Annotated in this window: 60 protein-coding genes (2 of these 60 cut by a window edge); 24 read left to right on the plus strand and 36 right to left on the minus strand. The window is 40.5% G+C overall.

The window, feature by feature from the left end; all coding sequences use genetic code 11:
• Positions 1–212, plus strand: partial view of a BON domain-containing protein gene (locus MST17_RS04850; RefSeq protein WP_180026967.1) — the 3' end only. 487 nt of this gene lie to the left of the window's left edge; the window shows 212 of its 699 coding nt (coding positions 488–699); the start codon falls outside the window, past its left edge; the stop codon is at positions 210–212.
• A gap of 25 nt (positions 213–237) precedes the next feature.
• Positions 238–1,110 carry an alpha/beta hydrolase gene (locus MST17_RS04855; protein WP_180026966.1) on the plus strand — a complete coding sequence of 291 codons (873 nt, stop codon included), beginning with the start codon at positions 238–240 and terminating at the stop codon, positions 1,108–1,110.
• 273 nt (positions 1,111–1,383) lie between these two features.
• Here the strand turns inward: MST17_RS04855 and MST17_RS04860 are convergent, their stop codons facing one another.
• The gene (locus MST17_RS04860; protein WP_168378073.1) at positions 1,384–2,316 is read right to left on the minus strand and encodes a hypothetical protein; all 933 of its coding nucleotides are present in this window, start codon (positions 2,314–2,316) and stop codon (positions 1,384–1,386) included.
• Between the two features lie 266 nt (positions 2,317–2,582).
• On the opposite strand from MST17_RS04860, the gene MST17_RS04865 reads away from it, so the two are divergent.
• Positions 2,583–3,071, plus strand: coding sequence for a YaiI/YqxD family protein (locus tag MST17_RS04865; RefSeq protein WP_372491130.1), 489 nt, complete (start codon positions 2,583–2,585; stop codon positions 3,069–3,071).
• A 5-nt stretch (positions 3,072–3,076) separates the two neighbouring features.
• On the plus strand, positions 3,077–3,982 hold the full coding sequence (locus MST17_RS04870) for a DMT family transporter (RefSeq protein ID WP_180026965.1): 906 nt from the start codon (positions 3,077–3,079) through the stop codon (positions 3,980–3,982).
• A 7-nt stretch (positions 3,983–3,989) separates the two neighbouring features.
• Here the strand turns inward: MST17_RS04870 and MST17_RS04875 are convergent, their stop codons facing one another.
• The gene (locus tag MST17_RS04875) at positions 3,990–4,559 is read right to left on the minus strand and encodes a PilZ domain-containing protein (RefSeq protein WP_078192054.1); all 570 of its coding nucleotides are present in this window, start codon (positions 4,557–4,559) and stop codon (positions 3,990–3,992) included.
• A 28-nt stretch (positions 4,560–4,587) separates the two neighbouring features.
• Between MST17_RS04875 and MST17_RS04880 the strand changes: the two genes are divergently transcribed.
• The 3 genes from MST17_RS04880 (at position 4,588) to MST17_RS04890 (ending at position 9,064) form a co-directional block, all read left to right on the plus strand.
• Positions 4,588–5,823: a lipoprotein-releasing ABC transporter permease subunit gene (locus tag MST17_RS04880; RefSeq protein ID WP_180026964.1), complete on the plus strand. Its 1,236-nt coding sequence runs from the start codon at positions 4,588–4,590 to the stop codon at positions 5,821–5,823.
• Entirely contained in the window at positions 5,816–6,499 is a 684-nt protein-coding gene (gene lolD, locus MST17_RS04885) for a lipoprotein-releasing ABC transporter ATP-binding protein LolD (protein WP_078192053.1), read from the plus strand. The genes MST17_RS04880 and lolD overlap by 8 nt, the downstream gene beginning before the upstream one ends.
• A 105-nt stretch (positions 6,500–6,604) precedes the next feature.
• Entirely contained in the window at positions 6,605–9,064 is a 2,460-nt protein-coding gene (locus MST17_RS04890; RefSeq protein ID WP_180008948.1) for a DNA internalization-related competence protein ComEC/Rec2, read from the plus strand.
• Positions 9,065–9,095: 31 nt separating this feature from the next.
• Here MST17_RS04890 and MST17_RS04895 read toward each other — a convergent pair whose 3' ends face one another.
• Positions 9,096–10,067 (minus strand): lysophospholipid acyltransferase family protein, encoded by a 972-nt coding sequence (locus tag MST17_RS04895; protein ID WP_180008950.1) that lies wholly within the window; start codon positions 10,065–10,067, stop codon positions 9,096–9,098.
• A 127-nt stretch (positions 10,068–10,194) separates the two neighbouring features.
• Between MST17_RS04895 and sppA the strand changes: the two genes are divergently transcribed.
• A complete protein-coding gene (gene sppA / locus MST17_RS04900) occupies positions 10,195–11,220 on the plus strand; it encodes a signal peptide peptidase SppA (protein WP_078192397.1) in 1,026 nt (341 codons plus the stop codon).
• A complete protein-coding gene (locus MST17_RS04905; protein WP_180026963.1) occupies positions 11,217–12,026 on the plus strand; it encodes an alpha/beta fold hydrolase in 810 nt (269 codons plus the stop codon). Before sppA ends, MST17_RS04905 begins: the two co-directional genes overlap by 4 nt.
• Before the next feature lie 78 nt (positions 12,027–12,104).
• On the opposite strand, the gene MST17_RS04910 is transcribed toward MST17_RS04905, so the two are convergent.
• The 3 genes from MST17_RS04910 to purM all read right to left on the minus strand — a co-directional run bounded on the left by MST17_RS04910 (position 12,105) and on the right by purM (position 14,532).
• On the minus strand, positions 12,105–12,542 hold the full coding sequence (locus tag MST17_RS04910) for an META domain-containing protein (RefSeq protein WP_180026962.1): 438 nt from the start codon (positions 12,540–12,542) through the stop codon (positions 12,105–12,107).
• A gap of 280 nt (positions 12,543–12,822) precedes the next feature.
• Positions 12,823–13,452: a phosphoribosylglycinamide formyltransferase gene (gene purN, locus MST17_RS04915; RefSeq protein ID WP_180008955.1), complete on the minus strand. Its 630-nt coding sequence runs from the start codon at positions 13,450–13,452 to the stop codon at positions 12,823–12,825.
• 9 nt (positions 13,453–13,461) lie between these two features.
• Positions 13,462–14,532, minus strand: coding sequence for a phosphoribosylformylglycinamidine cyclo-ligase (gene purM / locus MST17_RS04920; RefSeq protein WP_078190382.1), 1,071 nt, complete (start codon positions 14,530–14,532; stop codon positions 13,462–13,464).
• Positions 14,533–14,666: 134 nt separating this feature from the next.
• Here purM and cxpE point away from each other — a divergent pair, with 134 nt between their 5' ends.
• The 4 genes from cxpE (at position 14,667) to MST17_RS04940 (ending at position 20,976) form a co-directional block, all read left to right on the plus strand.
• Positions 14,667–15,884, plus strand: a complete 1,218-nt coding sequence (cxpE, locus tag MST17_RS04925; protein ID WP_180008957.1) for a chloramphenicol efflux transporter CxpE — start codon at positions 14,667–14,669, stop codon at positions 15,882–15,884.
• 18 nt (positions 15,885–15,902) lie between these two features.
• Positions 15,903–16,607: a DnaA regulatory inactivator Hda gene (gene hda / locus MST17_RS04930; protein ID WP_078190380.1), complete on the plus strand. Its 705-nt coding sequence runs from the start codon at positions 15,903–15,905 to the stop codon at positions 16,605–16,607.
• 118 nt (positions 16,608–16,725) lie between these two features.
• Positions 16,726–18,537, plus strand: a complete 1,812-nt coding sequence (gene rbtA, locus MST17_RS04935) for a rhombotarget A (RefSeq protein WP_180026961.1) — start codon at positions 16,726–16,728, stop codon at positions 18,535–18,537.
• Between the two features lie 24 nt (positions 18,538–18,561).
• The gene (locus MST17_RS04940; protein ID WP_180026960.1) at positions 18,562–20,976 is read left to right on the plus strand and encodes a CSLREA domain-containing protein; all 2,415 of its coding nucleotides are present in this window, start codon (positions 18,562–18,564) and stop codon (positions 20,974–20,976) included.
• 86 nt (positions 20,977–21,062) lie between these two features.
• On the opposite strand, the gene MST17_RS04945 is transcribed toward MST17_RS04940, so the two are convergent.
• The 5 genes from MST17_RS04945 to MST17_RS04965 form a co-directional block, all read right to left on the minus strand.
• Positions 21,063–21,467 (minus strand): DUF3106 domain-containing protein, encoded by a 405-nt coding sequence (locus MST17_RS04945; protein ID WP_078190378.1) that lies wholly within the window; start codon positions 21,465–21,467, stop codon positions 21,063–21,065.
• Positions 21,457–21,777 carry a hypothetical protein gene (locus tag MST17_RS04950; RefSeq protein WP_078190377.1) on the minus strand — a complete coding sequence of 107 codons (321 nt, stop codon included), beginning with the start codon at positions 21,775–21,777 and terminating at the stop codon, positions 21,457–21,459. Before MST17_RS04950 ends, MST17_RS04945 begins: the two co-directional genes overlap by 11 nt.
• A complete protein-coding gene (locus MST17_RS04955) occupies positions 21,774–22,388 on the minus strand; it encodes an RNA polymerase sigma factor (RefSeq protein WP_111883945.1) in 615 nt (204 codons plus the stop codon). The genes MST17_RS04950 and MST17_RS04955 overlap by 4 nt, the downstream gene beginning before the upstream one ends.
• Positions 22,389–22,548: 160 nt before the next feature.
• On the minus strand, positions 22,549–23,325 hold the full coding sequence (locus MST17_RS04960) for an RNA methyltransferase (RefSeq protein WP_078192042.1): 777 nt from the start codon (positions 23,323–23,325) through the stop codon (positions 22,549–22,551).
• A gap of 52 nt (positions 23,326–23,377) precedes the next feature.
• A complete protein-coding gene (locus tag MST17_RS04965) occupies positions 23,378–24,352 on the minus strand; it encodes a class 1 fructose-bisphosphatase (RefSeq protein WP_078192041.1) in 975 nt (324 codons plus the stop codon).
• A gap of 184 nt (positions 24,353–24,536) precedes the next feature.
• Between MST17_RS04965 and MST17_RS04970 the strand changes: the two genes are divergently transcribed.
• On the plus strand, positions 24,537–24,734 hold the full coding sequence (locus MST17_RS04970) for an NF038105 family protein (RefSeq protein ID WP_180026959.1): 198 nt from the start codon (positions 24,537–24,539) through the stop codon (positions 24,732–24,734).
• 264 nt (positions 24,735–24,998) lie between these two features.
• Here the strand turns inward: MST17_RS04970 and pal are convergent, their stop codons facing one another.
• The 13 genes from pal to MST17_RS05035 form a co-directional block, all read right to left on the minus strand.
• Positions 24,999–25,568, minus strand: coding sequence for a peptidoglycan-associated lipoprotein Pal (gene pal / locus MST17_RS04975; protein WP_180023326.1), 570 nt, complete (start codon positions 25,566–25,568; stop codon positions 24,999–25,001).
• 68 nt (positions 25,569–25,636) lie between these two features.
• Positions 25,637–26,920 carry a Tol-Pal system beta propeller repeat protein TolB gene (tolB, locus tag MST17_RS04980; RefSeq protein WP_180026974.1) on the minus strand — a complete coding sequence of 428 codons (1,284 nt, stop codon included), beginning with the start codon at positions 26,918–26,920 and terminating at the stop codon, positions 25,637–25,639.
• Between the two features lie 192 nt (positions 26,921–27,112).
• Positions 27,113–27,631 (minus strand): TonB C-terminal domain-containing protein, encoded by a 519-nt coding sequence (locus MST17_RS04985; RefSeq protein ID WP_257222184.1) that lies wholly within the window; start codon positions 27,629–27,631, stop codon positions 27,113–27,115.
• 48 nt (positions 27,632–27,679) lie between these two features.
• A complete protein-coding gene (locus tag MST17_RS17185) occupies positions 27,680–28,222 on the minus strand; it encodes a cell envelope integrity protein TolA (RefSeq protein WP_180026958.1) in 543 nt (180 codons plus the stop codon).
• Between the two features lie 62 nt (positions 28,223–28,284).
• A complete protein-coding gene (gene tolA / locus MST17_RS04995; RefSeq protein ID WP_180026957.1) occupies positions 28,285–29,685 on the minus strand; it encodes a cell envelope integrity protein TolA in 1,401 nt (466 codons plus the stop codon).
• Between the two features lie 3 nt (positions 29,686–29,688).
• A complete protein-coding gene (tolR, locus tag MST17_RS05000; RefSeq protein WP_168378060.1) occupies positions 29,689–30,138 on the minus strand; it encodes a protein TolR in 450 nt (149 codons plus the stop codon).
• On the minus strand, positions 30,138–30,836 hold the full coding sequence (gene tolQ, locus MST17_RS05005) for a protein TolQ (protein WP_078192037.1): 699 nt from the start codon (positions 30,834–30,836) through the stop codon (positions 30,138–30,140). Before tolQ ends, tolR begins: the two co-directional genes overlap by 1 nt.
• 27 nt (positions 30,837–30,863) lie before the next feature.
• Positions 30,864–31,271: a tol-pal system-associated acyl-CoA thioesterase gene (gene ybgC, locus MST17_RS05010; RefSeq protein WP_180026956.1), complete on the minus strand. Its 408-nt coding sequence runs from the start codon at positions 31,269–31,271 to the stop codon at positions 30,864–30,866.
• A 66-nt stretch (positions 31,272–31,337) separates the two neighbouring features.
• Positions 31,338–31,463, minus strand: a complete 126-nt coding sequence (locus MST17_RS05015) for a hypothetical protein (protein ID WP_257220673.1) — start codon at positions 31,461–31,463, stop codon at positions 31,338–31,340.
• Between the two features lie 24 nt (positions 31,464–31,487).
• Positions 31,488–32,135, minus strand: a complete 648-nt coding sequence (locus MST17_RS05020; protein ID WP_180026955.1) for a hypothetical protein — start codon at positions 32,133–32,135, stop codon at positions 31,488–31,490.
• Positions 32,136–32,233: 98 nt separating this feature from the next.
• The gene (gene ruvB, locus MST17_RS05025; protein WP_168378058.1) at positions 32,234–33,241 is read right to left on the minus strand and encodes a Holliday junction branch migration DNA helicase RuvB; all 1,008 of its coding nucleotides are present in this window, start codon (positions 33,239–33,241) and stop codon (positions 32,234–32,236) included.
• Positions 33,242–33,488: 247 nt separating this feature from the next.
• Positions 33,489–34,091, minus strand: coding sequence for a Holliday junction branch migration protein RuvA (ruvA, locus tag MST17_RS05030; RefSeq protein WP_180026954.1), 603 nt, complete (start codon positions 34,089–34,091; stop codon positions 33,489–33,491).
• 110 nt (positions 34,092–34,201) lie between these two features.
• Complete coding sequence (locus MST17_RS05035; protein ID WP_180026953.1) at positions 34,202–35,542, minus strand: deoxyguanosinetriphosphate triphosphohydrolase; 1,341 nt, start codon at positions 35,540–35,542, stop codon at positions 34,202–34,204.
• Between the two features lie 311 nt (positions 35,543–35,853).
• Between MST17_RS05035 and MST17_RS05040 the strand changes: the two genes are divergently transcribed.
• The 4 genes from MST17_RS05040 to MST17_RS05055 all read left to right on the plus strand — a co-directional run bounded on the left by MST17_RS05040 (position 35,854) and on the right by MST17_RS05055 (position 41,673).
• Positions 35,854–36,600: an IS5 family transposase gene (locus MST17_RS05040; protein WP_026056797.1), complete on the plus strand. Its 747-nt coding sequence runs from the start codon at positions 35,854–35,856 to the stop codon at positions 36,598–36,600.
• A 261-nt stretch (positions 36,601–36,861) separates the two neighbouring features.
• Positions 36,862–40,698: a phosphoribosylformylglycinamidine synthase gene (purL, locus tag MST17_RS05045; protein WP_180026892.1), complete on the plus strand. Its 3,837-nt coding sequence runs from the start codon at positions 36,862–36,864 to the stop codon at positions 40,696–40,698.
• Positions 40,699–41,010: 312 nt separating this feature from the next.
• The gene (locus MST17_RS05050; protein ID WP_257224022.1) at positions 41,011–41,139 is read left to right on the plus strand and encodes a KGW motif small protein; all 129 of its coding nucleotides are present in this window, start codon (positions 41,011–41,013) and stop codon (positions 41,137–41,139) included.
• A gap of 78 nt (positions 41,140–41,217) precedes the next feature.
• The gene (locus MST17_RS05055; protein ID WP_180007616.1) at positions 41,218–41,673 is read left to right on the plus strand and encodes a hypothetical protein; all 456 of its coding nucleotides are present in this window, start codon (positions 41,218–41,220) and stop codon (positions 41,671–41,673) included.
• A 39-nt stretch (positions 41,674–41,712) separates the two neighbouring features.
• On the opposite strand, the gene MST17_RS05060 is transcribed toward MST17_RS05055, so the two are convergent.
• A complete protein-coding gene (locus MST17_RS05060) occupies positions 41,713–43,455 on the minus strand; it encodes an FAD-dependent monooxygenase (RefSeq protein WP_180026891.1) in 1,743 nt (580 codons plus the stop codon).
• Positions 43,456–43,610: 155 nt separating this feature from the next.
• Here MST17_RS05060 and MST17_RS05065 point away from each other — a divergent pair, with 155 nt between their 5' ends.
• Both MST17_RS05065 and MST17_RS05070 read left to right on the plus strand, forming a co-directional pair.
• Positions 43,611–44,492, plus strand: a complete 882-nt coding sequence (locus MST17_RS05065) for a LysR family transcriptional regulator (protein WP_180026890.1) — start codon at positions 43,611–43,613, stop codon at positions 44,490–44,492.
• Positions 44,493–44,507: 15 nt separating this feature from the next.
• Positions 44,508–44,825 (plus strand): YqfO family protein, encoded by a 318-nt coding sequence (locus MST17_RS05070; RefSeq protein WP_180007618.1) that lies wholly within the window; start codon positions 44,508–44,510, stop codon positions 44,823–44,825.
• A gap of 175 nt (positions 44,826–45,000) precedes the next feature.
• Here MST17_RS05070 and MST17_RS05075 read toward each other — a convergent pair whose 3' ends face one another.
• Positions 45,001–45,774: a nitroreductase family protein gene (locus MST17_RS05075; protein ID WP_180026889.1), complete on the minus strand. Its 774-nt coding sequence runs from the start codon at positions 45,772–45,774 to the stop codon at positions 45,001–45,003.
• Positions 45,775–45,869: 95 nt separating this feature from the next.
• Positions 45,870–46,670, minus strand: coding sequence for an enoyl-CoA hydratase-related protein (locus tag MST17_RS05080; protein WP_180009958.1), 801 nt, complete (start codon positions 46,668–46,670; stop codon positions 45,870–45,872).
• A gap of 106 nt (positions 46,671–46,776) precedes the next feature.
• Here MST17_RS05080 and MST17_RS05085 point away from each other — a divergent pair, with 106 nt between their 5' ends.
• Positions 46,777–47,346 (plus strand): nicotinate-nicotinamide nucleotide adenylyltransferase, encoded by a 570-nt coding sequence (locus tag MST17_RS05085; protein ID WP_180026888.1) that lies wholly within the window; start codon positions 46,777–46,779, stop codon positions 47,344–47,346.
• An 86-nt stretch (positions 47,347–47,432) separates the two neighbouring features.
• Positions 47,433–47,999: a YceI family protein gene (locus MST17_RS05090; protein ID WP_180003275.1), complete on the plus strand. Its 567-nt coding sequence runs from the start codon at positions 47,433–47,435 to the stop codon at positions 47,997–47,999.
• A 17-nt stretch (positions 48,000–48,016) separates the two neighbouring features.
• Here MST17_RS05090 and MST17_RS05095 read toward each other — a convergent pair whose 3' ends face one another.
• Positions 48,017–48,904, minus strand: coding sequence for a LysR family transcriptional regulator ArgP (locus MST17_RS05095; RefSeq protein WP_180026887.1), 888 nt, complete (start codon positions 48,902–48,904; stop codon positions 48,017–48,019).
• Between the two features lie 138 nt (positions 48,905–49,042).
• Here MST17_RS05095 and MST17_RS05100 point away from each other — a divergent pair, with 138 nt between their 5' ends.
• On the plus strand, positions 49,043–49,642 hold the full coding sequence (locus tag MST17_RS05100) for a LysE/ArgO family amino acid transporter (protein ID WP_180026886.1): 600 nt from the start codon (positions 49,043–49,045) through the stop codon (positions 49,640–49,642).
• 59 nt (positions 49,643–49,701) lie between these two features.
• Here MST17_RS05100 and MST17_RS05105 read toward each other — a convergent pair whose 3' ends face one another.
• The 5 genes from MST17_RS05105 to dapD all read right to left on the minus strand — a co-directional run bounded on the left by MST17_RS05105 (position 49,702) and on the right by dapD (position 53,062).
• Positions 49,702–50,160 carry a peroxiredoxin gene (locus tag MST17_RS05105; protein ID WP_180026885.1) on the minus strand — a complete coding sequence of 153 codons (459 nt, stop codon included), beginning with the start codon at positions 50,158–50,160 and terminating at the stop codon, positions 49,702–49,704.
• Positions 50,161–50,294: 134 nt separating this feature from the next.
• The gene (locus tag MST17_RS05110) at positions 50,295–50,702 is read right to left on the minus strand and encodes a hypothetical protein (protein WP_078192024.1); all 408 of its coding nucleotides are present in this window, start codon (positions 50,700–50,702) and stop codon (positions 50,295–50,297) included.
• A 13-nt stretch (positions 50,703–50,715) separates the two neighbouring features.
• Positions 50,716–51,387: a 7-cyano-7-deazaguanine synthase QueC gene (queC, locus tag MST17_RS05115; protein ID WP_180026884.1), complete on the minus strand. Its 672-nt coding sequence runs from the start codon at positions 51,385–51,387 to the stop codon at positions 50,716–50,718.
• A gap of 29 nt (positions 51,388–51,416) precedes the next feature.
• Positions 51,417–52,127, minus strand: a complete 711-nt coding sequence (queE, locus tag MST17_RS05120; RefSeq protein ID WP_180026883.1) for a 7-carboxy-7-deazaguanine synthase QueE — start codon at positions 52,125–52,127, stop codon at positions 51,417–51,419.
• Between the two features lie 113 nt (positions 52,128–52,240).
• The gene (gene dapD / locus MST17_RS05125; RefSeq protein ID WP_078190347.1) at positions 52,241–53,062 is read right to left on the minus strand and encodes a 2,3,4,5-tetrahydropyridine-2,6-dicarboxylate N-succinyltransferase; all 822 of its coding nucleotides are present in this window, start codon (positions 53,060–53,062) and stop codon (positions 52,241–52,243) included.
• Between the two features lie 374 nt (positions 53,063–53,436).
• Here dapD and carO point away from each other — a divergent pair, with 374 nt between their 5' ends.
• Complete coding sequence (carO, locus tag MST17_RS05130) at positions 53,437–54,141, plus strand: ornithine uptake porin CarO (RefSeq protein WP_180026882.1); 705 nt, start codon at positions 53,437–53,439, stop codon at positions 54,139–54,141.
• A 58-nt stretch (positions 54,142–54,199) separates the two neighbouring features.
• Here the strand turns inward: carO and MST17_RS05135 are convergent, their stop codons facing one another.
• The 3 genes from MST17_RS05135 to MST17_RS05145 form a co-directional block, all read right to left on the minus strand.
• The gene (locus MST17_RS05135; RefSeq protein ID WP_257224021.1) at positions 54,200–55,414 is read right to left on the minus strand and encodes an OmpP1/FadL family transporter; all 1,215 of its coding nucleotides are present in this window, start codon (positions 55,412–55,414) and stop codon (positions 54,200–54,202) included.
• 153 nt (positions 55,415–55,567) lie between these two features.
• On the minus strand, positions 55,568–56,491 hold the full coding sequence (locus MST17_RS05140) for a CysB family HTH-type transcriptional regulator (protein ID WP_180009951.1): 924 nt from the start codon (positions 56,489–56,491) through the stop codon (positions 55,568–55,570).
• 54 nt (positions 56,492–56,545) lie between these two features.
• Positions 56,546–57,069, minus strand: the final stretch of a protein-coding gene (locus MST17_RS05145; protein ID WP_111883965.1) for a sulfate/molybdate ABC transporter ATP-binding protein. It continues 538 nt past the right edge of the window; only the last 524 of its 1,062 coding nucleotides appear in the window; its start codon lies off the right edge, out of view; the stop codon is at positions 56,546–56,548.

Here is a 57,069-nt window from a genome sequence, read left to right on the forward strand (position 1 = left end):
GTGCGGAAATCACAGACTTAAATCAAATCTTGCAACAAGTGGGTAATGTAACGCGAATTGTCACTTTAATCGATAATATTGATCAGAACCCAAATCCACAGGCACGTTCAATTAACTCAAGTTACACCACACCTGCTGTAGGCAATGTGCAACCTGAAGTACAAACGCCTGTAGCGATAGATCCGGATGCTGTCGATCCAAATGCTCAATAAAATGTCGGAAATGATGCTGTAAAATATGAATCAATGGTCTCTGCGGCTTCAGCAAAAAATGGATTTGGCTAAATCTTTATACCGAAATTTTCGGTTATATGATTTTGGCAGTTATGCTTTAAATCGACTGACACCCAAACAAGGATATCATGTTCAAAACAATATCCCTTATGGTCTTAAAGCGCGCCATCGCCTAGATTTGTATCGCACGTCAGCACCTCGTCCGCAACGTCCACTCATCGTTTTTGTACATGGTGGTGCGTGGATGCATGGTGACAAAAAGGACTATGGATTCATTGGTGAGGCTTTTGCAAAAGAAGGCTTCGATGTTGCTGTCATCAATTACCATCTCGCACCTGAGTATATTTTTCCGGCTTCAATTGATGATCTTAGCCTTGCATTAAACTATTTGACGCAGTCTCAGCATAAGTTGCAGATTGAAGTGGAAAATGTGGTGTTAATGGGACATTCGGCAGGGGCATTTAATGTCATGTCTGCACTGTATCATCCGACGCCTTATCAGCTACAAGTGAAAGAGAATATTCGTGCAATTGTGGGATTGGCAGGGCCATATCATTTTGATTATAAAGGTGATCCGATTTGTGCAGATGCCTTTGATCAAAATGTACCGTATCAACAAGTGATGCCGTATTATTTTGTTGAGCACAATCAAGTGAAGCATTATCTATTTACTGCGGATAAAGACAATATCGTTGGCTATAGCAATAGTGAAGATTTAGATCGTCGATTAAAAGCCTCAGGCAACCACAGTCAGTTGATTCAAATCCCACGTGTTGGGCACATCACGATGATTGGTTCAGTTTCGAGTTTATTTAGTCGCTTCTTTAAAACCAAAGCTGAAATCATGCGTGTACTCGATGAAATTAGTCCACGCTAGTAGATAGCTTTCATAAGTCAAAAAAATGATCATTAATTCGTAGCAAGATTAATACTGAAAGCCCTTCTTCCTCTAAGATGAGGGAAATTTTTCATATAAATCCTCTCCTTCTTGCGCGTAATTATGCTCATCCTTGAAAAGGAGAGGGAATATTTTTGTGAATTAAGTATTGATTTATGAAAGAAGTTTAGTGTTTGACGTTAAATACTAATTTAAGTAATAAAAAAACCACCATATTTTGGTGGTTTTTTTCTTCTTAGATTTGAATTCCAATTAGGCAGATTTCGCGTAAATATTGGCTTGTATCCACAGATTGCCACGAATATATTGCCCAACATTGAAATCTTTATGCGCCGGATTTCGTGTTGCAACACGAACAATCACCGCTTCTTGGTTTTCTTCGTGGATTAAGGTCACATCATACAGCGTATAGTCTTGCTCTTTAAATTGCATGGCAGTTTTGCCAACAATATGCCCTTGGAACCAAGCTTCGTCTTCTTGGCCAAGATTTTCACCATATAGGTATGCAACCATTTTAGAAAAATCGACGGTGACTGGTGCTTTGTCATCTTCAGACTTCGGTTGCCACGCTTTAATCTGTTCGTGTAAGTCTGCAGGGGCAACACCATTATTTGCTGTCAAGATATCGTTTAAAGCACGATGATGTTTTATCGATGCAGGATCGTCAACGACGAGCTGTTCATGTTCAGCGACAGCTTCAAGTTCATAGGCCCAAGCATTGAGTTGCACACTGTAGCTTGCATCTTTTTCATATTGGTCGTGATTGACGCTATATAAACTATCAAAAGCATACACACTGGTATTTGCGCCTAAGTCGAGGCAAAGCACAGCTTGCGTATTGGATTTACAGGTAATAATACGTTCAATGGTGGCTTTGGTTTTATATGGGCTATCAAAACTTGGAAATGCAGTTTTAACGGCTTTAGGTTTATTATTTTCTACCGCAATCACTTGGCACAGTTGAATCGACGCTTGTGATGGACCTTGAATCAGCCAGGTACTTTGATCCATATCAGATTCTTGTGCGCATAAGCCCATCGGCATAATGGGTGCATCCAATGCCTGACCCAGCCAAACTGGTACATCCGTTGTCGGGTTGCCTGTAAGCAAATTCCAATGTTCAACATGACTACCAAAAGTTTGATCTTCAATAGTGATAATTTCAGGGCTATTTTGTTTTTTCATATGCACAATTGATATTGGGTTGGTTTCATAATTAATAAATCGAGGGTTATTTGAAATTTTCAAGTCACCGACGTCATATTTATCATGAAATCATGCATAAAAAATGTTTTCAGTAGGATTTAAATGTAAAAGCATTGGAAAATAAGCCCAAGTTGGAGTCAATTTGCAGCTTTTCGATTCTCATGATTAGAGAAATGTAGATCCATTCAGCGGATGCAGATCCCCAAATTGTCATGTAGATTTGTTACTATGAGTCATGTTTAAAAGTGAATGGAAAATCAGTGCTGCCATTTAAATTATGGGTGGATGCAGATGCGTTACCACGCATTTTACGTGATGTAATTATTCGGGCTTCTGATCGTTACCAGTTAGAAGTCACTTTTGTCGCCAATCAAAATGTTGGGATAACGCCTTCGGTGCGGATTAACTCGATTCAAGTCATGAGCGGGGCGGATGCCGCGGATAAAGAAATTATTCAGCGCATGAAAGAGCACGACATCGTGATGACACAGGATATTCCACTTGCTGCTGAAGTGATTGAACGGGGCGGTATAGCGATACATCCACGCGGTGAGATTTATACCACAGCAAATGTCAAGGCTCGTCTACATTTACGCGACTTTATGGATACTTTACGGGGCGCAGGTGTACAAACTGGTGGTCCAGCCCCGATTTCTGAACGTGATAAGCGCGAATTTTCCAGTAGCTTAGATCAAACCATTCAAAAGCAAAAACGAAAAACGGCGCAGAAGTAAAAACCATGCCATCTAAAACAAATCTAGCGACCACCTATGCGTTGTTGGTCTTTATTTGGTCGACCACGCCACTTGCCATCGTTTGGAGTGTCAGTGATATCAATGCGTTTTGGGCACTGACATTACGCTTTTTTATCGCATTACCCTTGGCTGTCGCATTATTGTTTATTTTTAAACATAAACTGCCGATGGATAAAACCTCGCTGCACAGTTATTTGGCGGGGGCGTTTAGTTTTATTGGTTCTCAGATTTTTACCTATATGGCAACTGCCTATCTCAGCTCAGGCATTATTGCCCTGATGTTTGGTTTAGCGCCAATTATGACGGGTCTGATCGGTCGTTTCTTCTTTCATACCTATCTGCATCGCTTGCAATGGATTGGGATGTTGATTGCCGTCTGTGGTTTAGCCATTATTTGCTTAGGCGGCAGTGATCAGCACGTACAGCCTGTTGGCATCGTCTTAATGTTAATGAGCGTATTCGTCTACTGTATGTCGATTTTTTGGGTGAAAAAAGTCAATGCGCCATTGCAGCCCATGTCTCAAGCCACGGGTTCGATTCTTATCTCAGCACTATTTTCTGCTGCAATGCTACCGTTTATTTGGCAGTATACACCTACACAGATGCCTTCGACCAAAGCACTCATTGGCTTATTTTATGCAGTGATTATGGCTTCATTGATTGCAATGTTTTGTTATTTCAAACTGGTACAAAACATCAAGGCGACAACTTTGTCTTTAACAACGGTACTCACACCCATGCTTGCTATGCTCTTTGGTGCTTTACTGAATGATGAAAAATTATCATTGATGGTTTTACTTGGTGCCGTGATTCTATTATCAGGCTTGTTTGTTTATTTTTATAAAGATTTTCGGGCGAACAGAGAGCTCGCCCACAAATTAAAACATTGATTAAAAATCACTCTTTGTTTTGGGTCAGTGCGATACACTCTGCAAGTTTGACGCGGTCTTGAGGGAGCAGTGTGATAAAATAGGCACCCGTACGGTATAAGTTGCTTTCTTCTTCACGGCTATAAACCACTTGCGCAGTTGCCGCAATATGGAAGAAATTTTCAGGGTGGCTTAAGGTCACATGGATATAAGTACCTTCTTTAATCGCGCGTTCGCTAAAAAAGCTCAAACCAGTCTCTGAAAAATTCACATGCTCAGGCACTGGTAACATGCTTTGTACAATTGCGTCGTATAAAGAACCCGTAATAAGGTTTAACTTTTGGTTAAATAAGGATAAGATTCGAGCAATTTGTTGATCTTTCTCAGCTAATTGTTCTAATTCGTAGTTGAGTGCATGATCAAATTGATCTAATTCAGCAAGTAGTAGAAAATAGCGCGGCAATACAAAATTAGGATCGTAAGGATCATTCAGTGCAACATCATCAGAGATAATCTGATAGTTGATGCGCAAAGCAGCATCGATACGCGACATTACACGGCGTTCAGTTTGAACGCTTTGATGCTGTAAGTTTTCCATAATATATATTACCTCGGACTAGATGGTTATGTTTAAACCAATCTCGCTGTATATAGGGTTGAGATACACTCGCGCTCGGCGCAGTAACCACTTTATTTCTTTTATTGCTCTGGTATCCATGATCGGCCTCACGCTTGGTGTGGCAGTCCTTATTACAGTTTTATCTGTGATGAATGGTTTCGATCGTGAGCTGAAAACTCGTGTCTTAGGAATGATACCTCAAGCCACTGTTTCTTCAACACAAATTTTAACAAATTGGCCTGAACTTGCAAAAAAAATTGAGCAGCATGAGCATGTTCAAGGTGTCGCACCATTCACCCAATTACAGGGAATGTTGACGGCACAAGGTCAAGTGTCTGGCATTATGGTCAGTGGGATTGAACCGCAGTATGAAAAAAAGGTATCAATTATCCAAGACCATATGGTGGAAGGTAGTATCGATAACCTGAAAAAAGGTGAGTTTGGTATTGTCCTTGGCAAGCAAATGACAGATGCCTTAGGTTTAGGCTTGAATGACAGTGTGACCTTAGTTCTTCCTGAAGCAACACCTTCTCCGGCTGGGGTCGTTCCGCGTTTTAAACGATTTAAAATTGTGGGTATTTTCAGTATTGGTGCGGAAGTTGATTCGATGATGGGCTATGTAGCTCTGAACGATGCGTCGACTTTATTAAAACTGCCAGATGGTGCACAAGGCATCCGTATGAAGTTGGATGATATTTTTGCAGCACCACAAGTCTCTCAAGAAATTGTGCGTGATCTACCAGCAAACTTCTATGCTTCAGATTGGACTTATACACACGGCAACCTGTTCAGTGCGATTCAAATGGAAAAGGCAATGGTAAGTTTATTGCTGTTCCTGATTGTATTGGTTGCAGCATTTAATATCGTGTCTTCATTGGTGATGGTGGTCACTGATAAAAAATCCGATATTGCCATTTTGCGTACACTAGGCGCTTCACCGGCTACAATCACGCGGATCTTTATGGTGCAAGGTACAGTGATTGGGGTGATTGGTACGGTGTCTGGGGCAATTTTAGGGATTATCGCTGCATCTAGTATTAGTAATTTAGTTGGTTGGTTGAATACAACACTGGGCTTAAATATGTTTGATGCTTACTTCATTAACTATTTACCGTCTTATTTAAGATGGCAAGATGTTGTGGTGATTGTGTCCTTATCATTGGGTCTTAGCTTTATCGCGACTATTTATCCGGCTTTACGTGCAGCTAAAGTTCAACCTGCAGAGGCTCTACGCTATGAGTAATTTAGTTTTAGATGCCCAAAACATTACCAAATCTTTTACCGATGGGAAGTCTACAGTCGATGTGATTCGTGGACTTTCATTACAAGTCAAAGCGGGTGAGTTTGTTTCGATTGTGGGGTCAAGTGGTTCTGGTAAAAGTACGTTGTTGCATGTATTGGGTGGCTTAGATCGTCCAACATCGGGTCAAGTGTTGATTAATGGTCAACGCTTTGACACTTTAGGTGAAGCAGAGCGTGGATATATTCGTAATGAGCATTTAGGTTTTGTATATCAATTCCATCACTTACTACCTGAATTTACCGCCTTTGAAAATGTGGCGATGCCATTAATGTTACGGAAGTCGAGTAACTTCAAAGAAGTCAAGCAGCAAGCTGAATACCTGTTGGAACGTGTTGGACTTTCCCACCGCATGACGCACAAACCCGGCGAACTTTCAGGCGGTGAACGTCAACGTGTGGCTTTGGCCCGTGCATTGGTAGCAAGACCTAAGTTGATGATGGCTGATGAGCCAACAGGGAACTTAGACCGAAAAACCGCAGTGAAGATTTTTGAGTTGCTATCTGAGTTGCGTAAAGAATTTAACATGGCCATGTTAATCGTGACCCATGATGAATATTTAGCTCAATCTGCTGATGCGATTTTGCATATGCAAGATGGTTTATGGGTTGATGACTAAGCGCTAAATTGATTTCGCAAAAATTAGTGGATTAAGATTGTTTGATTGAAGCTCACCTCGGTGGGCTTTATTATTGCCAGCACATAATAAAAATAATGATGACTCATGTTGCAAAGCTTTTGTATTGGCTGGATTTTAGGCATTTCTTTTATGGGTTTCAGGTTTTGGAATCCACAACTCTCGACAGCTCAGTTGCTTTTTATTGTCCTGATTTGGCTAGGTTTACAGCTTGGTATTTCATCAAAACTAAAAAGTATTTTTTCGAAAATCTTACAGCTCAGTACAAATCTATGCATGGGTGCAATTCTCGGCTTCAGTTTCGCCAATACTCAACTTGATCAGCGTTTGGCATTGGTTGAGCATCAGAGCAGACAAGGCGAGTTTATTGTGTATATCCCACAAATTAGCCAACTCAAAGACCAAGCGATACATCAAAAAGTCGAAGTGCTAAATGTGAATCAGCAGATTCAATATTTTATGGCGTATTTACCCAATTCGATTTTGCAAAATAATGACCAGACGATCCAGCTAGTTCCCGGGCAATACTATCGCATGTATGGTGAGTTACGGCCTACACAGAGTTATGTGACCGAAGGTGCATTTGATCAAGAACGGTGGAGCATACAGCAAAATATACATGCCAGTTTAAAGGTGAAGTCAGTCGAATTGATACCACCCCAACATATGACTGCAATGGGCTATGGTCATCAGTATCAACGACATCAAGGTGTGTTGCATCAGTTCAAAATAAAAGTCGAACAGCAGCGTTTATATTTAAGAGCGTTTATATATCAACAACCACTACGAAATCATGGCTTGCTGCTAGCACTGCTTACTGGTGATAAAAGTTTACTCACTGAAGGCACCAGTGAATTATTTCAACGCTTTGGCATGAGTCATTTACTAGCGATCTCTGGTCCGCATGTACTGGTTTTTGCCAGCATGCTCTGTTGGGCGATGCAGTTGGGTATCCGTAAATATTGTCCCAAAATTTATCTCAAATGGCCTAAACAATATGTATTGGTCGTGCCCTTTATCTTCTGTGTCCTTTTATATTGTGCATTTACCGGTTTTGAAATACCAGCACTAAGAACGCTGACGATCTGCCTTGTCGCAAGTAGCATGCTTTTGTTACGGCAAACCATTCAGCCTTTTCAACTGCTGGTTTTTAGTGCCGCAATTTTATTGCTCGTGGATCCCTTTAGTATTTTATCCGCGGCATTTTGGTTGTCTTATGGCGCATGCTTTATTTTACTGCGGATATATCAAACCTTAAGGATGCATTTACTGGCTCAAGCGGAAGTCAGTTTTTGGCAAAAGTTAAAGCATTCAATGTGGTTGATGGTGGAATCACAATGGAAAATCTTTGTCGCCTTATTTCCATTGATGGTGATTTTTTTCAAGCAAGTGACTTGGATTAGCCCATTAAGTAATTTATTCGCCATCCCGTGGTTAGGGGCTGTGGTGGTTCCTTTAGATATCATCGGAGGGGCACTTTCTTATATTTCTACACCTTTGGCGCATTTGGTCTTTTTATTCAATGATCTGTGTTTAGAAGTGTTGCATGTATTTCTCTATGGCTTAGATCGACTCTTTGCACCACAAATGCAAGATGTCGCATTGACGTCAACTCAGATCGTACTGTTGATACTCGTTATAGTAATCTTATTTTTACCTGAAGGAATCTTGCCAAAATATTGGGCGGTCATTGCCTTTTTTGCTCTGTTTATCCCATGGAGAAATTCAGCAAATTTTCAGCTTTCAATTTTAGATGTGGGGCAAGGGCAGGCGATCTACATCCGATCTGTAGATCATCATATGATGGTGGACTTCGGTGGAAACTATGATGAAAATAAATTTAGTGTTGGGCAAAATATCATCCGGCCATTTTTGAGTGTGCAAGGTGTCCATCGACTAGATCGGGTGTTATTGACTCATTTAGATCAAGACCATAGTGGTGGCTTTTTCTCATTGGAGCAACAGCTTGATATTGGACAGCTTTCAAGTAATGAGCGGGTACAAACCATAAACCAAGCTCCACAGCGCTTATGTCAGCGTGGTCAGCAGTGGAATTGGGATCAGCAAGTATATTTTGAAATACTCTCGCCAAAGCCTGAAGATCTGACAAATGCTCAATGGAATGCCAATGAACGTTCTTGTGTTCTATATGTCACGGTCAAAGGCGTCAATGGCCCACGACATTTTCTATTGATGGGGGATGCGGGTTGGGAGACGGAATATCAAATGTTAAGTGATTATCCAGACCTAAAAGTCGATGTCTTGGTGCTTGGACACCATGGTAGTCGGCACAGTTCATCCTATGCGTTTTTAAACCATTTTAAGCCCAAGTTGGCGATTGCTTCCGCAGGTCGCTTTAATCGTTATGGACATCCTGCAAAGATGACCCAAACACGTCTCAAACAATTAGACATTCCACTCTTGCAAACTGCACAAAGTGGAAGTATTCATTTCAAGCAAAATAAACAACAAATTGAACTAATTGAAGAGCGTACAAAGTATAAATGGCTCGATCTATATCGCAGGCTATCTAAAGAATCTGAATAGAAAACTGCTTCAAGTGTATTGCTTGAAAATGTCATTCTGTCACATTTTTAATTTTTTGCTGTCTTTGATATTCCTCACGAATATCACGAATGCGTTGAGCGGCTTCCTCATCACTAATATTGTATAGATTTCTCAATTTTGGATTGGCTTTAAAGCGTTTATAGCTCCAGTGATAATGTTCTGGATAACGATGAATTAAATCTTCCACTGCTTTAAAAATAACCATTGAGCCATCATCTGCATTGCCTTGATAAATATTGTCATCGATAGGTTCGATATGCATATCAAAACCATGATTATCATTACGAATGGCGTACAGTAAGAGCGCACGTGCTTTGGTTTTTTGAATTAGTTTTGCACTTAAGTTGCTGGTTTTTAGTGGAATACCAAAGTATGGAATCATTTCACCGCCGGCATTGGGGGTATGGTCTGGCAAAATCACCGTCGTCCCACCTTGTTTTAAGGCTTTGAAAATTTGACGTACACCTGATTCATCCGTAGGAACCAATATTGCTTGCTCACGGCTTCGAGCAGCACGGACAAAATTGTTGGCAGATTCACTTTTTACCGGCTTGTACATGATGGTCATTTGAGTGTACTGCGCAACCCATGCATTCATGATTTCCCAAGTACCAAAATGTGGTACCACGAGTACAACGCCTTTTTGTAGGGCGAGCGCTTCATGTAAATATTCAGCGCCATGTACGTGATGAATTCGTTGAATATTTTTTTCTGTACTTGCACCCCAAATGTTAAAAAATTCAAAATAAGAACAAAGTTCGTTTCGAATCGCTTGTTTAGTGAGTTGAATGCGAGCTGACTCTGATAATTCAGGCAATGCAATTTTAAGATTGCGTTGAATCGTAGAGTAGGTTTTAGAGATTTTTAAAACATTGACTAACCCAGCCAAACCTTTTGCAATTAATCTAGAAATTTGAATAGGTTGACGGCTGATAAATTTTAACAGGTGATATGTGGTGTCCTGTGAATTTTGGTCGGTCATCTTATTTAAGTCTGAAAGAAATGAAAGAAAATTTAAAATAATTATAGGGGAAAATGAATTGATTAGACAGTTATAGCGATTAGCGTGTATATAATGACTACAAATTAACGATCAAATGGGTTTTTTTATGTCCGAATGGCCACCAAAACCTGAAGAAAAACAGCAAAGTTCTTCAAACAATATCCAGCAGCCAACTGGAAATGAATGGAAAATATTAGAAAAAGCCGTGCTTTCTTCCGTTGAGGAACAACGTAGAGCACGTAGATGGGGTATATTTTTTAAATTTTTAACCTTTGCTTATTTGTTATTTATTATCATTGCGATGGCAAAAAGTTGCAGCATGTCGTCATCTGATCCAGCAGCGACAGCGGGTTCACATATTGCTGTGGTTGATATCATTGGGACCATTGCAGCGGACAAGCAAAGTGTAAACAGCGCAAATACCATCAAAGCTTTGAAAAAAGCTTATGAAAATAAACAAAGCAAAGCGATTGTTTTAAATATTAATTCACCAGGTGGTTCACCTGTTCAGTCTGATGAAATTTGGCAAGAAATTCAGTACTTGAAAAAAGCCCATACCGATAAAAAATTGTATGCCATTATTGGTGATACAGGCGCTTCAGGTGCGTACTATATTGCGTCTGCGGCAGATGAAATTATTGTCAATCCTTCAAGTTTAGTGGGTTCGATTGGCGTGATCATGCCGAATTATGGTGTTAGTGGTTTGATGCAAAAATTCGGTGTAGAAGATCGCACCATGACTTCGGGTGAGAACAAAGCGATTTTATCCATGACTCAACCTGTCGATGCTGCACAAAAAGCACATGTTCAAGGTGTACTCGATAACGTTCATGCGCATTTTATTAATGCCGTGAAAGAAGGTCGCGGTAAGAAATTAAAATCGAATGATCCGGCTATTTTCTCAGGTTTATTTTGGACAGGTGATCAGGCTGTGAAGCTGGGTATTGCTGACCGTACAGGTAGTTTAAATAGCCTGAAACGGGAATTGAAAACTGAAAAAGCTGTGAACTATACCATTGAAAACAGCCCATTTGATTCTGTGCTAGGTCGTATGGGAAGTTCATTTGGTCAAGGTTTGGCAAGTGCATTGTCACAACAGGTTCAATCTGAAAACAGCACGAAGTTACAATGAAACCGTTAATTCATTTTGCGCACGCCAATGGCGTGCCATCACTGGTTTATCAAAAATTGTTTGATTTACTGAGTGATGAATATGATGTGATCTATGTGCCGTTACTTGGGCCAGATAAGCGTTACCCAATCGATAACCATTGGAAAAGCTTAACACAGCAGGTAATAGACAGTATTGTACGTCAGGCCAATGGTCGTAAGGTCATTGGATTAGGTCACTCATTGGGTTCAGTTTTAACATTTCAGGCTGCGTTACAACGCCCAGAATTGTTTGAACAAGTGTTAATGATTGATCCGCCTATGATCATGGGGAAAGAGTCTTTTGCTTTGCACATCGCCAAACTCCTCAAACTCAAAGTCGTCGATAAAATGTCGCCTGCTGGGTTGTCGAAGCGTCGTCGTGATCATTGGGACAGCCGTGAACAAGCAGCAGAGCTTTTAAGGCCGAAAGGTTTTTATAAAGATTTCGATCCAGACTGTTATCAAGCTTATATTGATCATGCCTTGATGGACGATAAACTGCGTGGTGGGGTGGAATTGACGATTTCACGTGATGATGAGGTTCATATTTTTCGAACTAATCCTTCACTGTGGTGGTTACCTCATGCTCAACCACAAGTACCTGTACAGCAGTTAATTGCAGAGCAGGGACCATTTTTAGCTCGGCACTTTCCACAAAAGGTTGAGAAAAAATTTGCGATTCCATTTAAAGTTGCTGCGGGGAGTCATATGTTCCCATTGGAACATCCTGTGGAAACTGTTGAATTGATCAAAGATTTACTTAAATTGCCTAAGCGTCATCATTGAACCTTAAAAACGACAACACATAAAAAAAGCACTCTATAGAGTGCTTTTTTTATGAATGAAACATTCTACTTTTGAGATTTATTTCGCATTTTCAAATTGTAAAACAACTTTGTTGTTGGCATCTAAAAATTTCAAATGATTTTTAGAGGCATCATAATGAGTAACTTGGCTCAATGCCTGCGAAAAATGTTGAGGAATATTTGTCGCAGTCAAACACTCTCTTTGTGTTGTAGCAAGGTTTGAAAATTGGATTTTTGTGTTTTGCACAGCGTAACCGCCTATGAATCGATTACAACCATCAGAACCACTTACACGAGTATCGTCGAAAGTGATGGTGGGTACGTTCGAATTGTTAGGGTCAGCTTCAAGCTTAACGCCTTGAATTTCACTCGCAACCCAATTTTTGTTTTGTAATTTATCTAAATTACGAACAGTAGCCGGATTTGATGTCGTAGCACAACCAATCATACCCAGTGTTATACATGCACAAGTCGCCAGTGTGATGGATTTTAACATGTGATTTTCTCCACTTTTTTTGAAGGATGTAATATTTTTAGATTTATAAGGTTTACTAATTGCAATATAAGCTTATTATTTTAATGATGCTAAAAGCTTTAATTTAACTAAAAACTACATATTGATCATAAAGTTGAACATTCTGCAAAAATGGATTTTAGATTTTAGATTTTAGATTTTAGATTTTAGATTTTAGATTTTAGTAATAAATAGAGTTTTATTTGGCACTGAAAAACAAAACGCACCCTAAGATGCGTTGATTGTTAAATTATACAGTTGCTTAGAACTTACAGAATTGAACAGGTTGTTGCAAAGGCTCGCCACGATATAAAACACCGTTTTCAGTGTGTTGAATGGTGCCATTACAAATCCATTCTGCCACTTGAGGGTAAATCACATGCTCAAGCACGTGAACCCGATCTGCCAGACTTTCAGCATGATCATGCACATTGACTTTAAGTACGCCTTGAGCAAGCGCTTGACCAGCATCCAGCTCTGCAGTCACATAGTGAACTGTACAGCCATGGAAGACATCACCGGTGTTTAAAACACGTTGATGAGTATGCATGCCTTTATAATTTGGCAGCAGAGAAGGGTGGATGTTAATCATTTTTCCTTCCCATGCTTTGACAAATTTTGCGCTTAAAATGCGCATAAAGCCTGCTAAAATGACCAAATCAACATCCCAGTCGAGCAGTTGTTGATGCATCACATCATCAAAAGCTTCACGACTTGGATATTGTTTATGTTCAATGACTGCAGTTGCAATCTTTGCTTTTTCTGCACGTTGCAGTGCAAAAGCGTCAGGTCTATTGGAAATCACCCCAACGATTTGACCTGATAGATTGGCATCGATCAGGGCTTGCAGGTTAGATCCGCTGCCTGAAACAAGTACAGCAATTTTAATCATGAACGTTGCTTATGCGAAAACTACACGGATTTTTTCGTCAGCGCCTTCAACAGATTCAGCATTATCTGCAATGTGACCCATTGTGAATGCTTTTTCGCCAAGGCTATTGAGTAATTCAACAGTTTTGTCAGCATCGGCTGCATCAACCACGAGAACCATACCTACGCCACAGTTAAATGTGCGGTACATTTCAAATTGTTCAACACCACCTTCTTTTTGAAGTAGTTTGAATAATTCTGGCCATTCCCAAGATGCTTCATTGACTACCGCTTGAGCACCATTTGGCAGTACGCGAGGTAAGTTACCCGGTAAACCGCCGCCTGTGATGTGCGCCATAGCGTGTACATCCACTTCTTTCAATAACTGAAGAATTGGTTTTACATAAATACGTGTTGGTTCCATTGCTGTATCTGCAAGTGGACGACCATCAACGATTTGAGTAAGGTCAACGTTTTTCACATCTAAAATTTTACGAAGAAGTGAGTAACCGTTTGAGTGTGCGCCAGAAGATGCAACACCAACTAAAACGTCACCCGCTTTAACTTTAGAGCCATCAATAATTTTGCTTTGCTCAACTACACCTACGCAGAAACCTGCAAGGTCATAGTCTTCGCCTTCATACATACCTGGCATTTCAGCAGTTTCACCGCCAACCAATGCACAGCCTGCAAGTTCACAACCCGCACCGATACCAGTTACAACATTTGCTGCAACGTCAACGTTGAGGTGGCCAGTTGCATAGTAGTCAAGGAAGAACAGTGGTTCAGCACCACATACAAGAAGATCGTTTACGCACATTGCAACCAAGTCTTGACCAATTGTGTCATGACGGTTCAAATTCAATGCTAAACGTAATTTTGTACCAACACCATCTGTGCCAGATACGAGAACAGGTTCTTCATAACCTTTAGGAATTTTACAAAGAGCGCCGAAGCCGCCTAGGCCGCCCATTACTTCAGGACGTGCAGTACGTTTCGCGACAGATTTGATACGATCGACTAACGCGTCGCCCGCTTCAATGTCGACACCTGCATCTTTGTAGCTTAAACCAGTGTTTGGGGTAGAAGTTGAGTTGCTCATAATGAAGTCTCCGCATTCGCGCGGGGATTATAACCTGAATATGCAAAACTCTTATGCTATTTCGCACTAAAATGTTATCTTTATTAAAATATTTTCCTTTCTATAACGATTACATTGAAAAAAGGTGACTTTATATGGGTGATCGCACCTTGCGCCGAATATTTATTCTTGCTGGGATAGCATTGATCATATGGGTTTTATACTTATTAAAGCCTGTAGTTGTTCCTTTTATCGGCGCATTTCTAATTGCATATTTATTTAGCCCTTTAGTCGATAAATTACATAATATTGGCTTGCCGCGCTGGTTATCTATCAGTTTGGTCTTTATTGGAATTGGTGTCGCTATATTCCTTTCAATGTGGTTCCTCGTACCACTGGTATGGGAACAGTTGATGTATGCGAAAAACAATATTCCAAGCAATATTCATTGGGTCAACTATACATTCCTGCCGTGGTTATCAGAGACATTTAATCTTGTACCGATGGAAATTGATACAGAGCAAATGTCAGCAGCGATCATGGAGTATATTCAAACCAACTATAGTGCAGACAGTATCCAAGCCATGTTGTTAAAAGTGGCTCAATCAGGTCTGAACTTCATACAAATTGGTGGCACGATTGTCTTAATTCCAATCATTGCCTTCTATTTCTTATTAGATTGGGAGCGTATGTTAGAAAACATGCGTCGCCTTATTCCACGCAAATACGAAAAAAGCACATTAACCATCGTAGGCGAATGTCATGAAGTTCTAGGCGCATTTGTAAAAGGCCAGTTCTTGGTGATGTTCTTGTTGGGCGTTGTATATGCGGTTGGACTTCAATTGGTGGGTATTGAGGTCGGCATCATCATCGGGATGATTGCAGGTTTAGCCAGCATTATTCCGTACTTGGGTTTTGCAGTCGGTATTATTTCGGCAGTTGTGGCATGTCTATTCCAATTCGGTTTGGATTGGGTACATTTGGCCTTAGTGCTGGTTGTCTTCATGGTGGGACAGGCGATAGAAGGCTATATCCTACAGCCGTTCTTACTGGGCGACAAAATTGGTTTGTCTCCAGTAGCCGTAGTTTTTGCGGTGCTTGCAGGCGCACAATTGGCAGGACTGCTCGGAATGCTCATTGCATTACCTGTCGCAGCGATTATTGTGGTGTTATTACGTCATGCGCGTGAAAATTATGAGAAAAGTAATTTATACCGAAATGATGTACTCGTGGTGAATGATGCTGAAATTGGCACATTAAGCGTAGAAACCAATCAAATTGCTGTCGATATTGAGCTCAAAAATCAGTCTGCAAATTCGCTGCAAGATCCTGAAATTTCGAGTAACATTGAACGATCAGAACATAAAGATTGATAAGGCCAAAATATAGATATGCGTCAATTGCAGTTAGATATAGAACCCCAGCTCGATGCCCGAATTAGTGATTTTTCTGGGCCGAGTTGGGGACATGTAATCGATGGTGTACGTCAATTACATGCAGGATTAATGAATCGTTTCTATATCTATGGTGGAGCTGGCACAGGAAAAAGCCATTTACTGTCTGCAATATGTGACTCCTATTTAGAAATTGGCAAATCAGCAATTCAAGTTTCATTGCTTGAATTGCTAGATGCTCCCACTGAAGCGATTACTTCGCTCGATCGCTATGACTTGGTGGCTTTAGACGATATTGAAGCGATTAGCGGAGTTCCACATTGGCAAAAAGCTGTTTTTCACCTGATTAATTATAATAACGAAGAAGGTGGTCAATTGGTCTTTTCATCTCGGCTGGCGCCCATTGAACTCAAACTTGAACTGCCAGATTTACAGTCTCGATTAACTCAGGCTGTCAGTGTAAAAGTACCAAATGGTAGTTTATACGCAGACCGACAAGCACTCGTAAACTCTGTTTTGGCGCGACGTGGCATCCATATGGATCAACAAATTGTAGATTATTTGTTGGCACATGGGCCGCATCAGGCATCCATTTTACTTAGATCTTTAGAACAACTGATTCAGATGTTAAAAGGTGAAAAAGTCAAATTGAGTCATGCCAATTTAAGACAGATTTTTGCCCTAATTGATGAATATCGGTAAGCAATAAAAATTCTTGAGTAATTACTCAAGCTGTGACAAAGTACATAAAAATATTTTAATGTTGCAAGGATTGTGCAACTTAAGAATAAAAAGATAAAAAATATTTAAGGAGATGGATATGCTCAAACAGAGCATAGGCATTGGCATGCTTCTCATGGCAGGTCATGCATTTAGCGCAGAAATTATCGTTACAACCACTGAAGATGTTGTAAAGGATGACAAGGAATGTTCACTTCGTGAAGCCATAGAATATATCAATAATGGTATGCCAGAAGCCGGATATAATGGTTGCGGGGGTAAAGACGCCTATGCCTCAATTTCTCTGAAAAAAAATGAAGTTTATAAACTCACTAAAAAAATTGATATTAAAGCAGAACTGAATCTGAAAACGGCGTATGACAGTAACGTCAATGAAGATGTCGTACTCGGTCTTAATAATGCCGTCATTGAAATGACGGGTAAGGATCAAATTTTTAATATTAATGATGGCGAAAAAGAACTACTTGCTATCAATTTTAAAGAAATTTCATTTAAAGGATGTAAGCAAGATCAATGTGCTGATAAAGGCGGCATCATTTTTAATAATGAAAAACTTACACTTGAAAATGTAAAGTTTGAAGATGGCTATGCACGACTTGGTGGTGCAATCTACAATGTAAGATTTTCAGAAGATGGCGCAGCTGTAGCAAGCCGTCTATATATACGAACCACAATTTTTCAAAACAACAAAGCGGTAGATGGGGGTGCAATTTACTCAGAAGCACCGGCTTATGAAATCTATACATCTTTGTTCAAAAATAATGAAAGCACTTCTGGTCGAGCGATTGTTTACAATCAAAATGGGCTCGCAGACATCAGCAAGTTGGTGTTCAGTAACCCTCAAAATATCATTGCCAATAGTACTTTTTTCAAAAACAAAGGTTTTGCTGTCAACTTACGTGATGGTTTAGCACTCAATAATATTACAGTACTGAAGAACAGTGGCGGTATCGAACTAAATAGTACCTCTGAGCATGCTTATTTAGCCAATAGTGTGGTGATTGGTAATGCGCTCAGTGGTACCGCTCAAGATTGTAAAGTCGTGAACTCAGGAACAGACCAATCTGTTTTTTATAACAACTTAGTGGCTGCGAGTTGTCCTGTTGGGCCTGCTGCAAATTTAAATGATGTATGGTCTGGGACGAGTTTAATTGCGGGTGAAGATGAAGGTAGCTGTAAAACCTTAACAGAAGATCGTAATGCACTTTTCTGTCCATTTACCACAGCAAATAACGCATTTATTGGTTATTTACGTCCTCGTATTTTATTAGATTACGAAACGATTTTCTCAAGCCCGATATTAAATAAGGGGAAGACCACAGCAGATGGCAATGAGCATCATGTGTATTGCGAGTCTTCTGATCAGCGTGGAAAAAATCGTAATTTGGATGATGTTTGGTGTGATCGTGGGGCTATAGAAATTGTGGTTCCTGTGAGCATGCCTCGATTAGGTAAAGACATTCGTACAGGTGAAGTAGCCAAGTTTAATATTTTAGATGCATTAGGTGACAGTGATTTAATTCCAAAAGAAGAATGTTCAAAAGTGATGGGTATGGCAAATTCAACGGGTGAGCCATGGCAAGATGGTTGCCCAATAATTGTACAAAGCACCGAATCTAAAGGTAAATTTACACTGAATTTGAATGGTGATTTTGAATACACGCCAAATGGAAATTGGCATGGCGCAGATATTTTTGAATTGCGTGTGGTGACGTCTTCAACCCGTTTTAATACTTCGGCAAAAAATTATTTAGCTGCAGAAGTGCGTATTTTCCAAGAACCAAACAATGAAATGGAAAGTAAAACCGTTAAAACTTCGGGTGGTGCTCTAGGCTGGGCGAGTATTTTTGCGCTGCTTGGCTTAGTTGGATTTCGTCGCTTTAAAAAATAGTCTGGATAGAATTAAGGACAGCACATGAAAAATTATAAAAAAGGATTGCTGGCGGTCATGGTCCTTGCGGCTATGTCATCTATGGCAGCGACAAGTAACATCATCAGAGTTACGACCTTTGATGATGAAAATGGTGAAAATCTCAATCAATGTTCTTTACGTGAAGCGATTGAAACTGCACGTAAAAACAAATCTTTTGGTGGATGTAATGTCGGTAATCCAAATAATGGGCAGACCGATTATATTCAACTTGAAGCAGGTGAATATCTTCTGACCAAAGGTGAGTTAGTTCCTCTAAATCAGATCGTGATAGAGGGGAAAAGTCGCTTTAACTATGATTCAAAAAATTTACTGACGCAGAAATTTCCTGCCTATGAAGATATTAGAACGACGATTAATGCCCAAGGCAAATCGCGTATTTTTAATACTTCACGCTCAGAAGCCAACTTTATCGTCAATAATGTACGCCTTACTGGCGGGATGGCAGAAGACCGTGGTGGTGCCTTGTATTTAGGGGGAGCATTTACCTTAAATAATGGTGCAATTGAAAACTCTCAGGCCAAAGTTGCTGGCGGTGCGATCTACTCCGTTGCGCATAATATGTCGAAAAAAACATTATTGGTGAGCAGTTTAGTTCAGGGTAACGTCGCACCTAAAGGTAGTGTGGTAGCTATGGACTGTATCGGCAACTTGGGGGATACCCAGCCTGAAATTGTGTTCCAGCAAAGCAGTATTATTCAAAATGGTTCATCGACGAGCAATAGTGTGATGGACTTCTGTGGAAATGCCAAAGTTGAACTGACAGCAAATACGATTGCAAAAAACCAAGCAAATCCAAATACGGGTAGTATTATCCGTGCCATTTCTCAGGGAACGGAACGTTTAAGTGCTTTTTCTAGCTTCGTTTTAACCAGTAATACAATAGTCGAGAACAATGCGGCTAGTACCTATTATTATGATAACAATGGTACAAAGGCTTGGTATTTCAATGTATTGGCCTACAATACTGGTGGTAAATCTTGTCGTTATCTCAATAACGCTGTACCTGATAATAGTCAAAAATTTGTTGCAAGTAATAACGCTTTTGAACTGGCAGCCGCACAGTGTGATTTACCCGAAAGTGTGCTGAATAGTACGGAAAGCTTTCTGCAAAACCATGACGTAAGTAGCTATGCTATGGGCACTTTATTAAGCGCCCTACAAACAAAATCTGCTTATAATTTGTATTTACCTTTGTATTACCCGAAAGCAATCGGCAGCGGTTTTGACTTGATCAATCTTGGCTTAGAAGGTTGTAGTGATGCGGATCAACGGGGTATTTTGCGGATCACAGATGGTACTTTACAGTTATCACCTACGCAAAGAAACACATGTGATATTGGTTCGGTTGAGTTAATGAATTTAACCGCAGCAGATATGGCAGATATTACCAATGAGTCTTTAACAGCTCTGCAAGATAAGTATCAAAATACAATTGATGCTTTGAAAAAGGATATCGACGATCCAGATTATGCAGAATATAAAGTTGCCAATCAGGATGATTTAACAAAGTACGAAGCGGTATTCAGTGCATTAAAAAATAACCTTAAATATCGTGCGGTTTATTTTGATCCGTTCCCGGCATCATTACCTCAAGAAGAGTCTGTGAATGGAAGTGCTGAAACACGACAAATTGCCTTAAATGCTGAAAACTACAGCGTGACGACTTCACCAATCGGCATTGGTAGTGAAATTACGGTGTCTAGTACAGGCGAAGCAAGTATTGTGGGTAATCCACCACATGACCTACACTGTGATTGGGATGCGGGAATAAAACAAATCGTTATATATCGCACTAGTGGAGCAACAACAGCACCTACCGAATACGGTTTTTGTAAATATACGCTAAAACAAAAGACAGGGAGTCAGGCGGAATCCTCTGGTGTAGTACGTGTGGCATTTAAAAATATGACCCCAGTGGCCAAAGCTGCCCAATATACGATTAGTCCGTCAAATAATTTGTCTGTTACCGTCAATAATTTATTAGAAAATACTAATGATGATGGTGATGGTCCAGTTGCATCTATGCCAGCGGGTAAATCGGTATGGCATAAAAATGAAGAAGGCCAAATTATTCCAATTCGTTTTACGAAAATCCCAGCAGGTTTAAACTTTGAAGCTGAGTATAGTGGCAGTTGCCCAGCGAGTTATTTAAAGGAAACCTGCTACGGTGGCAAGATTACCTTCTCTGTAAAAAATGGCTTTAGTCAGTTTGACTATCCTGTTGAATATAGTGTTGTCGATAGTGATGGCATTGCATCAAGCAATGCAATTCTGACTCTTAAGAATACCGCGAAAAACACCAACTCTTCTTCTAGCGGCGGTGGCTCAATGGGAGTATTTGGACTGTTGGCATTGATTGGTTTAGGTGTGTATCGTCAGCGTCGGTTGAGCAAGTAAGACAATAAAAAAGCCTCGATAAGAGGCTTTTTTATGGCTTAGCTAATGTAATGGATTTGATTTTCACAACATACTGTTGTTTTTAATTAGTGAACGACAGCGATAGGCTGTAAATATTTATTGATATACTCATCGCGAATAGCAGGTCGTTCATCAGGACTAGCTTTTTGCATACGTGTCGCGAGTTCTTTACGTTCTAAAGTACTCATTTTTTGCCATGTTTCGCGCATACGCTGCTTTTCACTGTCCGGAAGTTGGGTGAACCAATCCATGCGCTGTTGCAAGCTGACACGTTGATCTGCAGGAATCTCTTTGAGTGCCTGATACTTTTTAATTAAAGCCTGTTGTTCTGCTTCAGATAGCGAATCCCAAGTTTCATTAACTTGAGTATCTGCATCTTTTGAAAAAATCCAAAAGCGATCAAAGCCAGCAAAACTGGTTTGCAAAAAACTAAAAGCACAGAATGCAATTGCTAATTTTTTAGCTGCCATGTGGAACTTTGTCCTCACCCAGAACCATCAACATTTCAAGATCTTCCACCATTTGAGGGGAGAGCTTAGGGGTTGAAATCACCTGATTTTGTGGTTTGTCATCCAGTACAGTCGCATTCGGTAAAATGACAAAACCTGCAATTGCTGCTGCAAGTGCAAAGCCAGACATTTTCCAGAAACCATAACGAGAAGTTTCGCGCTGATGAATATCTTCAAGCACGTTATTCATGACAGTTGCTTTGTCTTTATGGTGCTGTGCGAGTCCATCAAGTTTGGAAGTTACTTGCTTTAAGAAATCATCTTGTTTCATTCGGATGATCCTCCCATATGTGGATTCAAATGTGCCAAAGCGGTACGTAAACCTTGAATGGCACGGTGGTAATGTGTTTTCACACTGCCTTCGGAACAATTCATAATTTCTGCAGTTGTATGCGTATCAAAGCCTTCCCAAGCTCGCAACATAAATGCTTGTTGCTGGCGGACTGGAAGTTCTGCGATAGCATCTTGTATTTCCTCTGCAGTGACAGCCTGATCCAGAAAGTCGAAGGGGTTTGGTGTAGATTCATCTACCACATCCTGTATTTCGACATCGTCGTCATCTAGGCTGACTTTTCTAAATAAGGAAAACGGCTGCGAACGACGTGCTTCTTTTCGACGCCAGTCTTGCAGCTTGTTATTTAAAATGGTGTAAAACAGGGGATACCATTCCTCTGTGGACTTTTCAGCATAAGCTTTATGTAAGGAAATAAAGGCTTCTTGCACCAAGTCCATGGCAATGCCATGTTGACCGTGCGTTGCACTTTCCATCATTACTAAAGCACGCCCCGTCACTTCATTCATGAAGTTTTTCAGGCGAGACTCAGCCGTGCTTTTTAAAACACTGCTGTCTTGCGTCTCGGACTTTTTGGGTGCTAAATCCATAGAGATGGAAAATCCTGTCATCGGATACCCACCATTATTTCCATATTCATATACAAATAACGATGGAAATAATGGTTAGGTTGACAAAAAGAATTATTATTTTTTCTAGTGTAGTCTATTTTTTTCAGGCTTAAGCGCTAAATACAATAAAATAACGATTTTACTGACGTTGGCGAACCATCTCAAAAAAGCAGATTGAACCGGCAATTGCGACGTTAAGTGATTCTTGTCCACCCGGTTGGGGAATCGCTACGGCTTCTGCATGTTGTAATGCATACTCAGAAACACCTTGACCCTCATTGCCTAAAATCCACACACATTGTTTGCGCAAATTTTTGCTATATAGGTTTTCAGACTGATGTGAGCTTGTTGCATACACTGGAATTTTGAATTTCGTCAAAATATCTTCAAGGGCAATATTTTCAAAGGTATTTAATGAAAAATGTGCGCCCATACCTGCGCGTAATACACGCGGTGACCAGAGTGATGCAGAGCCTTTGGTACAAACGACTTGCTCAATACCCGCTGCGGCAGCAGAACGGAGTAGGGTACCTACATTACCAGGGTCTTGAATGTTGTCTAAAATTAAGGTGTCTTCACTGAAGTTAAGCGCTTCACTTGAACTTGGTAAATCCACAATCGCTAAGCAAGCAATAGATGTTCCAAGTGTACTGATATCTTTGTATAAAGATTCACTTAGAATGAACACCGCACCTTGATATTGTTCCGCAATGCGATCGAAATCAGCATGGTTAATTGCTTGTTCAGTGGTGAAAATCGATTTGATTGGACGTTTTGAGTCTAACCATGACAACACCAAGTGTGTGCCTTCCAAAACAGTTTGACCTTGTTTTTTACGATAGGCATTTTGTTCGATTAAGCCACGCAGATGCTTAATTTTCGGGTTGTCTTTTGATTCGAGATAAATCAGAGCCATGAGGGAGATATCCACGAAAGTCAGCAAAAATACTGACTTTCGTTATTAGAAATTAATTATGGTATGAAGTAACTAGGTCAACTTCGTTTTTAGAACCAATAATCACAGGAACACGTTGATGAAGTTCTGTTGGTTGGATGTCTAGAATGCGGACACGGCCTGTTGTAGAAGCACCGCCAGCTTGTTCCATCAACATACTCATTGGGTTTGCTTCGTACATTAAACGTAGACGGCCTGCTTTTTTCGGATCTTTGAAGTCGTATGGATACATGAAGATACCGCTACGGCAAAGAATACGATGAATATCACCCACCATGCATGCAACCCAACGCATATTGAAGTCTTTTTCACGCGGGCCAGTTTTACCTGCAAGAAGTTCGTCGATATAACGTTTTACAGGCTCTTCCCAGTGACGCTGGTTTGATGCATTAATTGCATATTCTTTAGTATCTGCTGCAACCGCAATCGCATCTTTAGTTAATAAGAATTCTTTGCTTTCTGGATCAAAAGTAAAGAAGACTACGCCAGCACCGACAGTTAGAGCCATCATTGTTGATGGGCCATACAGTACATAACCTGCAGCCGCTTGGTTAACACCCGCTTGCATGAAATCTTCAGCTTGCGTTACCGCATTTTTTGCAGGAAGAATTGAGAAAATTGTGCCGACACACATGTTGATATCGATGTTGCTTGAACCATCTAATGGGTCGAACAAGACAAGATAATCGCCATTTTCTTGAGCTGGCGTGAATTCATCTAATTCTTCAGATGCCAGACCGCCGACATGTGGATGAACTTTTAATGCATCGATGAGGTAATCATTTGAAATGACATCAAGTTTCTTTTGTTCTTCACCTTGAACGTTTTCGTGTTGCGCGCTACCCAATACACCAGCCAAAGCACCTTTTTGTAAAAGAAGGTCGATGTCTTTGCATGTATTACCAATTGTTTCAATAACTTGTGCTAATGCAGGAGTAAGATTACCACTTTGTTGTTGTAGAAATTGGGAAAGGGTGAGATTTGACATAACCGGAAAACTCCAAATATTAATTTATCAAAAATGATAAAAATGTGATTGTGCAACATTTTAGATGAGAACGAAGGAAAAGAAAAATTAAACTAGACTATTTGTCGTGATTTTACCCTTGCAAGTCCTGAATAACATGCTATGTTGAATCTAATGTATAAATCGAAAGACAGGGAGCACAACAATGACCACACAAAAATTTGATGCGACTCCGACTGCAACTGAGGGATTGAATTTAGACGATATTTCTGCGGATACTGTTAAAGCTGCATGGAGCAGTTACGAAGTAAAAGCAGAGTATAAAAAGTTCAATAAACATGACCTCATTGAGTCGATGCAAACAGAAAAAGAAAATGCTGAACATCCAGAAGCAGAAGCGTAATGATTTGGATTGTTAAGCTAATTTTCTAGTTGGTAAAGCTAAGGATCTCGCTTTAAAAGTCGTTCATTTGCATTTTTAATTGGATATTTTCTTAAAGTTCTAAAGCCGCTAATCGAATTTATCCTGAGTTAAAGGGCTAAATTGAGTTAAAGCAAAGAACGGTGCAACAGAAACGATATAAATTAAATGATACGGGTTAAATCAAAAAAGCACTCATTAATGAGTGCTTTTTTAGCTCAGACTTATTCAAGTCTTATTCAAGTCTTATTTAAGTAGTGGAGGAACCGCTTCGTAGTTAATTTCTACACGGCGGTTTTCTTTCCATGCATTTTCATCATGACCCGGATTGATTGGCATTTCTTTACCATAGCTAACTGCTTCAAGCTGATTTGGACTTACGCCTGTTGTAATCAGGAAGCTTTCAACAGCTTTGGCACGACGTTCACCAAGTGCCATGTTGTATTCACGAGTACCACGTTCATCGGTGTGACCTGTTAAAGCAACGCGTGAGTTTGCATTAGCAACAAGGAACTGTGCATGAGCTTGAAGGGTTTGTAAGTCTTCATTGCTAAGCTCTGTACTGTCGTAGTCAAAGTGTACTACGCGCTTCGCTAAAAATGCTTTATTCGCTTCAGTTACACCTTTAGATGATGCACCGGCTAGGTTTTGTGCATTGAGTGCTGCATCTTCACTTAAACCAGAAGTGTTTACAGTGGTTGAGCTATTTGGGTTTTGTCCTGCTTGTACGTCTGCTGCAGGTTTACGGCTGGCACAACCAGTCATTACTAATGCTGTAGCTAAAACAGGTAATGCAATCAGTTTCATCGCTTTCATATTGATCTCCATGACGGTTATTTATGATGTTTCATTAAAAAGTTATTGTTGAATAAATCATGCAGTGTTTATTTCGGTGCCCAAGCTGGTTCACGAACTTCACCTTGTTCACTTGGTAAGTTCATGCGGAAACGACCATCTAAAGACATGATCGAGAGCAAACCACGGTTTGCTTCACGTGTTGCATACACCACCATTTGACCATTTGGAGAGAAGCTTGGGGATTCATCTAAACTTGTTGGTGTTAAAATATTGGTTACACCAGAACCAATGTCTTGAACCGCAACTTTATAGTTACTACCGCTAGGACGATGCACCAAAGCTAATTTTTTACCGTCCGCACTTAGCGTACCACGCGCATTGAAAGCGCCACGGAAAGTTAAACGTTTTAAACTTTCAGCACTTAAGTTGTAGGTATAAATTTGTGGAGAGCCACCACGGTCAGAGGTAAAAATAAATGATTTACCGTCAGGGGCATAACGTGCTTCTGTATCAATCGCTGTGTCATTGGTCATGCGTTTTAATTGGCGAGTCTGTAAATCCATTTGATAGATTTCAGGATTGCCATGCATTGAAGCGGTAAACAACATGCTTTTACCATCTGGCGAGAAGCTTGGTGCACCATTTAGACCACGGAAACTTGCTACTTTTTCACGGTTACCACTTGCTAAGTCTTGGATGTAAATCGCAGGGCGCTTGGTTTCAAAAGAAACATAAGCTAGCTTTTTCGCATCAGGTGTCCACGCAGGGGACAGGATTGGATCACGTGAAGTCAAAATGGTGCGTGGCTGCTCCCCATCTGTGTCGGCAATTTGTAGGGTATAGCGCTGATCTGGTGTTGCTGCATTACGCAATACATAGGCAATACGGCCGCTGAAGTCACCTGGAATACCCGTTAAAGCTTGATAGATTGCATCACTGATCATATGCGCTGCTTGACGATAACGTGAAGCAGGTACAGTGAGTAGTTCATTTAACAGGTATTGTTTTTTTTCAACATCATACAGTTGGTAGTGAATTTCATAAGAGCCATCAGCCGTTGTTTTTGATGTGCCTGTCACGACATAGGGTACGCCCGCAGCTTTCCATGCTTCTGCATTAGGTGAATTTATTGTTGCAGTTGCAGGTAAGTTTTTAGAGGCACTGGTAAATTTACCTGAGCGGTTCAAGTCATTTTCAACCACTGGATAAATATTTGAGTCATTACTAAAAGGCACGATCGCAATTTTAGGTGCTTCTTCAGGAGCTTTAGTGATTTCGAGGTGAAGCTGCGCATGCGTTTGAGTCACTAAAACTGGGCTCAAAGCAGTGAATACGGCTAAGCAAAGAAGATGTTTACGCGTCATTTCCATCATTCGCTAACTACTCTAAAAATGTGAGTTATTGTCTGTATTAGGTTGTGTCACATAATGGCATGATTTTGAATTATTAAAAGCACAACATTATGATTAATCTGTTATTCGTCTGTGAATTCGTGTCTAAATGTTTGCCTATTTTGATGATGCTTAATTATAAAAATATAAGGTTCTGCTGAACTGATGTCCTTATTTAGAGTGGAAAGACATATAAATCAACCGAGATTCACGGCGAGCATCTGGATTTTCTGGTAAATCAAAAGGGGCTGAGCTAAGGATGGCTTTTTCAATACTCTTTTTAAATGCACGATTTGGCGCATCAAGAATCACTATCGATTGAATTGAACCAAATGATGTCAGTGTAATTCGAGCATTGGCTTTTTGCCCAGTTGAATCTGCTGGAGCTTGCCAACGGCTCAAGATTAAATGTTTAATTTCGGTTTTGGTCCCAGATGCAAGCTTTTTGGCTTGTGATTTACGAGAAGCCTCAGCGCTTGCTGTTCGTTTAGCTGTCGCAGCAGTTTGTTCACGTTCGCGCTTGTATTGCTCAGACTTTGCCTTTGCGGTAGTCATAGGTACATTCGCGGAACTCACCGCGACCTTTTCAGGTTGAATCTGAGTCGATGCTGGATTGTCAGTAGGGCTGGCTAAGGTTGATGATGAGCCTGCCATTACAGAAAATAGAAACAAAAATTTCAAATGTGCCATAAGTTGTAATTAGTCCAATGATCAATTTAAAAATTTAAATGGGTATCGTTATTTCGCTATAAATTTTGTTATAAAAATGCGCGCTTGTTTACGTGCCTCTGGATCAGATGGCATGGGATAAGGTGCAGCATCGCGAACGGCAGTTTCAATACTGGCTTTCAAATCTGGATCGCTAGAATTGATAATAATAGAATGTACACGTCCATTGTCTGCGAGATTAACACGTCCATTGTCTGCGAGATTAACACGTACAGATGCCGATTTTCCTGTAGAACCTTTGGGAACTTGCCAAGCACGGCGAATTTTATCTGCAAAATCTTTTTTTGCTGTGAGAGCAATTTTTTTGGCTTCAGCTTTTTTCTTTGCAGCCTCATCATTTGAATTTTTTGCCATGGCTGTAGGCGGAAATTGTACTTCTTGTAAAGCTTGCTCAGGTTGATTTGTTTTAGCATTATCCTTCAGCAAAGCTTTAAATTGTTCGGATGATATATTTTCAGGCGTTGCCGAAGAGGGGATATAAATTGACCGACTTTGAGCAATTGTTTGGCTGCAAATAAGTAAGAGTGTAGAAAATAAAAAAAGTGGTTTCATCTTTTATGATTCTTTATAGAAGTAAATGAAAAATCCCCACAAGGTTTGCAGGGATTTAAAAATTAACGTGATGACTTGAAGGTGGACGTAAACCTTTGAGCTTCACGTTTTGCATCTGGGTCACTCGGCATTGGGTATGGTGCAGCAGCTCGAACAGCAGCCTCAATACTGGCTTTCATATCAGGGTCACTAGAGTTCACAATCACTGACTGAACTGAACCACTTTCCGTAAGGGTAACGCGAGCAGTTGCCGATTTACCAGCAGAGTCAAAAGGTGTATCCCATGCACGGCGGATTTTGTTTTCAAAATCACGTTTAGCAGTTGAGGCAATTTTCTTCGCTTCAGCCTTTTTCTGTGCGGCTTCTTCAGCTGCTTTTTTAGCTGATGAAGCTTTGGCTTCTTCGGCTGCACGTTCGCGTGCTTCGGCATCGGCTTTAGCCTTTGCATCTGCCTTGGCTTTTGCATCGGCATCTGCTTTACGTTTTGCAACTTCTGCATTGGCCTTGGCTTTCGCATCAGCATCTGCTTTACGTTTTGCAGCTTCCGCATTGGCCTTAGCTTTGGCATCAGCATCTGCTTTACGTTTTGCAGCTTCCGCATTGGCTTTAGCTTTTGCATCGGCATCTGCTTTACGTTTTGCAGCTTCTGCATTGGCCTTGGCTTTCGCATCAGCATCTGCTTTACGTTTTGCAGCTTCCGCATTGGCCTTAGCTTTGGCATCAGCATCTGCTTTACGTTTTGCAGCTTCCGCATTGGCTTTAGCTTTTGCATCGGCGTCTGCTTTACGTTTTGCAGCTTCTGCATTGGCCTTAGCTTTTGCATCAGAATCTGCTTTACGTTTTGCAGCTTCTGCATTGGCCTTGGCTTTGGCATCAGCATCTGCTTTACGTTTTGCAGCTTCCGCATTGGCTTTAGCTTTCGCGTCTGCATCTGCTTTACGTTTTGCTGCTTCAGCATTGGCTTTCGCCGTAGCATCTGCTTTTGCCTTAGCCGCATCCGCTTTAGCTTCTTGTTGTGCTTTTAGTTTTGCAGCTTCAGCCGCTTTAGCTTGTTCTTGAGCACGCTTTGCATTGTCCGCAGCTTTTTGTTCAGCAAGCTGCTGTGCTTTTGCCGCAGCGAGTGCCTGTTGAGCAGCAACCTGTGGATCTGCCTTAGGTGGTTCTGCTGGATTAGGTGGTGCAGCCGTTGGAATCTCGGGTGCTGGTTCAACGCTAGGTTCTGCTGTTTGCGTGATTTGTTCAGCTACATTTTCATGTGCGGTTTCATCAAACTCAGTGACTTCACGTGTTACAGGTTTTAAATCTTCCGGTTTTACCAAAACTGTGGTTATTTTTTTAGGAGGCTCAGGTGGTTTACTCATGCCAAGATAAAGTAAGCCAACCACAGCGACGATATGCACACCCAGTGTGAAACCAATCGCAACGGCTTTTTGTTTAAAAGGCGGCTTTTTGAAATCTTTCATAAATTATTTTAATGGCTCAGTCAGTAAACCTACTTGTGTTAAACCTGCATCTTGAAGGGCAGACATGAGTTTCATGACTTCACCATAAGGACGAGATTCACTGCCGTTAATCAGGACACTCATTTGCTTTTTCTGTTCGTTCGCTTCATTTTGCGAAGCCGTTAAAACAGATTTTAGTTCATCGAGTGTGAGTACATCATTTTGATGATTTTTATCTTCGAGAGTGATCGTGCCATCTGCTTTCAGTGTAACAATCGCTCTACTATCTTCCGCTTGCATAGGCGTGCCATTTGCCTGTGGTAAGTCGACTTTGACACCTGTGGTGATCATAGGTGCAGTGACCATGAAAATCACCAATAGAACTAACATGACATCAATATATGGTACGACGTTCATGTCACTTTTTAATGGTTTTTTGATGCGCTCAAAGCGTCCAGAACGTTGAATAGCCATTAGTCATTGTCCTGAGTTGAACCTACAGACTGGCGTTGTAATAACGCAACCATTTCTTCGGCAAAAAGAGCACGATCGTTATAAACGGCTTCACCTTTGGCTGTAAAATGGTTAAATGCTAGTACAGCAGGAATTGCCGCAAAAAGACCAATGGCCGTTGCAATCAATGCCTCTGCAATACCAGGAGCAACCGTAGCAAGGGTGACTTGGTCAACATCTGCCAAACCAATAAAAGCGTTCATAATGCCCCAAACGGTACCGAATAAACCGACATAGGGTGCAACCGAGCCAATACTCGCAAGCGCGCCTAAACCATTTTCTAAATGTCCTTGGTCACGGCTTAAACCCACACGAAGAATACGTTCTGTACCTTCAATTGATTGTTCTGCGCTGGCATTACGTTTTTTAAGTTTGAAAAACTCGCCTAAACCTTGATAGAAAACATCTTCAAGGCCAACACGTTTCGAGTTGAGCTGAGCATTGTTGTATAAAGTATTGAGTTCGGCGCCAGACCAAAATATTTTTTGGAAATGTTCATCGTCAGCCTGCGCTTTTTTATAACTCATGTGTAACTTGGCAATCAGATACCAACTGAATAACGAAGCTAAGAGCAGCAGGAGCATTACCAGTTGTACGACAGGACTTGCTTGTAAGATGAGGTCTGAAACTTTGAGTGTTGATTCTAGTTGAGTTGCCATAGTTACTACATGTGCCAAATAATTTTTTTAATCTTGTTCCAATTCTTTCAGAATCAGTTCACGTATTTCATCAGGAAGGCGACGGGGTTTCATCTCTACACTGATACATGCCAATTCTACCTCACCTGATGCCAGCATAATATCACCACGATAAATATTTTGTTGCAACACAAATGACGTAGCCTTACACGAAACTACACTTGCTGTAACAGTAATCAGGTCATCCATTAATATAGGGCGTGAATATTTCACATTAATTTTATGAACGACAAAGTTGTAATCTTTTTGATGCCAATAATGGTCTACACCTGAAGCGCGTAGCCATTCTGTGCGGGTACGTTCCATAAAGCGAATATGATTTGCGTGGTAAACAATGCCACCTGCATCTGTATCTTCAATATATACACGAATGTTGAATTCGAATTTATTCGCCATGAGAGTGTTCCGTCTTTATAAAATCTGAAAAATATTGTTCTGCACTTCAGCATAGAATTAGAGCATTTAAAAATGGCGATAATTCAATGATTCGTCAAGTGCTTCAATGACGGGCAGTTTAGCACCGTGAGTCATCAGTCCAATGGCACAAGGTTTCAACTCACGTAAATCTTTAACTTTCGTAGATGTCATTACTGATTAAAAAAGAGACTGCTTTTAATTTGTTTGTTCATCTAATTTAAATTTTGCATCGACAAAATCTTGTAGATGAGCTGCTAAATATCCCGCAATATGAAAGTGAGTTTCTTCCATTTTCTTTTTCTGTTGCTTTGGGAGTAATGCTTTTAAAGATTCATACATATACGTTAAGCAGCAAAAGCCAAGGCCAATAACTAACATGAGTAAAAGTTTATTAGGTAGATCTATCCAGAAAAACACATAAACGAGTATGACTAAAGTAAAGAATGAGAAGCTGAAATACAACGTATTAATTTTTGCTGGCTTAAAGTTTTCCTTGACCAAAGCTTGTACGTCGTCGTGATAGTACGTCCCAATAAAAATGAGGGCAGAAGTATAGTTGAAGCTCAGGTTTTTTATACGATATGCAGAAGGCGATTGTTTAATAGTTAAGATATTATCTTCACTTACTTCTATGGTTTCTTTGCTAAGAATGTTTTCACATTCGACAGTGATAAAATAATTGTATTCGGTGTGGAATAAGCTTTCAAAATCACTCATTTGTTTTGGGCTAAATGAACTGATAGGTTGTTCTCTGGGAATGTGTTCAATGGCACTGTCTAATGGTAGGTTTTGAATGTAGTCGCTATTAATTTTGTTAATTATTCTATTCTCAAGATTTATCATTTTAGTCTATTGTTTGTAGTGGCTTGAATTTATTTTAAAAATTTAAATAAACATGCAGGGAGCATTTAACTCCCTGAAGTCGTTCAGTGAATTATCGTTTACTTATCTTTCGGCTCTGGTGGTGTCATCCCAAACTGTAAATACGCCATATTGGTGGCAATACGTCCACGTGCAGTACGCATGACATAGCCTTGCTGAATGAGGTAAGGCTCGATCACATCTTCTAGCGTCCCTGAGTCTTCTGCCATAGCAGCAGCTAAAGCTTCTACGCCTGCAGGGCCACCATCAAAACGCTCTAGTAGCATTGATAAATAACGGCGGTCTAGCGTATCTAAACCATCTTTATCGACATTTAGCATGTCCAAAGCACGTTGAGCCATCTCTTGGGTTACTTCACCTGTGCCTTTGACTTGCGCATAATCACGGACCCGGCGTAATAAACGGTTTGCAATACGAGGTGTCCCACGAGCACGGCGTGCAACTTCTTGAGCACCTTCGGCGGTCATGGGCACATCCATCAAGTTGGCAGAACGAGTCACAATATGCGTTAAGTCTTTGACAGAATAGAACTCTAAACGTTGTACGATACCGAAACGGTCACGTAAAGGAGAGGTCAGTAGGCCTGCACGAGTCGTCGCTGCAACAAGAGTGAAGGGTGGTAAATCCAGTTTGATCGAACGGGCAGCAGGGCCTTCACCAATCATGATGTCGAGTTGGTAATCCTCCATCGCTGGATAGAGAATTTCCTCGATGACCGGTGAAAGACGATGGATCTCATCAATAAATAAAACATCACCTTCTTCGAGGTTGGTTAGCATTGCAGCCAAATCGCCTGCACGCTCAAGGACGGGGCCTGATGTTGATTTTAAGTTGCCGCCCATTTCACGGGCAATAATATTGGCCAGTGTGGTTTTACCTAAACCCGGTGGGCCAAAAATTAAGGTGTGATCAAGTGCTTCTTCACGGCCACGTGCAGCACCGATAAAGATTTCCATTTGTTCACGGACGACAGGCTGCCCGATGTAGTCATCAAGGGAAGTTGGGCGGATGGCGCGGTCGAAGTGGTCTTCGGGCTTTTCGGAACCACTGATAAGACGGTCTTGCATATAATTAAATCAATCTCTGGCTGAACTTTCGAGGCACAGCCTCAAGTTGTGATTTGTGTTTAAGTGCCATTGTGTAGGCATTGCTTTACTTTTGAAAGATCAAAATGAGGGCTTTTAAATATATTTAAAAGTCCGCAAGTAAATCTTGTGTTGGATTGAGGATATATCCTTATATCCCAATCCAACATGGCGACATTCATGTCGCCTTCGTGTATACAATTTAGGTGTATTGGTATGTCTATTTGAATTATTTATTCATCGACTTAAGTGCTGCACGGATAATGTCGCTGGCTTCAGTATAATCAGCTTTGACGGCATTAATTAGCTTTTGTGCTTCAATTGGCTTGTAACCTAATGATTGCAATGCCGCCTCAGCTTCGGCAACTGCAGAGTTGCCTGTAAATTGAATTTGTTCAACAGTTGAATTGGTTGGTGCAGTGCCTGAAGCCATGGCTTTAAAGCGATCACGAAGCTCAATCATGAGGCGTTCAGCGGTCTTTTTACCCACACCCGGAACTTTGACTAAAGTGTTTACATCTTCATGTTCAACCGTGTGAATCAGCATTTCAACACTTAATGTTGATAAAATGCCCAGTGCCATTTTAGGGCCTACGCCGTTAACTTTTAACAGTGTGCGGAAGATCAGTTTTTCTTGAGCATTGCTAAATCCATACAGCAGTTGTGCATCTTCACGAACAGCCAAATGTGTCCACAGGGTAATTTTTTGACCTTTTTGTAGTTGGCAAAATGTTGAAAGTGGGGTGTCAATTTCATAGCCCACACCATTTACATTGAGTAATACCGTTGGTGCTTCCAATGCCAGCACTTCGCCAATTAAACATCCGATCATGTCATTTATTCACTTTATTTCAGTTTAGTCTGAGCCATTTGCTCAATTTCAATTTGTTGTGAGATTAGCGTGAAGGCCAGCGAATTACTAGCCTTCACATTTTTTCAGCTTTAAAAGAAACCAACTTTATTGCCTTGAAGTTCCTGTGCAAGGTTATAAGCCTGATGGTCTGAAAATTTAGAGATAATATCCAATACTTGCATGATGTTTTCATAATGCAACGGCCCAAAATGTGCCCCCGAACGGTGGAGAATGGACATCAGTCGCTGTTCTTTAAAACTCAAGGTTTTATTTGGCGTAGTTAGAGGAATAAATGCGTCTAAAATATTTTGCAGACTTTGGTGTGCAATAATCTCTAAGCCTGCTTTTTGTGGATGTTCAAAAATTTTATCGCGAGCTAATTCTTTCGCTCGGTTAATTCCACACTCGATATCTTCACTGCAATACTGCAATAAACTGCCTTTAAGTTGACCTGACAAAATTTCATGATGATGGCGGGCGAAGGCTGTCGTGACTTCTTCGACTAGACGTTTCATCACTCGACCACGTAATGCGGCAATTTTTTGTTGCCAAGTGGTATCAGTCATCGCCAATTCGGCAGGTATGCCATAGTCACCGACCAAATCAAGGAAAATTGGCTCAACTTCGTTATAGTTCAACATGTTGAGGATAATGCCATCTTCAAGGTCAATTAAGGCATAACAAATGTCATCTGCGGCTTCAAGCAAATAGGTCAACGGATGACGACAGTAGTGATATTCGCCCAGTTGAATTAAACCGAGTTGTTCTGCAATTTGCTGCAAGATTTCTTTTTCTGCTTGATAACAACCAAACTTTGCTCGTTGGCTTGCAGGTTTATTGCCTTGCGATGCAATGGTTTTTGAAAGCCACGGGTATTTTAAATATGCACCTAAAGTTGCATAGGTTAAACGCATACCACCATCATTCGGATGATAGTCAATTTTAGTCAGTAAACGTAAGCCTTGTGCATTACCTTCAAACTGACGCACATCGGCTTCTTCTTCAGGGCTTAAGTCCTGTAAAAAGTTGGTATGCGATGCGTCATCAAACCATTCTCGAATGGCATATTCGCCTGCATGGCCAAAAGGTGGATTACCAATATCGTGTGCCAAGCACGCAGCTTGAATAATTGCACCGACATCGGCAGGTGAAATCCACATCGGGAGTTCATCTTTAATTTTTTCCGCTGCCAACATCCCCAATGAACGTCCAATACAAGACACTTCTAAAGAGTGAGTCAGGCGAGTATGAATACCATCGTGTTGGGTGAGGGGATGGACTTGGGTCTTGCGATTAAGCTGTCGAAAACTCTGCGAAAATATAATGCGGTCATAGTCTTTGTGGAAGGGGCTACGTGCCTGTTCAGAACTGTGTTTATTGCTACCAATACGAACTGTAGAAAGAAGTTCAAGCCAACGCATTTGAGTCATTTATCATTATTCAGTTATTTACTAAAAACTATGATGCCAAACTTGTGACTAAAGTAATAGTGGGTAGCGTCATAGCTTGACACTTTATTTAAGGGTATCGGTGTAGGTGTAGAATTATTCGTATTAAGGTAGGGTGTTTTTAAGATAAATATTATTCATTGGCTAGACTATTCGCTGATTCAAACCCATTGGTAATGCCGCCTTGAAAGCCTCAAAATTCTAAAATTGATATTAGGGTCTGTTGACATTTGTTGATTAAAAAAATAGCGAGATAGTAAAATTAAATCGCCAAACCCAATTTTACACTCGCTATGCCTCGAACAATGCTAAATGATCAACACTGGTCCAAGTTACTTGCTATTTTCCGTCACTTTAATATTTATCTCAAATTAAATTTACGGAATTTTATTGAAGCGATTTTATTTCGAATTAGAACAGGCTGTCCTTGGCGTGATTTACCTCAAGAGTTTGGTAAATCAAATTCTATTTTTAAGAAATATAATCGATGGTCTAAAAATAGTAAGTTTATGAATATTTTTAAATTATTCAGCCAGCATGCTGATAAAGAGTGGATTTTTATCGATGGGAGCCATGTACGAGCGCATCAACATTCAGCTGGTATTAAGAATCAAAGTATTTCCAAAAGTATTGGTGGTAATAGTTCAAAAATACATTTAGCAATCGATTCAAATGGTAATCCTATTGAATTTATTATTTCAGATGGAACTTCACATGATATTAAGGTTGCACCTGATCTTGTATCAAAATTAGATTTAACAGAGTCAGAAATGCTATGTGCAGATAAAGGCTATGATTCAGAAAGTTTCAGAAAGAAAATTAGAGAAAGTAATACGAAAGCAAACATTCCTCGAAGATCAAATGCCAAATCTAGCAATGATGATATGGACTGGTATATGTATAAAATCAGACATTTAGTTGAAAATGCATTTTGTAGATTAAAACAATTTAGAGGAATTGCCACAAGATACGATAAGCTAAAACGTAACTATCAAAGCGCTGTTGCTTTAGCTTGTATATTTATATGGTTGCCTCTTTAGCTCAATTTATCGGCTGTAAATGTCAACACACCCTAATTTTCGATTAATGTTTTTTACAATTTATTTTGTGCTAAGCTGCGCTGCTGTATTCAATCTTTTTGACTGAAAATAAAAACAAAATTTAAAAAATCTTGTGCCATTCTCGAACAGAAAATGCTTTTCCCATCTAGCTGATTTCACCAATACACAGTAGAATATGCGCTCTCTTCAAGTCACATTGCGGCTTGGTTCAAAAGACCAGCCCGTGGAGCCAAAATCAGCATGTTTATCGTGGCCGGTGCACCAGCACACTCTTCTTTTAAGAAAACGCAACTATTAACACGTCTATCTTCGATTAGTTCTGTTCAAGCAATTGAAAGCCAATTGGTTTATTTATTTGACCAAGCGCTGAATGAGCAACAACAGCAATCTGCTTTACAGCTTTTAAACGATGGTCAATCTTTTGAACTGCGCCAAGCTGCAAGTGATGAAGTCCAAATATTAGTGACGCCACGCGTTGGTACAATCTCTCCGTGGTCGTCGAAAGCAACGGACATTTTCGCCAACTGTAATACACCGGTTCATCGCCTTGAACGCGGTGTTTTGTTTACTTTGAAGGGCGTAAATGCTGTTTCTGATGAAGTAAAACTGGCATTACATGACCGCATGACAGAAAGCGTGTTCAATCAAATTGAAGACGCGACTGCGCTGTTCTCTGAAACTGAACCAAAGCCGTTAAATGCTATTGATATTTTAGGTCAAGGCAAAGACGCTTTAGTGAAAGCAAACTCTGAGTTTGGTTTTGCACTATCTGACGAAGAAATTGATTATTTAGTTGCAGCGTTTAACAAGCTTGGCCGTAACCCGCATGACATCGAATTGATGATGTTTGCTCAAGCAAACTCTGAGCACTGCCGTCATAAAATCTTTGGTTCTGAATGGACAATTGATGGCGAAGTTCAGCCATTGTCATTGTTCCAAATGATTAAAAACACTTATAAAGAATCTCCAGATGACGTTTTGTCTGCATATAAAGACAACGCATCAGTGATCGTGGGCTTTGACACTCAACGTTTCTATCCGAAAAAAGACGAAGAAACAGGTCAGCACGTTTACAAATATAAGAGCCAAGCTGCTCACATCTTAATGAAGGTGGAAACGCATAACCATCCGACAGCAATTGCGCCATTTGCGGGTGCTGCGACAGGTTCAGGCGGTGAAATCCGTGATGAAGGCGCAACTGGCCGTGGCGGTAAGCCAAAAGCAGGTTTAACAGGTTTCACTGTTTCTAACTTGAACATTCCTGGCTTTGAACAGCCTTGGGAAGAAAACTACGGCAAGCCGTCTCGTATGGCATCTCCGCTTCAAATTATGATTGAAGGCCCATTGGGTGGCGCTGCGTTTAACAACGAATTCGGTCGTCCTGCTTTAAATGGTTACTTCCGTACGTTTGAACAAAATGTAAATGGCGACGTAAAAGGCTTCCATAAGCCAATTATGATTGCCGGCGGTTACGGTAACATCCGTCCTGACCATGTAGAAAAAGATGCAATCCAACCGGGCGATCTTTTAATCGTACTTGGCGGTCCTGCAATGTTGATTGGTCTAGGCGGTGGTGCAGCGTCTTCTGTAGACAGCGGTAAGTTAGGTGAAAACCTAGACTTCGCATCTGTACAGCGTGAAAACCCAGAGATGGAACGCCGTTGCCAAGAAGTGATTGATGCCTGCTGGCGCATGGAAGACCATAACCCAATCGTGTCTGTACATGACGTGGGTGCGGGCGGTATCTCAAATGCCATGCCTGAACTTGTGAATGATCATGAGTTAGGTGCAATTCTTGATCTTCGTAAAATTCCATCATTGGAAAAAGGCATGTCTCCAATGGAGATCTGGTCGAACGAAGCACAAGAGCGTTATGTATTGGCGATTCGTCCAAGCTCATTAGAATTATTTGAATCACTGTGTGCACGTGAACGCTGTCCATTCGCCGTACTTGGTGAAGCAACTGAAGCGCGTCAATTGACAGTGAACGATCCACTGTTTGAAAACAAAGCTGTGGATATGCCAATGCAAGTAATGCTTGGTGGTACACCGCGTATGAGCCGTGCATATGAAACGATTGAACGTAAAGGTGATGACTTCACTGCTGAAACAGTAACAGATTTAAAAGATGCGATTTACCGCGTTCTTAAAAACCCAACTGTTGCATCTAAATCGTTCTTGATCACGATAGGTGACCGTTCGATTACAGGTATGGTTGCACGTGATCAGTTCGTCGGTAAGTGGCAAGTGCCTGTAGCAGATGCTGCGGTAACAACAACTAGCCTTGTCGGTTATACAGGTGAAGCAATGGCAATGGGGGAACGTCCGCCAGTTGCATTGTTAAATCCTGCTGCTTCTGCACGTTTATCTGTAGCAGAATCAATTTCAAACATCATGTCTGCAAAAATCGACCAGATCAGCGACATTAAATTGTCTGCAAACTGGATGGCTGCAGCAGGTCAACCGGGTGAAGACCAAGCGCTATTCGAAGGCGTTAAAGCCATCGGTATGGAAATGTGTCCTGCTTTAGGTATCGCAATTCCTGTAGGTAAAGACTCATTGTCTATGCGTACAACTTGGAATGATGACGGTGTTGATAAATCTGTAACATCTCCTATGACAGGCGTGATCACTGCATTTGCACCTGTGACTGATGTTCGCAAAACACTTACACCTGAACTTAAAAATATCGAGTCTGTACTGGTACGTATTGATTTGTCTAAAGGTCAATTCCGTCTTGGCGGTTCGATCCTTGCTCAGGTTTATAAAGCAATTGGTTCTGTAACACCTGACGTAGACAGCTTCGATGACTTCAAAGCATTCTTTGCATTGGTTCAAGACTGGAACAACCGTGGTCTAATCAAGGCTTACCATGACATCGGTGATGGCGGTCTATTGGCAACTGTTGCAGAAATGATGTTCGCTTCACGCCTAGGTGTAGCACTTGAAGATCAATCTACTGCAAGCTTGTTTGCAGAAGAAATTGGTGCAGTTCTTCAAATCAGCAAAGCGGATTGGGCTGCATTAGAAGCTGAAGTCGCTGCATCATCAATTGAAGATGCAATTGCAGTAGTAGGTACTGTAAACGATACAGATACTTTAACTGTAAATGGTTTGAGCTTAGACCGTGCTGAATTACAGCAAGCATGGACTGAAGTGTCACATCAAATCCAACGTCTGCGTGATAACGTAGAAACTGCGGATCAAGAATATGCGTTGATTGCTGACAAATCACATGCAGGTTTAATTGCAAAACCAACATTTGATTTGAACGAGCCGATCGAAGCACCGTACATCAATGAACGCCGTCCAAACATGGTGATTCTGCGTGAACAAGGTGTAAATGGTCATGTAGAAATGGCTGCTGCATTCGATAAAGTCGGCTTCAACACTGTAGACGTACACATGAGCGACTTGCTTGCTGGCCGTATCAGTCTTGATGACTTTGAAGGTTTAGTGGCATGTGGCGGTTTCTCTTACGGTGACGTATTGGGCGCAGGCGGCGGTTGGGCTAAATCAGTATTATTCAATCCTAAACTTCGTGACCAATTTGAGAAATTCTTCAACCGTGATGAAACTTTCTCTCTAGGTATTTGTAACGGCTGTCAAATGCTGTCTCAGCTTGCACCACTCATTCCGGGTGCAGAAGCTTGGCCTCGTTTCCACCGCAATACTTCAGAGATGTTTGAAGCGCGTGCTGTAAACGTACGCGTTGAAAAATCAAATTCTGTATTGTTAGAAGGTATGGAAGGTTCGATTCTTCCTATCGCTGTTGCACATGGTGAAGGCCGTGTGGTTGCTAGCGCGGAAAACATTGCAGCATTGAATGCAGGTGATCAAGTGATCTTGCGTTATGTAGATAGCCAAGGCAACCCAACACAGCATTACCCAATGAACCCGAACGGTTCACCAGAAGCGATTTCAGGTGTAACGTCTAAAGACGGCCGTGCAACGATTATGATGCCGCACCCTGAACGTAACTTCCGTGCGATTCAGCACTCTTGGAAACCTGAAGATTGGGATCAAGACGGTGCTTGGTTACGTATGTTCCGTAATGCACGTAAATTTATTGGTTAATCTTAGATAGATGAATCATAGAAAAGAGCCGCCTTCGGGTGGCTTTTTTTATGGTTGAAATTTACCAAAAGATATATTAATTATTGTGAATGCTTGTTTTTACACATATAATCGCTTTCGATTTTTAACCACCTACGGGTGGTTTTTTGTTGGTTTTTAAATTTTATTTCTCCCGCTGAACTTGGTTTAGATTTTGCTTTTATATTTGTGGAATCATGCTAGTGTGTATTTTATACACAATAACTATGCAAGATAAAAGAAAGATGGATAACTAAACGAGTTCAGTATCAACACTCATGATGAGGTGATGACATGATTAAAACAGTGGAATATTCGGCAGTGGATAAGTCTGCGTTGCGTAGAAAGGGCTGGAAGCTTTTTGGTGGAGTGGTGTGTTTGCAGTTGGTGTTTTTAGTTTTGGGTTATGTTTTACAGATGTAATATTTGAACAATTGAAACCGCCGTGAGGCGGTTTTTTATGTAAACTAATGCATAATTAAAAAACTGCAAAAATTAATAATGAGCTTTAAACAATTTGTATTATTAAAAGATATAAAAATATTTTTACTTTTAGGCTTTATGTTTCCGTCAACATTGTTAAGTGGGTGCTTTCCTATTTTAAAAACGAAGCATCCGAAAATTAATATAACTGTTATCAATGAGCAAAATGAAAAGTTGGACGATGCAGAAGTATTTTTAAATCTTACAACATGGCAAGGCAAGTCTTTTACTGAATCTACATTAAAAAAAACACAGGACGGAATTGCTACATTTTCTGCAGAGAAAAGTTTGCAATTTATTCATATATTTCCAGCAAAATATAGTTGGTCGATTTGCGTTTATAAAAATGGATATAGTCAAAATAGTTTTGTGCCAAAAAGTTCAAATAATCGAACACAAAATTTAGTATTGTTGTTAGATAAAGCTGAATTAGGTGTAGAAAAAAAACAACATTGTTGGAAAGAAAAATCCTAAAATATTGAATTAATAAAACCACCCGAAGGTGGTTTTTGATTAAATAGCCAATTGGATCTGCTTTAACACCGCCTTCAACGTATTTTCATAATCAAAAGCAGCATTAGTACTGTCTTGGTATCGCCAAGCGACATAACCATCTGGACGAACTAAGACAGCGCCTGATTCATGGATTTTAGATTTCGCATTCCATGTCCCATAAACGTCACGATATTCACGTGATCCAATTTGAATCACATCTAAATAAGGTAGATTCAACGATTCAGCAGCAGATTTCCAACCTTTGCCTGAAAGACCTGTCAGTAGGGTAAAGCGACCATGCCCAGTAATATCTAAGGTTGATTGCTTATCACCTTTGGCATCAATAATCCAAGTATGTGGAACTTTTGCCCCCGGACGTGTGGTCGCTTGTAAGTACAGTTGTTGATCTTTGGCAAAGATCTCAGGCTCAGATTCAGCAATCATGGCATTGGATGTATAGCGCTGATTCAACTCTACACCTTGGGCATTAAATTCAAAGTTTTTAATTTCTAAGGCTTGATATAGCTTTTGGCGAATTTCTGCAGCTTGTTCATCTTCCGCAAAAATACGTTGCATCATTTGAGCTTGAGTTGTGATGCCTTGGTCAAAACCAAATACCTCTTTGAGATGCTTATAGTCAAAGCGAGATTGATTGGCACGCGCCACGATTTGCTTGCCGACAGGCGCACGCTCTAATGTATAAGAATCAAGTAGAGCAGGAGTAGCCCAACCTTTGATGGCATACGCTAATTTCCAACCGAGGTTAAAGGCATCTTGCATACAGGTATTTGAACCTAAGCCACTTGATGGTGGATGACGATGCACCGCATCACCGCCGCAGAATACACGACCTTTTGAATATTCGGTTGCCCATGTTTGGTTCACATACCAATAAGACAATTTTTGAATTTCGACATTTTCTACTTCAGCACCGACAAAGGCATTTAAACGCGCACGAACTTGCTCTTCGGTGACTTGTGGTTCGCCTTTGGAAATATCAAAGCCCCAACCCATAATCCATTCATTCCAAGGTGTAATGGCACGGAGTAAGCCCATGCCCAGATCACCAAAGCTCGCTTCAGGGTTAACAATCCATTGCAAAATAGCAGGGCGGTTTTTCACATATTGAGAGAGATCTGCTTTAAAAGTCACATACACCGTTCCTGCACGAGCCATGATCCCTTCGAGGGGTAAATCAAGCTCTTCAAGCACTTTAGAGCGAGCACCATCCATACCAATTAAATATTTGGCACGTAAGCTAAATTCAGTTTGGGTAATGCGATTAAGGAATGTTGCTGTTACGCCATGTTCATCTTGTATATGCGATAAATATTCAGTATTAAAATTATAAATCGCACCACGCTCGGCTGCATTTTTTACCAACAAAGCTTCCATTTTCGGTTGAATAAGATCGACTAATGGACAGGGGCTACCTTTAATATAATCGCCATGACGTTCATCGCCCGTGCCCCAAGCACTCATACTGGCAATTTCTTCACCGACAAGACTTGTGGTAATGAGGCTTTCACCCATCTGCTCCCAAGGAGTTGCAATTTCTTTGACCTGTTCTTCGATACCTAAGTCACGCAACACTTCCATCGCACGTTGGTTGGTAATATGGGCACGCGGACTATTAGCTAACCAATTAAATTGGGTAAAAAGCTGAACCTGTATGCCGTAATTTGCCAAGGCCAAACCTAAAGTAGAACCTGCAGGCCCTGTGCCAATAATCAGAACATCGGTATCGAATTGCTGTGTCATAAAAACTCCATGTGTATGTGAAGCGAAAACTTGGAATAGTCCGCAGTCTAGGCAAATGATTTTCCGAGTAGAATGGATATTCATATAAACTATAGATCTATTGGTATTTTGACTGCATGACACGGGTGATGTAGTGAGTGTGTGGAGTGAAGCGAATGGAATTACGACATTTACGTTATTTTGTGACGGTGGCGAAAGAACAGAGTTTCACTAAGGCAGCGGAAAAACTATTTACAGCACAACCATCGCTCAGTCAGCAAATTAAAGACTTAGAGCAGGAAGTTGGGGTGCAATTATTTGAACGTTCTGCTCGCAAAGTCTTACTGACCGATGAAGGGCAGGCTTTTCTGAAATATGCAGAGCAAGCACTAGAAAATGCCAAACAAGCTGTAGCCGCAGCTCGCCACGTGGCGCAAGCCAAAAATAATCAAATACATATTGGCTTTTTAAATGTCGCAGAATTGAAAATTATGCCGAGTATTTTGGCGCAATTAAAACAACATATCCCTGATTTGAAAATTCATTTACATAGCTTGACGTGTACAGACCAAATCCAAAAACTCAAAAATACCGAATTGGATATTAGCTTTACTCGTTATCACTTAAGTCATGACGACTTTACCAATATTCAGGTTTTAAGTGAGCAGATCTATCTAGTCGGTGCAGCGCATCTGCATCCATCAGATCGCATCTTAAAACTTCAAGAGTTAAAAAATCACACCATTATTATGTGTGAACAAAATGCTTCTCCTGTTTTTTACGATACCTTAAATGCCTTGATTCCTTTTGATCAGCATCAACATGATCATATGCTGTGGGTAACAAATGTCATGCAGCATTTAAATTTGATTAATATGGGCATGGGCCTGAGTTTTGTGCCCGAATATTTACTCAAATTTTTAAATGATTCGGTCAAAGTCATTCAAACAGATGTGGAATTACCGAAACTAGGTTTATATGCAACCTATCCGAATGCATCGAATAATGTGGCATTAAAAATGATTTGCAGTGCTTTAAATAATGTGACTGCACAATAGCGTCTGGAATAACCAATGTTAAAACTGATTTATTATGTACCTGAGTCTCACCTAGAGTCGACTAAACTGGCTGTTTTTGAAGCTGGAGCAGGAGGTATCGGAAACTATGAACACTGTGCTTGGCAAGTGTTAGGGACGGGGCAATTTAAACCTGTAAAAGGCGCAAATCCTTTTATTGGTGAGTTGAATCAGCTTGAATCTATCCCTGAATGGCGAGTGGAAACCATCGTGCCTGAAGATAAAGCGAGTGAAGTCGCAAGGGCTTTAAAAGCAAGTCATCCTTATGAAGAGCCAGCATTTGAGTTTATTCAAATGGTGGATGTGAGTTTTTAATTCACAATAAAAGTCCCCTCTCCTTTTAAAGGAGAGGGTTAGGGAGAGGATTTATCAGATTATGCCCCCTCATCCTCTTGCGGAACATGCTCCTCATCCCGAAGAGAGAAGGGACTTACCGATTATTTAAAGTTATGCAGCTAATTGTGGTTGTGACCATTCATTTGAAAGCAATTTATATCTTCTGAATAAACAGCTCACGGTCAAAACGATACTGCGGGAAGAACACACCATCTTTAGCACGTTCACCTGCACCAATCACCATCACTGGGTATTGCTGGGCATTTAATCCTAAAATCTTCTTCACCAAAGGTTCATCAAAACCTTCCATCATACAACTGTCAAAACCATAGGCACGTAAAGCCAAAACTAAGTTTTCACAAGCCAATGCTGTGGTTTTACTTGCCCATAATTTTGCATCGGCTTCATTAAAAGCTGTTACAGGCAATTGTTTATCCAGTGTACGTGCAACTTTGAAAGCAACTTTCTTAAAGTTACCTAGGGCGTTGAAGTAACCAGTTTTATAGTTATAAGGAATAAACTTGTAATACTTCTGTACCGCTGCAGGGGCTTCAGGAAATGGAAATTCCGAAATATTCCGTTTTGCCATTTCATCTACACGGTCAGTACGCGCGACACAGACAATCAATTCAGCAGCAGTTTTTGCAGCTAGTTGCCCTAAGCAAGCTTTCACTAATTGTTTTTTCTTTGTAGGGTTTTGAACGACGTAGAATGTCCACGGTTGTAAATTCGATGAATTCGGTGCAAGCAAGGCGAGGTCTAAGCATTCATCTAAAATGTCGTTTGGAATGGCCTTGTCGGTAAACTTACGTACAGAACGACGGCTTTGTACAATTTTTTTAAAATTCTCGATATCGATGCCTTCAGGCGCAGGCTCGTAGTAGCGTTTCTTTTCAGGTTTATTGTCAGTTTGTGATGCTGCAGTCATGTGGAAACATCCAGTTTTTTAATTTAGAAAATAGATTGGGGCTGAGATGAAAAAAACCACCCAAATATGAGTGGTTTTTTAGTTCCATTAAAACATTAATTGAACTGAGAGAAGTCAGGTTTGCGTTTTTGCATAAAGGCGGCAACAGCTTCCATCATTTCTGGAGAGCCTACTCGATCCATGAAAATTTCAGCTTCATGGTCAATCCATGCCACGATTTCATCTACATTATGTTTCATTAATGCTTTTGATTGAACCAAAGACGCTAGTGGAAGTGCAGATAACTGTGCTGCTTTTTTCGCAGCTGTCGCATAAGCATCTTCTTCAATGCTATTGACCAAATTTGCTGAAAGCGCTGTCGCACTGTCAAACTTCTGAGCAGTTAACAGTAATTCCGCCGCTTTATGGTAGCCGGCTTGTTGAACCAATAGCTTGCTCGATGCACCTTCAGGCGATAGACCAAGGCTCACAAACGGAATTTGGAATAGGGCAGTATTGTCGCTGTAGACTAGATCGCAATGAAGCAGAATCGTAACACCAATCCCAATGGCAACACCGCGAACCGCAGCAATCAGCGGCTTAGAAAATTGAGCAGCAGATTTTAATAAAATGAACGGTGCGCCTTCAGAAGCTGGAGCTTGCCCTTTTTGAGCAGCAGATTTCATAAAATCTTGCATGTCATTGCCCGCACTGAAGTCCGCATCTTGACCACGGAGTACAACTACACGCACTGAAGTATCTTCATCAGCTTCATCTAATGCTTTTGCAATCCACAGATATAGTTCTGTATACAGCGCGTTCTTCGCCTGAGGTCGGTTGATGGCTAAGGTCAGTACGCCATTGTCCAAATTCGCATTCAAATGTTCATGGGGTTGTTGAATACAGCTCAGTGTCATCGTACTATCCTTGCGTAAAAGTTTCGTTTTGATTTTATGCTCAACATTATGTCGCATATTTCAGCCTGTGGCACAACTGCTCAGTTCATAAAAAGTTTGATTTGATATGAAATATACATTTGATTATTTGGTTTTCATTGGGCGTTTTCAGCCGTTCCATTTAGCACATCTGCAAACCATTAAAATTGCCTTGCAACAAAGTCAATATGTGCTTCTGGCGCTTGGTTCGGCGCAAAATGAACGTAATATCAAAAATCCATTTTTGGCTGTAGAACGTGAGCAGATGATCCTTTCAAGTTTTTCAGAGCAAGATCAGAAGCGAATCAAGTTTGTGCATGTGATTGATGTATATAACGATGAAAAATGGCAAAAGTTAGTCAAATCTTTGGTAGATGATGTAGTTGAAACGAATGCAAAAGTCGGTTTGATCGGGCATTTTAAAGATGATTCTTCTTATTATTTAAAATTCTTCCCCGAGTGGAAAATGGTTGAGCTGGATAGTCTAGAAGGGGCGATTTCTGCGACACCAGTACGTGAAGCGTATTTTCGTGGTGAAATTCAGCATAATGCTTTTCCTCAAGGTACCGTCGAATTTTTGCAAAAATTTCAACAGACAGACATTTATAAACAACTTCAACACAAATTTATGACTCAGGATAAAACAAATCTGCTATAAAAAAACGCTAAAATTTCTAGCACTACAATGGAGCAAAAAATAAACATTGTAGTGATTTTAGGTTGTGTTTTATTCAGGAGAAAAACATGAATTTGCGTCACGGAACCTTAGCAAAATATATGGGAGCCTTCGCTTTATGCTGCGTATTGCCCCTACATGCTGCTGAGTGGACGCTAACGCCTAATAGTCAGGTCACTTTTGGCATTAAATCTGTGGGGCTGTCTATTGTAGAAGGGCGCTTTAATAAGGTTCAGTCGAACCTTAAGTTTGATCCTGAAATTCCACATAAAGGTTCAGCGCATTTACTGTTAGATGTAGATAGCATCAGTTTTAGTAACCCAAGCTTAAAGGGATTAATCTTGGGAAGTGAATATTTTGATGCCGCTGAATTTAAGCAAGTGAAGTTTGTCAGTAAACAAATCGAACCAGTGGCATATGCGAAGTATATGATTCGAGGGGATCTCACCATTCGTGGTATCACTAAACCTGTGATCTTCGATACCACACTCACCCCAAATCCGCAAAATCCAAAAGTGTTGGATGTTCAATCTTTAGCAACCATTAAGCGTAGTGATTTTGGTATGCGTAAAGCACTGGGTGGTGTTGGTGAGCAAGTATTGATACAGCTCAAAGGCCAATGGCGGCTTGAATAACCGCAGTCTTACAGGGTTTAACACATATGATCTTTGGCATGTTGCAGCACAACAGCAGTCAATTTTTGTAATTGAACAGATTGTTGGTTCCAGTGATGCCAATACAAGGCTAAATCAATACTGAGTTCTGTTGAAAGCTCTATCAATTTTCCCTCTGCCAATAAGTCTTTGCTTTGATAGTCGGGTAACCATCCATAGCCCAAGCCCATCGTAATGGCATCAAAAAATGCCGTTGAAGAGGGAATGAAATGATGTGGATATTGTGAAGGATTGAGTCCGAAATTTTTCTGAATCGATTGCGTATGTAGGTCATCTTTCTCATTAAAAATCAGTGCAGGCGCAGCCCTTAACGCATTTCGCGTCACGCCTTGACCGAACCATCTTTGTATAAAATCAGGGGTTGCTACAAAGCGATAATGCATTTCACCCAGATATTCTGCGACGCAGCCTTTCATGGCTTCTGATTCTGTTGTGACACAGGCATTGACCAAACCGGCTTCTAATAAATGATGTGTTTGTGACTGATCATCGACCTGAAAATGAATCACGATTTTTTCTTCAATTAAGAGATCTTTGAGTAGCGGAAGCAACCATGTCGCAAGTGAGTCAGCATTGGTCGCAATATTGACTTGATAGAAAGCATTCGCCGTTTGTCCTGTTAGATTTTGCAGAAAATTATGTTCTAGTAATTTGCTGTGTTGTAAATAATGTAATAATGATTGGCCCGCGAGTGTTGGGCGGCAGGGTCGTTCACGTACAATGAGTACATGACCTAATTTCTTTTCTAAGGTTTGCAGCCTGAGCGTGACCGCAGATGCCGTAATGTTTAAACGCAGTGCCGCTTGTTCAAAGCTTCCTGTTTCAGCAACTGCAAGAAAAGCTTCGCTATGTTTGCTTTGTAACATGAGTCACCTATGAGCATTAGAAATTTCACAAACTAAGAAAAACTTAGTTATATTGATATTTATTTATAAATACTTATTTTTAGCAATTAGCTTGGATAATAGCAACATTCATTTAAAGCTTTGAAAGTGTAGTTAAAAATGTTGCACAGTTATATGCAAGGGCTCGCAATTGGATTTAGCCTAATTATCGCGATTGGTGCGCAAAATGCGTTTATTCTCAAGCAGGGGTTAAAAAAGCAGTATGTCTTTTGGCTCTGCGCTATTTGTGCTGCTTCTGATTCGATACTCATCTTACTAGGTGTGCTCGGATTCTCCCAATTGGTTGAAAGTCATCCGGAAATTGTCAATGGAGCTAAATATTTGGGCGCAACTTTTTTAGCAGTTTATGGAGCACAGCATTTTCTGCAAGCCTTTAAAACTTCGAGCAGTTTAGCGCCCAGTGAGAAGAATGAAACCAAACTATTGAAGTTGATACTGATTTGCTTGGCTTTAACGTGGTTAAATCCACATGTGTATCTCGATACGGTTGTGCTGATTGGGTCTATTTCAACGAAGTTTGAATCGACAGCCGTATATTTTGCGATTGGGGCAATTACAGCTTCATGGGTGTTTTTCTTTGTCCTCGGATTTGGTGCGCGCTATTTATTACCGCTCTTCCAAAGTGCAAAGGCATGGAAAGTTTTAGACTTTATTATTGGCGTTGTGATGTGGGGAATTGCAATTTCATTATTGCTCTAGTTATATGTCCTCATTAAATTTGAGCCCATTCCTAAAGGAGCGGGCTCAAATCATTAATTTTATGCAGCTTGTAATGCTTTTAAATCTTCTAAGACTTGTTCTGCATGGCCTGCAGCTTTGACTTTACGATATTCTTTTACCAGCTTTCCATTATGGAAAATAAAGGTTGAGCGTTCGATGCCCATAACCTTTTTGCCATACATATTTTTTTCTTTAATCACATCGAAATGCTGACATAGCACTTCTTCTTTATCACTGATTAAATCAATGCTTAGATTTTGCTTTTCAGTGAAGTTTTGATGGGCTTTAACCGAGTCGCGAGAAATGCCGTAGATTGGTGTATTAAGCGCATCAAACTGATCTTTTAAGCATGAAAACCCAATGGCTTGCGTCGTACATCCTGGTGTTGAATCTTTAGGGTAGAAGTAGATGATCAGCCAGTCATTGTTTAGTTCTGCAAGGTTGACTTCACCTGAGGTGGTTGGGAAGGTTTGATTTGGTAAGCTAATTTCAGTCATGAAGATTTCCTTTTTCATGTCTTATCCCTAAATGGGCTTAAACAAAGTATGTGAAATATGACCATCATACAGAATTTACTTTGAACTTAAAGCAATAAAAAAGCCTGCATTTGCAGGCTTTTTTAAGACGAAAATTATTTTTTCGCTTGAGCAGATTTCATTGCTTCTTCAGTTAAATTTTTTAATTTACCTGTTAACTGAGGACCGAAACATGCTTGAAGGTCTTTATTTTGTTTTTGAACAAAAGCGAGTGTTGCAGGGCTTTTCTTCTGGTTGATTGTGCTTTGGATTTCCCATTTTTGAGCATTGGTTAAACGACCATCTGCTTCAACAGCACAAGTACAGTATTTGCTAACTTCAGCGGCAGTTAGTTTTTTACCTTTGCCAGTTTCTTCTTTACAAACATTAATTAACGAAGATTTTACGTTAGTGCTCTTATATGCTTGTTGAAGCTTGTCGTTGTCAGCGTGTGCAACTGAAGCAAACAATGCAGCTGCAGAGAAAGCAGCAGAAAGAATAATGTTTGATTTTAAATTTTTCATAAACCCTACCTTGTTATTTCGGTATGTAACGTGTCGGATCTTCAACACCTGCGTCAACGAAACCTTGTTTACGAAGACGGCAGCTATCGCATTTACCGCAAGCACGACCTTGGTCATCTGCTTGATAGCAAGACACCGTTTGACTGTAGTCTACGCCATGTTCTATACCTAAGCGAATGATATTTGCTTTGGATAAATGTAACAGAGGTGTTTCAAATTTAAGTGGTTTTCCTTCAACGCCAACTTTAGTTGCAAGGCGAGCCATGTTGGCAAAGGCTTCGATAAACTCTGGACGGCAGTCTGGATAGCCTGAGTAATCAACCGCATTAATACCAATGACAATTGCTTCTGCACCAAAAACTTCCGCCGCAGCTAAAGCATAGGACAAGAAAATCGTGTTACGCGCTGGTACATAAGTTACAGGAATACCGGCTTGTTCATGATCAGGAACTTCAATGCTATGGTCAGTTAACGCAGAGCCACCTAAGTTACCTAAATCTATATTAATGACACGATGTTCTACACCAGCCAGCTTAGTTAACTCACGAGCAGCATCTAGTTCTGTCGTAGAACGTTGACCATACATAAAACTTAAGGCAATACATTCATAACGTGCTTGAGCCCAAGCTAAACAAGTGGTTGAGTCTAAGCCGCCAGACAATAAAACTATGGCACGAGGGCGCATATGCATTACTCCAAATAATTCTTTAAAACTTAACGACCAGTTTCATCGTTCCAAAGCAATTTATGTAATTGCAATTGGAAGCGAACAGGGAGATGGTCTTCTAAAATCCATTGTGCTAAATCACGTGCAAGCTGAGGCAAACGAACAGCACTTTTTTCAACGGCAAAGGCCGGAGAGAACCAAATGGTGCTAACTTTTTCGTTTAGCTTATAGCGCTCAACTTGCTGTTTTGACCATTCATAGTCTTCACGATTACAAATCACAAATTTGATCTGATCATGCGCTGTTAAATGGTCGAAGTTGCTAAGCAAGTTTCGTGCAACTTCACCCGATGTCGGGGTTTTTAAATCCATAACTTTTGAAACACGCGGGTCAACTTTAGACACATCTAAAGCACCACTGGTTTCTACAGATACTTCGCAGCCTAAATCGGCCAGACGAGTCATGAGGGGAAGGGCGTTCGGTTGAGCAAGCGGCTCACCACCCGTCACGCAAATATAAGGGGTTTTAAAATCTAAAGTGGTTTGAATAATTTCTTCTAATGATTGGCGTTCACCACCTTCAAACGAATAGGTCGTATCACAATAAGTGCAACGTAACGGACAGCCCGTCAAGCGGATAAAGACCGTAGGCAAACCTGCGGTATTGGCTTCACCTTGCAATGAATAAAAAATCTCCGTAATACGTAAACCCGCAGACGGATCAGAAACAGGAATAGCGGAAGATCGAAGGGTACTCATAACAAAATTAACCAGATATAAAAAAACAAAAAATCTCTACGATCATTGCTAACCGTAGAGACGAGGAGCGATAGAAGCTCCACGGAACACGAATGCTCCGCTGAAATAAAGACTTAGTCTTCGCGTAATAATTCGTTCAAGCTTGTTTTCGCACGAGTTTTCGCGTCAACTTTTTTCACGATTACTGCAGCATATAGGCTGTATTTACCGCATTTAGAAGGCAGGCTGCCAGAAACCACAACAGAGCCAGCAGGAACACGACCGTAATGGATTTCGCCAGTTTCACGGTCATAAATCTTAGTCGATTGACCAATGAATACGCCCATTGAAATCACAGAACCTTCTTCTACGATCACACCTTCAACGATTTCAGAACGCGCACCGATAAAGCAGTTGTCTTCAATGATTGTTGGGTTTGCTTGAAGTGGTTCAAGAACGCCACCAATACCAACGCCACCAGATAAGTGAACATTTTTACCAATTTGAGCACATGAACCAACAGTTGCCCATGTATCAACCATAGTACCTTCGTCAACATATGCACCAATATTGACATATGAAGGCATCAATACAACATTTTTCGCTTGGAAAGAACCTTTACGTGCTACAGCAGGTGGTACTACACGTACACCAGCAGCTTTAAATTGTTCTTCAGTCCAGTCAGAGAACTTAGTATCAACTTTGTCATAGAAGCGTAAGTCACAAGCTTCCATTGGTTTGTTGTCGTTCAATTTGAATGAAAGCAAAACGGCTTTTTTCACCCATTGATGAACAATCCATTCACCATCAATTTTTTCAGCAACACGTAATGTACCGTTATCTAGGCCAGCGATCACTTCTTCTACTGCTGCACGTACTTCAGCAGGACAGTCAGCTGCAGTGAAATTAGCACGGTCTTCAAACGCTTGTTCAATGATTGTTGAAAGCTGAGACATGTTCTTCCATCCAGAAAAAAATTTTCCAAGATTTTACACTAAATCGAGTTAAAAATAGATGGTAAATCGGCCTAGGATCGGAATTAATTATTAAGCAAGTACTAAAACCAAGAAATTAAGAGTGATGAATTTAGCATTTTCACAAGGTTTGTATAAAAAATACGCAAAATATACAGAATTGTTCCTTAACATCATTATTATATTTAAAAAAATCAAATAAAAACTCTTTATTAATCAATATTAAAATCTAAATGTATCAAAAGTTAACAAAAAATCAGTAAATTTGCATAAATGTTGAGCTGTGTTTCCTTTTAACATGTGCCATATAACAAGTCTGTAAAATCTGAATAACAGTTTATTTTGAGGAGAAACACATGAAATCATTACGTTTATTAACAGTAGCTGCTCTACTTACTGCTGCAGGTACTGCAATGGCAGATACCTCTGTAGTTCATGATGGTTATGCATTTGATCAAAACCAACTTATCCCAACTGGCGCTCGTCTAGAAGTGGGTACGACTGGTTATGGTGGTGCGTTACTTTGGACTGCGAACCCATACGTTGGCCTTGCATTAGGTTATAACGGTGGTGATATTTCATGGTCTGATGACTTATCTGTCGATGGCGTAAAATACGACATGGATATGGATAACAAAGTTGGTTACTTAAATGCAGAAGTTCGTCCTTGGGGTGCAAGTGCTAATCCATGGGCTCAAGGTCTTTATGTTGCTGCGGGTGTAGGTTATATCGACACTGAATATACGTTAGATAAGCGTCGTAAAGGTGATACACCAATTAAAATTGATGGTGAAGAGACAAACTTTACACGAGTAAACGGTACAGTGTCTTATGATAATGATATCGCTCCATACCTAGGTTTAGGTTTTGCGCCAAAATTGAATAAAAACTGGGGCGTATTCGGTGAAGTAGGTGCTTATTACACTGGTAATCCATCGGCTAAATTGACAGGTGTAGGTGATGACCCTGCAATTCTTGCTGACCATGAACGTAACGTTGAGCAAGATGACAAATACGAATGGCTTCCAGTAGGTAAAGTAGGTGTGAGCTACCATTGGTAAGTTATTACTGAAATAAAAAAACGAGCTTCGGCTCGTTTTTTTTGTTTTTAGAATGCGTTTAAAATCTGTGACCAAATTTCAAACCATAGATCATGGCATCATTGTCTGAGACACTTGCAAGACCTGAAATATGAGATTTTTCAGTATTCGATGGTTTTGAGAGTTTCATATAATACAGGCCAGTCGCTAGAAAATTGTTCGGGTTAAATTTATACATCATACCTAAACCTAAACCTCGATAGCCATCACTTGGGTTTAAGGTAGACACCGCATTTCCTGTCCCGTTGTCCCAAATAAATTCTGCAGCAGCGAGCCAACTCGGATTAAATTGATGTGCAATCCCCAATTTTCCTGACCATTGATCTTTCTGATATTCCACCAATTGGATATCAGCTAAATCACGGTATTGTGGATCGAGTGCTGCGTATTGAAGCACGGCATTAAACTGCGGTGGCTGAATGTTGAAATCTTTCCAATTAATCCACCGAACTGTGCCATATACAACATTGTGTGGGCTAATGGCTGTTTGAAAATCAAAATTGACGCTTTGTGGCGTTTGAATTGAGGTATGGGTGTCAAGTACTAATTGAAAAGGACCATTTGAATATAAAGTTGATTCAGAGGTCTTATTTTCATGTTTTATTTTTGAACGATAGGTTAGGCTAGTTTTAATAGCATATTCAGGGATTTGATAACTGAATCCGAGCAGCCAACCAATCGCTTCATCTTGTTTAAAATCGGCATGGTAGCCATTGAGAGCAGCATATTGTTGCCCAGAAATTTTTAAATCACCTTTAAATGTTTGTAGGCTTAAACCGCTATAAATATTCCAATTATTATTGGGTTGATAGCCTACCAGTCCAGTTAGGTTATGCGTTCTAAAGTTAATATCGGCGCTTTCAATATCGATATTTGAGCTATCTGGTAAGCGAGGACTATATTGATAACTGATATCAGTATGAAAAGGTTGCTCATAAATTACTCCCGCAGAAATATTTTCATGTGGTTGAATTTTAAGTGCAAATTTCCCAGAAAATTGTTGATGAGCGAGATTCCCTGTAGAAAAATCAGTGATGCCCAATTCACTAATTAAGCCTTGATTCTGAACTTTGCCGTCAACTTGAGCATCGACATAAGCGAAACTGGCTTCAGTATAATTTCCGGGTTCAAGAAAGGCCGAGATCGATTGATCTGAGTTTTCTATTCCTGCTGCATACATGATCTGTATGGGGCAGACGATACCGACTGCCACTGCGACGAATTGATTTTTCATAAATATGGGTCGGAAGTAATAAGGTTTTAATTTTTATTGTGTTGGATGTATTTTAATCAAAATTAAAAATAAAGCCAAGAAAACTTAGATAAAATATGTGTTTACCAAAAAAAGAGGACAGTAGGTGTCCTCTTTAATTCGTCAATTGGCCTATCATTCTTCTGGGTAAGCGACTTTTTTCAACGCTTTGATGTCAGCATCTGGTGAACATAAAGAAATAAACTCATAGCCATAACCGCGTAGTAAATGTCCTTTGCGAACAGCAATCCAAGTGGTATTGACCCCAAAAATATCGGTTGGAATTTGTTTTAAACGGTAATCTCGTTCTGGGTCGTAGGCCACATCGTTGACAATACCCACGCCCATATTCAGTTCAACATAGGTTTTAATAACGTCTGCATCAAGTGCGGACATCACGATATCAACATCAAAGCCTGAATCTTCAAAGGCTTTATCAATTTTTGAACGACCCGTAAAACCACCGTGGTAAGTAATAATTGGATAGTTCGACAAATCTTCAATGGTGATATTTGATTTTTGGGTCAGTGGATGCTCTTGTGGTGTGATGATACTGTGTTGCCAGTTATAGTAAGGCACACTTGCAAGGTTATCTTCGGTGGTTAACGATTCGGTTGCGATCCCAATATCCGCTTCACCTTGAAGGAGCATTTCTGTAATTTCAACAGGGCTTGCTTGTTGCAAAATTAGATGAACTTTTGGAAATTCTTTTTTAAATTGGTTCACAATCGGCGGCAAGACATAACGCGCTTGCGTATGTGTGGTCGCAATCGTCAATGTCCCTTCATCCACTTTGTTAAAGTCATCTGCTAGACGTTTAATATTGTCTGCATCCACGAGCATACGTTCAACGATACCCAATAATGACTGGCCTGGTTCGGTTAAACCGAGTAGACGTTTACCTTTACGGATAAACAGCTGTACACCAAGTTCATCTTCTAGATCTTTGATGTGTTTACTAACGCCAGACTGCGAGGTGTAAAGTGCAGCAGACGCTTCTGTTAAATTAAAATTCTGACGTACGGTTTCTCGAATAATTCTTAATTGTTGGAAATTCATAATTTTATTTTACCTTAAAAGCAAGTGGGGCTTGTGAAGGCCCCAACTTTTTTTTTATGCAACTTGGTTTTCAAATAAATGCAAGTTAGTTGCACTTAACCATACCGTTTGATTTGGGCGGAATTGATGCGCTTTCGCTTCATCTGCCGTTAATGAAATTTCAATAAGATTGCCTTGACGGTCATGCAGTTCAGCAATGACTTTACCTGCAATCCAAAGCTCACGTACAAAAGTCGCTTGGATGGCATTTTCTTGCGGCTGTGCATGAATACGCAGTTCATCCGGACGAGCGAAGGCAATGACATTTCCTTGCGGCGCATTGGCGTTTTGTGGCAACAAAATTCGGTCTTCACCAATTTGAATGAGGCCATTGCTATTTTGACCTTCAAAACGGTTGGCTTGACCTAAAAAGTCAAATACAAACGGTGTTGCAGGTTTTTCATAAACTTCACGCGGCGAGCCAATCTGTTCTACGTTGCCTTTATTCATCACAATGATTTGATCGGCCACTTCAAGCGCTTCTTCTTGGTCATGGGTCACGAAAATAGAGGTGATGTGGAGTTCGTCATGCAAGGTAC

This window comes from Acinetobacter sp. YH16056_T, from assembly GCF_024605895.1.
GTDB lineage: Bacteria > Pseudomonadota > Gammaproteobacteria > Pseudomonadales > Moraxellaceae > Acinetobacter > Acinetobacter amyesii.

Excerpts from the sequence above, each read along its gene's own strand:
- MST17_RS04855 (WP_180026966.1), top strand. The coding sequence starts at position 238 with ATGAATCAATGGTCTCTGCGGCTTCAGCAAAAAATGGATTTGGCTAAA.
- MST17_RS04860 (WP_168378073.1), bottom strand. The coding sequence starts at position 2,316 with ATGAAAAAACAAAATAGCCCTGAAATTATCACTATTGAAGATCAAACT.
- MST17_RS04870 (WP_180026965.1), top strand. The coding sequence starts at position 3,077 with ATGCCATCTAAAACAAATCTAGCGACCACCTATGCGTTGTTGGTCTTT.
- MST17_RS04875 (WP_078192054.1), bottom strand. The coding sequence starts at position 4,559 with ATGGAAAACTTACAGCATCAAAGCGTTCAAACTGAACGCCGTGTAATG.
- MST17_RS04880 (WP_180026964.1), top strand. The coding sequence starts at position 4,588 with ATGTTTAAACCAATCTCGCTGTATATAGGGTTGAGATACACTCGCGCT.
- lolD (WP_078192053.1), top strand. The coding sequence starts at position 5,816 with ATGAGTAATTTAGTTTTAGATGCCCAAAACATTACCAAATCTTTTACC.
- MST17_RS04890 (WP_180008948.1), top strand. The coding sequence starts at position 6,605 with ATGTTGCAAAGCTTTTGTATTGGCTGGATTTTAGGCATTTCTTTTATG.
- MST17_RS04895 (WP_180008950.1), bottom strand. The coding sequence starts at position 10,067 with ATGACCGACCAAAATTCACAGGACACCACATATCACCTGTTAAAATTT.
- sppA (WP_078192397.1), top strand. The coding sequence starts at position 10,195 with ATGTCCGAATGGCCACCAAAACCTGAAGAAAAACAGCAAAGTTCTTCA.
- MST17_RS04905 (WP_180026963.1), top strand. The coding sequence starts at position 11,217 with ATGAAACCGTTAATTCATTTTGCGCACGCCAATGGCGTGCCATCACTG.
- MST17_RS04910 (WP_180026962.1), bottom strand. The coding sequence starts at position 12,542 with ATGTTAAAATCCATCACACTGGCGACTTGTGCATGTATAACACTGGGT.
- purN (WP_180008955.1), bottom strand. The coding sequence starts at position 13,452 with ATGATTAAAATTGCTGTACTTGTTTCAGGCAGCGGATCTAACCTGCAA.
- purM (WP_078190382.1), bottom strand. The coding sequence starts at position 14,532 with ATGAGCAACTCAACTTCTACCCCAAACACTGGTTTAAGCTACAAAGAT.
- cxpE (WP_180008957.1), top strand. The coding sequence starts at position 14,667 with ATGGGTGATCGCACCTTGCGCCGAATATTTATTCTTGCTGGGATAGCA.
- hda (WP_078190380.1), top strand. The coding sequence starts at position 15,903 with ATGCGTCAATTGCAGTTAGATATAGAACCCCAGCTCGATGCCCGAATT.
- rbtA (WP_180026961.1), top strand. The coding sequence starts at position 16,726 with ATGCTCAAACAGAGCATAGGCATTGGCATGCTTCTCATGGCAGGTCAT.
- MST17_RS04940 (WP_180026960.1), top strand. The coding sequence starts at position 18,562 with ATGAAAAATTATAAAAAAGGATTGCTGGCGGTCATGGTCCTTGCGGCT.
- MST17_RS04945 (WP_078190378.1), bottom strand. The coding sequence starts at position 21,467 with ATGGCAGCTAAAAAATTAGCAATTGCATTCTGTGCTTTTAGTTTTTTG.
- MST17_RS04950 (WP_078190377.1), bottom strand. The coding sequence starts at position 21,777 with ATGAAACAAGATGATTTCTTAAAGCAAGTAACTTCCAAACTTGATGGA.
- MST17_RS04955 (WP_111883945.1), bottom strand. The coding sequence starts at position 22,388 with ATGGATTTAGCACCCAAAAAGTCCGAGACGCAAGACAGCAGTGTTTTA.
- MST17_RS04960 (WP_078192042.1), bottom strand. The coding sequence starts at position 23,325 with ATGGCTCTGATTTATCTCGAATCAAAAGACAACCCGAAAATTAAGCAT.
- MST17_RS04965 (WP_078192041.1), bottom strand. The coding sequence starts at position 24,352 with ATGTCAAATCTCACCCTTTCCCAATTTCTACAACAACAAAGTGGTAAT.
- MST17_RS04970 (WP_180026959.1), top strand. The coding sequence starts at position 24,537 with ATGACCACACAAAAATTTGATGCGACTCCGACTGCAACTGAGGGATTG.
- pal (WP_180023326.1), bottom strand. The coding sequence starts at position 25,568 with ATGAAAGCGATGAAACTGATTGCATTACCTGTTTTAGCTACAGCATTA.
- tolB (WP_180026974.1), bottom strand. The coding sequence starts at position 26,920 with ATGGAAATGACGCGTAAACATCTTCTTTGCTTAGCCGTATTCACTGCT.
- MST17_RS04985 (WP_257222184.1), bottom strand. The coding sequence starts at position 27,631 with ATGGCACATTTGAAATTTTTGTTTCTATTTTCTGTAATGGCAGGCTCA.
- MST17_RS17185 (WP_180026958.1), bottom strand. The coding sequence starts at position 28,222 with ATGAAACCACTTTTTTTATTTTCTACACTCTTACTTATTTGCAGCCAA.
- tolA (WP_180026957.1), bottom strand. The coding sequence starts at position 29,685 with ATGAAAGATTTCAAAAAGCCGCCTTTTAAACAAAAAGCCGTTGCGATT.
- tolR (WP_168378060.1), bottom strand. The coding sequence starts at position 30,138 with ATGGCTATTCAACGTTCTGGACGCTTTGAGCGCATCAAAAAACCATTA.
- tolQ (WP_078192037.1), bottom strand. The coding sequence starts at position 30,836 with ATGGCAACTCAACTAGAATCAACACTCAAAGTTTCAGACCTCATCTTA.
- ybgC (WP_180026956.1), bottom strand. The coding sequence starts at position 31,271 with ATGGCGAATAAATTCGAATTCAACATTCGTGTATATATTGAAGATACA.
- MST17_RS05015 (WP_257220673.1), bottom strand. The coding sequence starts at position 31,463 with ATGACATCTACGAAAGTTAAAGATTTACGTGAGTTGAAACCTTGTGCC.
- MST17_RS05020 (WP_180026955.1), bottom strand. The coding sequence starts at position 32,135 with ATGATAAATCTTGAGAATAGAATAATTAACAAAATTAATAGCGACTAC.
- ruvB (WP_168378058.1), bottom strand. The coding sequence starts at position 33,241 with ATGCAAGACCGTCTTATCAGTGGTTCCGAAAAGCCCGAAGACCACTTC.
- ruvA (WP_180026954.1), bottom strand. The coding sequence starts at position 34,091 with ATGATCGGATGTTTAATTGGCGAAGTGCTGGCATTGGAAGCACCAACG.
- MST17_RS05035 (WP_180026953.1), bottom strand. The coding sequence starts at position 35,542 with ATGACTCAAATGCGTTGGCTTGAACTTCTTTCTACAGTTCGTATTGGT.
- MST17_RS05040 (WP_026056797.1), top strand. The coding sequence starts at position 35,854 with ATGCCTCGAACAATGCTAAATGATCAACACTGGTCCAAGTTACTTGCT.
- purL (WP_180026892.1), top strand. The coding sequence starts at position 36,862 with ATGTTTATCGTGGCCGGTGCACCAGCACACTCTTCTTTTAAGAAAACG.
- MST17_RS05050 (WP_257224022.1), top strand. The coding sequence starts at position 41,011 with ATGATTAAAACAGTGGAATATTCGGCAGTGGATAAGTCTGCGTTGCGT.
- MST17_RS05055 (WP_180007616.1), top strand. The coding sequence starts at position 41,218 with ATGAGCTTTAAACAATTTGTATTATTAAAAGATATAAAAATATTTTTA.
- MST17_RS05060 (WP_180026891.1), bottom strand. The coding sequence starts at position 43,455 with ATGACACAGCAATTCGATACCGATGTTCTGATTATTGGCACAGGGCCT.
- MST17_RS05065 (WP_180026890.1), top strand. The coding sequence starts at position 43,611 with ATGGAATTACGACATTTACGTTATTTTGTGACGGTGGCGAAAGAACAG.
- MST17_RS05070 (WP_180007618.1), top strand. The coding sequence starts at position 44,508 with ATGTTAAAACTGATTTATTATGTACCTGAGTCTCACCTAGAGTCGACT.
- MST17_RS05075 (WP_180026889.1), bottom strand. The coding sequence starts at position 45,774 with ATGACTGCAGCATCACAAACTGACAATAAACCTGAAAAGAAACGCTAC.
- MST17_RS05080 (WP_180009958.1), bottom strand. The coding sequence starts at position 46,670 with ATGACACTGAGCTGTATTCAACAACCCCATGAACATTTGAATGCGAAT.
- MST17_RS05085 (WP_180026888.1), top strand. The coding sequence starts at position 46,777 with ATGAAATATACATTTGATTATTTGGTTTTCATTGGGCGTTTTCAGCCG.
- MST17_RS05090 (WP_180003275.1), top strand. The coding sequence starts at position 47,433 with ATGAATTTGCGTCACGGAACCTTAGCAAAATATATGGGAGCCTTCGCT.
- MST17_RS05095 (WP_180026887.1), bottom strand. The coding sequence starts at position 48,904 with ATGTTACAAAGCAAACATAGCGAAGCTTTTCTTGCAGTTGCTGAAACA.
- MST17_RS05100 (WP_180026886.1), top strand. The coding sequence starts at position 49,043 with ATGTTGCACAGTTATATGCAAGGGCTCGCAATTGGATTTAGCCTAATT.
- MST17_RS05105 (WP_180026885.1), bottom strand. The coding sequence starts at position 50,160 with ATGACTGAAATTAGCTTACCAAATCAAACCTTCCCAACCACCTCAGGT.
- MST17_RS05110 (WP_078192024.1), bottom strand. The coding sequence starts at position 50,702 with ATGAAAAATTTAAAATCAAACATTATTCTTTCTGCTGCTTTCTCTGCA.
- queC (WP_180026884.1), bottom strand. The coding sequence starts at position 51,387 with ATGCGCCCTCGTGCCATAGTTTTATTGTCTGGCGGCTTAGACTCAACC.
- queE (WP_180026883.1), bottom strand. The coding sequence starts at position 52,127 with ATGAGTACCCTTCGATCTTCCGCTATTCCTGTTTCTGATCCGTCTGCG.
- dapD (WP_078190347.1), bottom strand. The coding sequence starts at position 53,062 with ATGTCTCAGCTTTCAACAATCATTGAACAAGCGTTTGAAGACCGTGCT.
- carO (WP_180026882.1), top strand. The coding sequence starts at position 53,437 with ATGAAATCATTACGTTTATTAACAGTAGCTGCTCTACTTACTGCTGCA.
- MST17_RS05135 (WP_257224021.1), bottom strand. The coding sequence starts at position 55,414 with ATGAAAAATCAATTCGTCGCAGTGGCAGTCGGTATCGTCTGCCCCATA.
- MST17_RS05140 (WP_180009951.1), bottom strand. The coding sequence starts at position 56,491 with ATGAATTTCCAACAATTAAGAATTATTCGAGAAACCGTACGTCAGAAT.